The 55,113-nt window shown below is 64.2% G+C and carries 59 protein-coding genes, 1 tRNA gene, 1 pseudogene and 1 riboswitch (1 of these 62 cut by a window edge); of the genes and pseudogenes, 24 read left to right on the forward strand and 37 right to left on the reverse strand.

All coding sequences use genetic code 11. The features are described from left to right. Positions 1-341: 341 nt before the first annotated feature. The 3 genes from M8523_RS06520 to M8523_RS06530 all read right to left on the reverse strand — a co-directional run bounded on the left by M8523_RS06520 (position 342) and on the right by M8523_RS06530 (position 1,348). Entirely contained in the window at positions 342-503 is a 162-nt protein-coding gene (locus M8523_RS06520; RefSeq protein ID WP_282584035.1) for a hypothetical protein, read from the reverse strand. A 168-nt stretch (positions 504-671) separates the two neighbouring features. After that, positions 672-1,094, reverse strand: coding sequence for a type II toxin-antitoxin system VapC family toxin (locus tag M8523_RS06525; RefSeq protein WP_282584212.1), 423 nt, complete (start codon positions 1,092-1,094; stop codon positions 672-674). Continuing rightward, entirely contained in the window at positions 1,091-1,348 is a 258-nt protein-coding gene (locus M8523_RS06530) for a type II toxin-antitoxin system Phd/YefM family antitoxin (protein WP_282584036.1), read from the reverse strand. The genes M8523_RS06525 and M8523_RS06530 overlap by 4 nt, the downstream gene beginning before the upstream one ends. 298 nt (positions 1,349-1,646) lie before the next feature. On the opposite strand from M8523_RS06530, the gene M8523_RS06535 reads away from it, so the two are divergent. Beyond that, positions 1,647-2,201: a DUF4142 domain-containing protein gene (locus M8523_RS06535; protein WP_282584037.1), complete on the forward strand. Its 555-nt coding sequence runs from the start codon at positions 1,647-1,649 to the stop codon at positions 2,199-2,201. A 48-nt stretch (positions 2,202-2,249) separates the two neighbouring features. Here the strand turns inward: M8523_RS06535 and M8523_RS06540 are convergent, their stop codons facing one another. Further along, complete coding sequence (locus M8523_RS06540; RefSeq protein WP_345894227.1) at positions 2,250-2,927, reverse strand: nucleotidyltransferase family protein; 678 nt, start codon at positions 2,925-2,927, stop codon at positions 2,250-2,252. Positions 2,928-3,389: 462 nt separating this feature from the next. Next, positions 3,390-4,136: an SDR family oxidoreductase gene (locus tag M8523_RS06545; RefSeq protein WP_282584039.1), complete on the reverse strand. Its 747-nt coding sequence runs from the start codon at positions 4,134-4,136 to the stop codon at positions 3,390-3,392. A 150-nt stretch (positions 4,137-4,286) separates the two neighbouring features. Between M8523_RS06545 and M8523_RS06550 the strand changes: the two genes are divergently transcribed. Together M8523_RS06550 and M8523_RS06555 are read left to right on the forward strand one after the other, a co-directional pair. Beyond that, a complete protein-coding gene (locus M8523_RS06550) occupies positions 4,287-4,610 on the forward strand; it encodes an ArsR/SmtB family transcription factor (protein WP_282584040.1) in 324 nt (107 codons plus the stop codon). Further along, a complete protein-coding gene (locus tag M8523_RS06555; protein WP_282584041.1) occupies positions 4,603-5,052 on the forward strand; it encodes an SRPBCC family protein in 450 nt (149 codons plus the stop codon). The genes M8523_RS06550 and M8523_RS06555 overlap by 8 nt, the downstream gene beginning before the upstream one ends. A gap of 18 nt (positions 5,053-5,070) precedes the next feature. Here the strand turns inward: M8523_RS06555 and M8523_RS06560 are convergent, their stop codons facing one another. The 5 genes from M8523_RS06560 to M8523_RS06580 form a co-directional block, all read right to left on the reverse strand. Next, entirely contained in the window at positions 5,071-6,699 is a 1,629-nt protein-coding gene (locus tag M8523_RS06560) for an alpha-D-glucose phosphate-specific phosphoglucomutase (RefSeq protein WP_282584042.1), read from the reverse strand. Positions 6,700-6,726: 27 nt separating this feature from the next. After that, positions 6,727-8,175: a glycogen synthase GlgA gene (gene glgA, locus M8523_RS06565; RefSeq protein ID WP_282584043.1), complete on the reverse strand. Its 1,449-nt coding sequence runs from the start codon at positions 8,173-8,175 to the stop codon at positions 6,727-6,729. A gap of 7 nt (positions 8,176-8,182) precedes the next feature. Beyond that, positions 8,183-9,451: a glucose-1-phosphate adenylyltransferase gene (glgC, locus tag M8523_RS06570; RefSeq protein ID WP_282584044.1), complete on the reverse strand. Its 1,269-nt coding sequence runs from the start codon at positions 9,449-9,451 to the stop codon at positions 8,183-8,185. 68 nt (positions 9,452-9,519) lie between these two features. Next, a complete protein-coding gene (gene glgB / locus M8523_RS06575) occupies positions 9,520-11,718 on the reverse strand; it encodes a 1,4-alpha-glucan branching protein GlgB (protein ID WP_282584045.1) in 2,199 nt (732 codons plus the stop codon). 25 nt (positions 11,719-11,743) lie between these two features. Beyond that, the gene (locus M8523_RS06580; RefSeq protein WP_282584046.1) at positions 11,744-14,239 is read right to left on the reverse strand and encodes a glycogen/starch/alpha-glucan phosphorylase; all 2,496 of its coding nucleotides are present in this window, start codon (positions 14,237-14,239) and stop codon (positions 11,744-11,746) included. 224 nt (positions 14,240-14,463) lie between these two features. Between M8523_RS06580 and M8523_RS06585 the strand changes: the two genes are divergently transcribed. Continuing rightward, the gene (locus M8523_RS06585; protein ID WP_282584047.1) at positions 14,464-15,531 is read left to right on the forward strand and encodes a patatin-like phospholipase family protein; all 1,068 of its coding nucleotides are present in this window, start codon (positions 14,464-14,466) and stop codon (positions 15,529-15,531) included. Here the strand turns inward: M8523_RS06585 and M8523_RS06590 are convergent. The 5 genes from M8523_RS06590 to nth form a co-directional block, all read right to left on the reverse strand. Next, positions 15,471-16,346 carry an SDR family oxidoreductase gene (locus M8523_RS06590; protein ID WP_282584048.1) on the reverse strand — a complete coding sequence of 292 codons (876 nt, stop codon included), beginning with the start codon at positions 16,344-16,346 and terminating at the stop codon, positions 15,471-15,473. The two genes, M8523_RS06585 and M8523_RS06590, sit on opposite strands and share 61 nt — an antisense overlap. After that, positions 16,343-17,440: a tRNA epoxyqueuosine(34) reductase QueG gene (queG, locus tag M8523_RS06595; protein ID WP_282584049.1), complete on the reverse strand. Its 1,098-nt coding sequence runs from the start codon at positions 17,438-17,440 to the stop codon at positions 16,343-16,345. Before queG ends, M8523_RS06590 begins: the two co-directional genes overlap by 4 nt. Before the next feature lie 8 nt (positions 17,441-17,448). Beyond that, a complete protein-coding gene (locus M8523_RS06600; RefSeq protein ID WP_282584050.1) occupies positions 17,449-18,141 on the reverse strand; it encodes a glutathione S-transferase family protein in 693 nt (230 codons plus the stop codon). 251 nt (positions 18,142-18,392) lie between these two features. After that, a complete protein-coding gene (locus tag M8523_RS06605; protein ID WP_282584051.1) occupies positions 18,393-18,872 on the reverse strand; it encodes a YaiI/YqxD family protein in 480 nt (159 codons plus the stop codon). After that, positions 18,869-19,588, reverse strand: a complete 720-nt coding sequence (gene nth, locus M8523_RS06610) for an endonuclease III (RefSeq protein WP_282584052.1) — start codon at positions 19,586-19,588, stop codon at positions 18,869-18,871. The genes M8523_RS06605 and nth overlap by 4 nt, the downstream gene beginning before the upstream one ends. Positions 19,589-19,632: 44 nt before the next feature. Here nth and M8523_RS06615 point away from each other — a divergent pair, with 44 nt between their 5' ends. From M8523_RS06615 to M8523_RS06630, 4 genes are all read left to right on the forward strand, one after another. Then, complete coding sequence (locus M8523_RS06615) at positions 19,633-20,130, forward strand: DUF2244 domain-containing protein (protein ID WP_282584053.1); 498 nt, start codon at positions 19,633-19,635, stop codon at positions 20,128-20,130. A gap of 108 nt (positions 20,131-20,238) precedes the next feature. Next, on the forward strand, positions 20,239-20,991 hold the full coding sequence (locus tag M8523_RS06620) for a GyrI-like domain-containing protein (RefSeq protein WP_282584054.1): 753 nt from the start codon (positions 20,239-20,241) through the stop codon (positions 20,989-20,991). A gap of 54 nt (positions 20,992-21,045) precedes the next feature. Further along, entirely contained in the window at positions 21,046-21,450 is a 405-nt protein-coding gene (locus tag M8523_RS06625) for a porin (protein WP_282584055.1), read from the forward strand. Positions 21,451-21,524: 74 nt separating this feature from the next. Further along, positions 21,525-22,013, forward strand: coding sequence for a CAP domain-containing protein (locus tag M8523_RS06630; RefSeq protein WP_282584056.1), 489 nt, complete (start codon positions 21,525-21,527; stop codon positions 22,011-22,013). Positions 22,014-22,043: 30 nt separating this feature from the next. Here the strand turns inward: M8523_RS06630 and M8523_RS06635 are convergent, their stop codons facing one another. From M8523_RS06635 to ureC, 11 genes and pseudogenes are all read right to left on the reverse strand, one after another. Further along, a complete protein-coding gene (locus tag M8523_RS06635) occupies positions 22,044-22,661 on the reverse strand; it encodes a thiamine phosphate synthase (RefSeq protein WP_282584057.1) in 618 nt (205 codons plus the stop codon). Then, positions 22,658-23,428: a thiazole synthase gene (locus tag M8523_RS06640; RefSeq protein WP_282584058.1), complete on the reverse strand. Its 771-nt coding sequence runs from the start codon at positions 23,426-23,428 to the stop codon at positions 22,658-22,660. The genes M8523_RS06635 and M8523_RS06640 overlap by 4 nt, the downstream gene beginning before the upstream one ends. Position 23,429: 1 nt before the next feature. Beyond that, positions 23,430-23,627 carry a sulfur carrier protein ThiS gene (gene thiS, locus M8523_RS06645; RefSeq protein WP_282584059.1) on the reverse strand — a complete coding sequence of 66 codons (198 nt, stop codon included), beginning with the start codon at positions 23,625-23,627 and terminating at the stop codon, positions 23,430-23,432. Beyond that, a complete protein-coding gene (gene thiO, locus M8523_RS06650) occupies positions 23,624-24,595 on the reverse strand; it encodes a glycine oxidase ThiO (RefSeq protein ID WP_282584060.1) in 972 nt (323 codons plus the stop codon). Before thiO ends, thiS begins: the two co-directional genes overlap by 4 nt. Before the next feature lie 32 nt (positions 24,596-24,627). Further along, positions 24,628-24,756: riboswitch (TPP riboswitch) on the reverse strand. A gap of 27 nt (positions 24,757-24,783) precedes the next feature. Continuing rightward, positions 24,784-25,262: pseudogene (locus M8523_RS36695) on the reverse strand (GNAT family N-acetyltransferase). A gap of 104 nt (positions 25,263-25,366) precedes the next feature. Then, a complete protein-coding gene (gene ureG, locus M8523_RS06660; protein WP_282584062.1) occupies positions 25,367-25,996 on the reverse strand; it encodes an urease accessory protein UreG in 630 nt (209 codons plus the stop codon). Then, positions 25,993-26,673, reverse strand: a complete 681-nt coding sequence (locus tag M8523_RS06665; RefSeq protein WP_282584063.1) for an urease accessory protein UreF — start codon at positions 26,671-26,673, stop codon at positions 25,993-25,995. Before M8523_RS06665 ends, ureG begins: the two co-directional genes overlap by 4 nt. Beyond that, the gene (locus M8523_RS06670) at positions 26,673-27,203 is read right to left on the reverse strand and encodes an urease accessory protein UreE (protein ID WP_282584064.1); all 531 of its coding nucleotides are present in this window, start codon (positions 27,201-27,203) and stop codon (positions 26,673-26,675) included. The genes M8523_RS06665 and M8523_RS06670 overlap by 1 nt, the downstream gene beginning before the upstream one ends. Positions 27,204-27,245: 42 nt before the next feature. After that, positions 27,246-27,533 (reverse strand): putative quinol monooxygenase, encoded by a 288-nt coding sequence (locus tag M8523_RS06675; protein WP_282584065.1) that lies wholly within the window; start codon positions 27,531-27,533, stop codon positions 27,246-27,248. A gap of 161 nt (positions 27,534-27,694) precedes the next feature. Then, positions 27,695-28,000 (reverse strand): metal-sensing transcriptional repressor, encoded by a 306-nt coding sequence (locus tag M8523_RS06680; RefSeq protein WP_282584066.1) that lies wholly within the window; start codon positions 27,998-28,000, stop codon positions 27,695-27,697. Between the two features lie 212 nt (positions 28,001-28,212). Then, the gene (ureC, locus tag M8523_RS06685; RefSeq protein WP_282584067.1) at positions 28,213-29,958 is read right to left on the reverse strand and encodes an urease subunit alpha; all 1,746 of its coding nucleotides are present in this window, start codon (positions 29,956-29,958) and stop codon (positions 28,213-28,215) included. Positions 29,959-30,349: 391 nt separating this feature from the next. Between ureC and rph the strand changes: the two genes are divergently transcribed. Then, positions 30,350-31,069, forward strand: coding sequence for a ribonuclease PH (gene rph / locus M8523_RS06690; RefSeq protein WP_282584068.1), 720 nt, complete (start codon positions 30,350-30,352; stop codon positions 31,067-31,069). A gap of 26 nt (positions 31,070-31,095) precedes the next feature. On the opposite strand, the gene M8523_RS06695 is transcribed toward rph, so the two are convergent. Continuing rightward, a complete protein-coding gene (locus M8523_RS06695) occupies positions 31,096-32,895 on the reverse strand; it encodes a cation:proton antiporter domain-containing protein (RefSeq protein WP_282584069.1) in 1,800 nt (599 codons plus the stop codon). Positions 32,896-32,973: 78 nt separating this feature from the next. Next, entirely contained in the window at positions 32,974-33,849 is an 876-nt protein-coding gene (locus M8523_RS06700) for a uracil-DNA glycosylase (protein ID WP_282584070.1), read from the reverse strand. A 90-nt stretch (positions 33,850-33,939) separates the two neighbouring features. Between M8523_RS06700 and M8523_RS06705 the strand changes: the two genes are divergently transcribed. From M8523_RS06705 to M8523_RS06740, 8 genes are all read left to right on the forward strand, one after another. Beyond that, positions 33,940-35,634: an electron transfer flavoprotein-ubiquinone oxidoreductase gene (locus tag M8523_RS06705; RefSeq protein ID WP_282584071.1), complete on the forward strand. Its 1,695-nt coding sequence runs from the start codon at positions 33,940-33,942 to the stop codon at positions 35,632-35,634. A gap of 519 nt (positions 35,635-36,153) precedes the next feature. After that, positions 36,154-36,966, forward strand: a complete 813-nt coding sequence (rfbF, locus tag M8523_RS06710; protein WP_282584072.1) for a glucose-1-phosphate cytidylyltransferase — start codon at positions 36,154-36,156, stop codon at positions 36,964-36,966. Positions 36,967-36,976: 10 nt separating this feature from the next. Continuing rightward, positions 36,977-38,059, forward strand: a complete 1,083-nt coding sequence (locus tag M8523_RS06715) for an NAD-dependent epimerase/dehydratase family protein (protein WP_282584073.1) — start codon at positions 36,977-36,979, stop codon at positions 38,057-38,059. Between the two features lie 4 nt (positions 38,060-38,063). Continuing rightward, complete coding sequence (locus tag M8523_RS06720) at positions 38,064-39,407, forward strand: UDP-glucose dehydrogenase family protein (RefSeq protein ID WP_282584074.1); 1,344 nt, start codon at positions 38,064-38,066, stop codon at positions 39,405-39,407. Then, positions 39,407-39,958, forward strand: a complete 552-nt coding sequence (gene rfbC / locus M8523_RS06725; RefSeq protein WP_282584075.1) for a dTDP-4-dehydrorhamnose 3,5-epimerase — start codon at positions 39,407-39,409, stop codon at positions 39,956-39,958. Before M8523_RS06720 ends, rfbC begins: the two co-directional genes overlap by 1 nt. Positions 39,959-39,962: 4 nt before the next feature. Continuing rightward, complete coding sequence (locus M8523_RS06730) at positions 39,963-40,895, forward strand: NAD-dependent epimerase/dehydratase family protein (protein WP_282584076.1); 933 nt, start codon at positions 39,963-39,965, stop codon at positions 40,893-40,895. 92 nt (positions 40,896-40,987) lie between these two features. Next, a complete protein-coding gene (locus M8523_RS06735; protein WP_282584077.1) occupies positions 40,988-42,019 on the forward strand; it encodes a glycosyltransferase family protein in 1,032 nt (343 codons plus the stop codon). A 616-nt stretch (positions 42,020-42,635) separates the two neighbouring features. Beyond that, positions 42,636-43,172, forward strand: coding sequence for a hypothetical protein (locus M8523_RS06740; RefSeq protein ID WP_282584078.1), 537 nt, complete (start codon positions 42,636-42,638; stop codon positions 43,170-43,172). A gap of 287 nt (positions 43,173-43,459) precedes the next feature. Here the strand turns inward: M8523_RS06740 and M8523_RS06745 are convergent, their stop codons facing one another. After that, a complete protein-coding gene (locus tag M8523_RS06745) occupies positions 43,460-43,921 on the reverse strand; it encodes a DUF1236 domain-containing protein (RefSeq protein ID WP_282584079.1) in 462 nt (153 codons plus the stop codon). 188 nt (positions 43,922-44,109) lie between these two features. Between M8523_RS06745 and M8523_RS06750 the strand changes: the two genes are divergently transcribed. Both M8523_RS06750 and M8523_RS06755 read left to right on the forward strand, forming a co-directional pair. After that, entirely contained in the window at positions 44,110-44,997 is an 888-nt protein-coding gene (locus tag M8523_RS06750; RefSeq protein WP_282584080.1) for a LysR family transcriptional regulator, read from the forward strand. A 177-nt stretch (positions 44,998-45,174) separates the two neighbouring features. Then, on the forward strand, positions 45,175-46,194 hold the full coding sequence (locus M8523_RS06755) for a YeiH family protein (RefSeq protein ID WP_282584213.1): 1,020 nt from the start codon (positions 45,175-45,177) through the stop codon (positions 46,192-46,194). Positions 46,195-46,233: 39 nt separating this feature from the next. Here M8523_RS06755 and M8523_RS06760 read toward each other — a convergent pair whose 3' ends face one another. The 5 genes from M8523_RS06760 to M8523_RS06780 all read right to left on the reverse strand — a co-directional run bounded on the left by M8523_RS06760 (position 46,234) and on the right by M8523_RS06780 (position 49,339). Beyond that, positions 46,234-46,827 carry a hypothetical protein gene (locus tag M8523_RS06760; protein WP_282584081.1) on the reverse strand — a complete coding sequence of 198 codons (594 nt, stop codon included), beginning with the start codon at positions 46,825-46,827 and terminating at the stop codon, positions 46,234-46,236. After that, entirely contained in the window at positions 46,817-47,104 is a 288-nt protein-coding gene (gene minE / locus M8523_RS06765; protein ID WP_282584082.1) for a cell division topological specificity factor MinE, read from the reverse strand. The genes M8523_RS06760 and minE overlap by 11 nt, the downstream gene beginning before the upstream one ends. Continuing rightward, positions 47,101-47,916 carry a septum site-determining protein MinD gene (minD, locus tag M8523_RS06770; RefSeq protein WP_282584083.1) on the reverse strand — a complete coding sequence of 272 codons (816 nt, stop codon included), beginning with the start codon at positions 47,914-47,916 and terminating at the stop codon, positions 47,101-47,103. The genes minE and minD overlap by 4 nt, the downstream gene beginning before the upstream one ends. Before the next feature lie 29 nt (positions 47,917-47,945). Further along, on the reverse strand, positions 47,946-48,662 hold the full coding sequence (minC, locus tag M8523_RS06775; protein WP_345894228.1) for a septum site-determining protein MinC: 717 nt from the start codon (positions 48,660-48,662) through the stop codon (positions 47,946-47,948). A gap of 107 nt (positions 48,663-48,769) precedes the next feature. Beyond that, a complete protein-coding gene (locus M8523_RS06780) occupies positions 48,770-49,339 on the reverse strand; it encodes a helix-turn-helix domain-containing protein (RefSeq protein WP_282584084.1) in 570 nt (189 codons plus the stop codon). A gap of 123 nt (positions 49,340-49,462) precedes the next feature. On the opposite strand from M8523_RS06780, the gene M8523_RS06785 reads away from it, so the two are divergent. The 5 genes from M8523_RS06785 (at position 49,463) to M8523_RS06805 (ending at position 51,509) form a co-directional block, all read left to right on the forward strand. Further along, positions 49,463-49,678 carry a GcrA family cell cycle regulator gene (locus tag M8523_RS06785; RefSeq protein WP_282584085.1) on the forward strand — a complete coding sequence of 72 codons (216 nt, stop codon included), beginning with the start codon at positions 49,463-49,465 and terminating at the stop codon, positions 49,676-49,678. Continuing rightward, positions 49,675-50,088, forward strand: coding sequence for a VRR-NUC domain-containing protein (locus M8523_RS06790; protein WP_282584086.1), 414 nt, complete (start codon positions 49,675-49,677; stop codon positions 50,086-50,088). Before M8523_RS06785 ends, M8523_RS06790 begins: the two co-directional genes overlap by 4 nt. A gap of 27 nt (positions 50,089-50,115) precedes the next feature. Continuing rightward, positions 50,116-50,745: a hypothetical protein gene (locus tag M8523_RS06795; protein ID WP_282584087.1), complete on the forward strand. Its 630-nt coding sequence runs from the start codon at positions 50,116-50,118 to the stop codon at positions 50,743-50,745. A gap of 59 nt (positions 50,746-50,804) precedes the next feature. Then, positions 50,805-50,889, forward strand: a tRNA-Leu gene (locus M8523_RS06800). 242 nt (positions 50,890-51,131) lie between these two features. After that, positions 51,132-51,509 carry a hypothetical protein gene (locus M8523_RS06805; protein WP_282584088.1) on the forward strand — a complete coding sequence of 126 codons (378 nt, stop codon included), beginning with the start codon at positions 51,132-51,134 and terminating at the stop codon, positions 51,507-51,509. A gap of 252 nt (positions 51,510-51,761) precedes the next feature. On the opposite strand, the gene fghA is transcribed toward M8523_RS06805, so the two are convergent. The 3 genes from fghA to M8523_RS06820 all read right to left on the reverse strand — a co-directional run. Next, positions 51,762-52,604, reverse strand: a complete 843-nt coding sequence (gene fghA, locus M8523_RS06810; protein WP_282584089.1) for an S-formylglutathione hydrolase — start codon at positions 52,602-52,604, stop codon at positions 51,762-51,764. Positions 52,605-52,619: 15 nt separating this feature from the next. Beyond that, entirely contained in the window at positions 52,620-53,732 is a 1,113-nt protein-coding gene (locus M8523_RS06815) for an S-(hydroxymethyl)glutathione dehydrogenase/class III alcohol dehydrogenase (RefSeq protein WP_282584090.1), read from the reverse strand. Between the two features lie 81 nt (positions 53,733-53,813). Beyond that, positions 53,814-55,113: the 3' portion of an FAD-dependent oxidoreductase gene (locus M8523_RS06820; RefSeq protein WP_282584091.1), read on the reverse strand. 62 nt of this gene lie beyond the right edge of the window; 1,300 of the gene's 1,362 nt are visible here — the last part of the coding sequence; its start codon lies off the right edge, out of view; the stop codon is at positions 53,814-53,816.

The raw sequence follows: 55,113 nt of genomic DNA on the forward strand, positions 1-55,113 counted from the left end.
ACTACAAAGAAGTTTCTGATGCTTTTGCAAAGGCACGTTTGCCTGTGCCGCAGAAAGCTGTCGATAGGAGCTTGCAGTAAGCCTCGGCTTGTTCAAAATGTTACTCCCCTATCGCTACCAGAATTGCACAAATAATGCCGCCGTGAAGCTTCCTCACCTACGAATCTATTTCAAAGCTGCAATAAAGGTGATGTATTTAGCGCTTCGGCTCGCAGACCGAGAAGGCCGCGCTCGAAGAACAGCTCGACATGCTCGGCGCCGAGGCCACCTCGCGATCCGGTCCGAAACCCCTCTACCCCACCGACGACCTCGACCAGACCATCGCGGTCTGGACAGTGCTGTCAAACGCGACCACCCCGCTCAAGGCCGCCGCCATCGCATCCGGCTTCAGGCAAGGCCGTCGCACTGGCCCCAAAGTCGCCGCCGTGCTCGCCGCCCTCACCCGCATCGGCCGCATTACGACCGCGGACGGCAATACATTCGGGCTGAAGCAGGCGCGGCATGAGACGGCGTCGATCCGCTCAGGCGGCGTCGCGGCGAGGTCCGGCGAGATGCGCAATGACATGGACATGCGCGGGCCGATGATCCCGGCTGTAAAAGCGCAGGGTCATGCTGCCGATCGCCTAAAGCTTGCCCATCGTTGCGGCCCCGACTTCGGGGCGCGAACAATCTCACACGACCCAAGGGTCCACCACCCGCACCCCGCTCCCCAGGAAATCACCCCCGTTCCGCGTCACCACCGTAAGCCCATGCACGAGCGCCGTCGCGGCGATCAGCGTATCGCGCTCGGCGCGCGGGTCGGGGATGTGGAGTTGGGCACAGCGGCGGGCGACGGCGGTGTCGATCGGGAGGATCCGGTCGGCGAAGGCAGGGAGAACCGCGCTTTCTAACCACCGGCGCAACACGGCGCCTTGGGCGGCATCGCGCCGCTCGATCCCGAGCACGCCTTGCTCCAGTTCGAGGATGGTGATGACGGACAGGAACAGCATCGCGGGCGCCATGCCCTTCGCCCAGGCGACGACATGGCGATCCGCCCGCCCGCTTTTGGCCTTGCGCAATTCGGAGACGACGTTGGTGTCGAGCAGAAACATCAGCCGAGTTCGACCGGGCGCGAGACCGGGCCCTGCAGACGCGGCGGCGCGAAGTCGATCTCTCCTGCATCGGGCATCGCGAGCAGATCGACGATGCTGGCCTGGGCGTGGGCCAGCTTCTCGTAATCCGCCATCGTCATCAGGACGTGCGACGCGCGGCCACGATCCGTGATGAAGACGGGACCGGCCTCAGCAGCCTTCTTGGCGCGACCGGTATCCTGGTTGAACTCACGACTGGTAAGTTGGGTGACGGGCATCAGATCGCACCTCATTGTATGTAGAAATGTTTCTACAATTGAGTCGTTTTCCTGGCAAGGTGGCAGCCACGTCGAGCTCCATATCCAGCCCAAAGAATTAGAGGTGGCACTGAATACCCGGCGTCTTCACCCCGACACCCGCTGCCGCTTTGTGGCCCCGGAGCGGCAGGCCCGAGGCGGCTTTGCAACCCGAGTGAGGTCGTTTCCGGGCGACGGCGCCGGACAGGAACCCATCAGCTCGGCAGAGGGTTGGGCGGGCAGAGGCGACCGACTGGTCGCTCCAACCCATGAGGATCGTATGACCTTCAAAACCCTCGCCGCTGCCGCCGTCCTTGTCTCCGCCGCAAGCGGCGCCGCTCTCGCCGCGCCGAGCGTGGCCCAGGATGCGCCCCTGATGGCGCAGCCCTCCTCGCCGCTCGTCCAGGCCTTCGCGCAGGACGCCGGCACCAGTAATCAGTTCGAGATGACGGAAGCCCAGATGGCGCTCGACAAGAGCAGCGACCCGGCCGTGCGCCGCTTCGCGCAGCAGATGCTGCAGGATCATTACAAGGCCGAGCAGAGCCTCGAACAGGCTGCCGCCCCCTCCGGTGTCGTCACCCACTTCATGTTCGACGCCACGACGCAGGCCAAGCTGGATCAGATGAACGGCCTATCGGGCCCCGCCTTCGATCAGGCCTATTGGGCCGACCAGCAGAACGCCCATGCGCAGGCCGTCGCGGCGCTCGGGACCTACATGACCTCCGGTTCCGATCCCGCGCTCCGCGCCTGGGCCCGCAACACCCTTCCGGTGGTGATGGAACATCAACGCATGTTGGCCGCAATGACGGGAACGTCGCCGTTGGCGATGCAGTAAGTGCAGTAAGCGAAGCACTGGTAGAGCCGTGACCTGCTGGCCCCGGCTCTACCAATCCGGCGTGCGTTCTTCCTCGCCAGATCCAATTCCGCGCGGGGCGGGACCCAATTCCGCCGCGCGAGCGCGCAGCGCCTTCGGCAATGCCCCAAGCGCGGGGTCGTCGAAGCGGAGATGCGGCAAACGTGTGGCGACGAGTTCAGCCACAACCCGCGCCTGGGCGAAATCGCGACGGCGTTTCAAGGGATCTCGATCGGAGCGGTCGGCGAGCCAGGCCTTGTGAAGCGCGAAGGCGCGCGGGTCCGGCGTCACAAGGCGGAGCGGATAGCCACGGGCATCGATGACGATCGTTTCGATCTTGGGGCTGTTGACCAGCCAAGCGGGCCCCTGGATCTCGACCGCCACAAGATCATCGGGCGCTGTGCCGATCCGGCTTCGGGGTGCTTGCGCCATGCGGTCGGGCGGCAGGGGTTGGATGAGGTCGACCATGAAACCATCGCGGTTCACCGCCCGGAAACTCCCGGCGCCTGTGGTGACGAACGAGTGGTCGACGTGCCGGAGCAAGCCCGCGAGGCCTACAGTAGCCACATCGGACCCGAGCAGTTTCAGCCGCGCGCGTGCGTCATACAGAAGATCGACGTCGCCGGTCGCAAGATGACCACTGGAAATCTGGACAGCAGCCATTCGCTCATAGGCGTAAAGCTCATGCGTGCCGACCACGTCGACCACGCTGCCAAGAAGATGAGCGCGCGCCAGCGTTCGTAAGATCCGCGCCGCAAGTGTGGGGATCCGGCCGATCTGCAGGGCGCGATTGAAGGCGCCATCTCGTCGAGACGTCCCGCCAAGCCAGAGGCTCGGTCCTTCAGGCGCGCACGCCCCTCATGAAAGCTCGTATGACTGCGTTCGCTCTCGGGTGTCCGCGGCCCGAGCGCCTTCCACGTCGCCCCCTGCTTTCGGTAGAGGTAGTCACGTCCACCGACGCGCTTCCACGACATGGCACCGGCGTAACGGCGGTCAAGTTCGGTTTGCACCGCCTCATAGGCTGCGAAAACTTGCTCAGCATCCACGGTCTGCCGGGCCTGCTCGCCCCTTAACTCACCGTACTCGACCACATTATCCCTCTGCGGCGCCCCTCATAGCAAAGAAGGGATAATAGCCGAAAAGCGGGCATCCGTCATTTCGGTTTCGCGGTCACCGATATTCCGCCGTCTGCCAGGCAAGGTGCTGGCCGCCGTCGAGCGCAAGCGTCTGCCCGGTCAGGCTCGGGGTTGTGGCGCAATAGAGGACAGCCTCGGCTACCTCGTCGGGCGTGCCGCCTGTCCTAAGCGGCAGATCGGCGGTGCGGCGGGTGTAGTCGGCCGCGTCCTGGCCGGCGTTGACGAGCGTCAGCCCGGGCGCGACGGCATTCACCCTTATGGCGGGTGCGAGGGACTGGGCCAGCGTGCGGGTCGCCGTGTGGAGCGCGGCTTTTGACAATGTGTAGGTGAACTGCCGAGGCGTCGGGCGGAGCACACGCTGGTCGAGCAGGTTGACGATGCTGCTGCCGTCCGGGGCCTGGGCCGCGAAGGTCTGAGCCAGGAGGAGCGGCGCCCGCAGATTGACGGCCATGTGCCGGTCGAACCCCGCCACGTTGAAATTCGCCGCGTCGTCGGTCTCGTAGATCGAGGCGTTGTTGACCAGCAGGGTGAAGGGCCGGCCAAGTGCCGCCGCGGCTTCCGTCACCAGCGACCCGTCCTCCAGAGTGGCAAGGTCCCTGGCAACCACGCCGGTCGCGACTCCGTAGGTATCACTGAGACGCATCACGAGTGCCTCGGCCTGCTTGCGTGATCGGTTGCAGTGGATCACGACCGAGAAACCGGCCCGTGCCAGACGCTCCGCGATGGTCGCGCCGAGCCGTGCCGCACCGCCCGTCACCAGAGCAGCCCTCATTTGGGTCATCGTTGTTTTCTTTCCCATCCGACCCCGTTTTTAGCAAACATCCCGAGCTTCGCGCCGAGGATGCGTTGTCGCATCTTCGCAGGCGCTCACGTCTGCGCTCAGCTATCAGGAAGGTGTTGACATGCAACCTTTTGGTTGCATAATAGCCGCATGGATGATGACGCCGTGTTCCGGGCTTTGGCGGATCCGAACCGGCGGGAATTACTCGATCGCCTCCACCACCGGAACGGCCAGACTCTCGCGGCGCTCTGTGCGGGGCTGGCGATGAGCCGACAGGCGGTCACGAAGCATCTCGGTATTCTTGAAGGCGCCCATCTGGTCACGACTCGGCGGGAGGGCCGAGAAAAACTTCATTTTATCAATCCGGTGCCGATCTATGCGATCGCCGACCGCTGGATTGGCAAGTTCGAGCGGTCGCGCCTCGCGGCTCTCGCGGATTTGAAACGAACCTTGGAGGGAGACGAACATGGATAGTGTCCACGAGAGCCGTTTTGTCTACGTCACGTTCATTCGCACGACGCCCGAGAGACTCTGGGCGGCGCTGACGGACCCGGTCTTCATCAAACGCTACTGGTTCGGCATGCATGTGGAGACCGAGTGGACAGCCGGCTCGCCCTGGACGCTGACCTTCGCCGACGGCCGGGTGGCCGATGCCGGCGAGATCGTCGAGGTCGATCCCCCGAGGCGGATCGTCATCCGATGGCGTAACGAATGGAAGCCGGAGATGAAGGCCGAAGGCTACTCCCGCTGCACCATGGATCTGGAAGAGCTGGATGGCGCCGTGAAACTCACCCTCACGCATGGCATCGAACGGGCCGGCTCGACATTCATCGAGGCCGTCTCGGGAGGCTGGCCGAAGATCTTGTCCAACCTCAAGTCCCTGCTTGAGACTGGCGAGGTCGTCCTGAAGCCGTAGCGTTCCTTCGCTGGCTCGTCAGGTGATGACAGAAGGCTCCCTGCGTCCGGTGTAGTGCTCGATCTTGGCGATCGAGCGCGACAGGTCGATCACATCCTTCAGCGCGTCCCCGGTCTCAAGATCCAGGCGGCCCGTCTCGGGCTCGGCCCGCTCGATATAGACGCGCAGGGTCGCGCCCGCCGTGCCGGTGCCGGACAGGCGATACACGATCCGGGCCCCATCGGTGAACAGGATGCGGATGCCCTGGTGGGCCGAGTCCGAGCCATCGACCGGATCGTGATAGGCGAAATCGTCGGCGCTCGCGACGTCAAGCGCGCCGAAACGCTGGCCCTGCATGGTTGGCAACGCATCGCGCAAGGCTTGCACCAGGGCGTTCGCACCCTCGGAGGCGACTTCCTCGTAGTCGTGGCGGGCATAGTAGTTGCGGCCATAGGTCCGCCAGTGATCCTCCATGATGGCCTTCACGCTCTCGCGCCGAACCGCCAGGATATTGAGCCAGAGCAGAACCGCCCAAAGGCCATCCTTTTCGCGCACGTGGTTGGAGCCCGTGCCCGCGCTTTCTTCGCCGCAGATGGTGGCCAGGCCAGCGTCGAGCAGGTTGCCAAAGAACTTCCAGCCGGTCGGCGTCTCGTAGATGCCGATGCCCTTCTTCTTCGCCACCTGGTCGGCCGCCGCGCTTGTCGGCATGGAGCGGGCGATTCCGGCGAGGCCTTTGGCATAGCCAGGGGCCAGATGAGCGTTGGCGGCCAAAGCCGCCAGTGAATCGGACGGCGTCACGAAGATGCCGCGACCAATGATGAGGTTGCGGTCGCCATCGCCGTCCGAAGCCGCGCAGATGTCCGGCGCATGGTCCGACATGGCGAGATCGTAGATCTCTTTGGCGTGGACGAGATTGGGGTCGGGATGGTGACCGCCGAAATCGGGTTTCGGGATGCCGTTGATGACGCTGCCGGGCTTGAAGCCGAGTTCGCCTTCGAGGATCTTCGTCGCATAGGGCCCGGTGACGGCCGACATGGCGTCGAACGTCATGGTGAAGCCACCGGCGACCATGCTTCGGATCGCGCCGAAGTCGAACAATTCGCGCATGAGCGCGAGGTAATCCTCGACGGGATCGATGACTTCGACGCTCATGCCGTCGAGCGTCGTGGCTCCGAGGCAATCGAGATCAATATCGGGCGCGTCGCTGATCTTGTAGGCCGAAATCGCCCTGGTGCGGGCGAAGATCGCGTCCGTGATCTTCTCGGGCGCCGGCCCTCCGTTCGAGGCATTGTACTTGATGCCGAAATCGCCGTCGGGACCGCCCGGATTGTGGCTGGCCGACAGGATGATGCCGCCGAAGGCGCCCCGCTTGCGGATCACATTCGAGGCCGCGGGCGTCGACAGTATGCCCCCCTGCCCCACCAATACCCGTCCGAACCCATTGCCGGCCGCGATCTTCATGGCGACCTGGATCGCCTCGCGATTGTAGAAGCGGCCATCGCCTCCGATCACAAGCGTCTTGCCCTGAAATCCTTCCAGGCTGTCGAAGATCGATTGGACGAAATTCTCGACGTAATTGGCCTGTTGGAAGACCGGCACCTTCTTGCGAAGGCCGGAGGTGCCCGGCTTCTGGTCTTGGAACGGCGTCGTCGCCACGGTCTTGATCATCGTCGTTTCCCCTCGACTGTTTCTGGTTCAGGCGCCAGCCAGATCGCGGTAGAGCCGGGCCAACGTGCGGGCCGGGCGGCGCCAGGAGACGTCGGTCGACATGCCGGCCTTGATCATGCCGACCCAATCGTCCTTGTCGCGAAAGATGTCGGCCGTGCGGCGCAGAGCATATTGCAACCCGTCGAGCGTCACGGGCGCGAACTGGATGCCGGTCGCGGCGCCGCTCGCCAGCGCCATTTCGTTGGCATCGACGATCGTGTCCGCGAGACCACCCACGCGCGCCACCACAGGCACGGCTCCATAGCGCAGCGCGCAGAGCTGGGTGAGGCCGCAGGGCTCGAAGCGCGAGGGCACCAGAAGCGCGTCGCAGCCAGCCTGGATCAAATGCGCAAGCCCTTCGTCGTAGCCGAGCTGCACGCCGATCAGCCCTGGGTGGAACGCCTTGGCGTTGCGGAAGCCGTCCTCGTACCATTTCGAACCCGAGCCCAGCACCGCGAGCTGTCCCCCGAGTTCGATCAAGGTCGGAATGGCCGTGAGCAAAAGGTCGAGGCCCTTCTGGTCGGAAAGGCGGCTGACGACACCGAACAGCAACGCGTCCGGGTCCTGTTTCAGACCCAGTCGAGACTGCAGTGCCAGCTTGTTCTCGGCCCGGGGTGAGATGTCGGAGGCGTCGTAGCGCGCCGGGATGTAGAGATCCTGGGCAGGATTCCAAGCAAGATTGTCGATGCCGTTCCGGATGCCCGACAGGACGTTGTGGCGGGCGCGGAGCAAGCCATCGAAGCCCATGCCGTTCTGAGGGGTCTGGATTTCCGCCGCATAGGTCGGTGAGACCGTGGTGATGCGGTCGGCGAACTTCAGCCCGGCTTTGAGAAACGAGATCGTGTTGAAATATTCGATCCCTTCGACCGTCATGGCTTGGCCGGGCAGTCCCAAGGCTCCAAGAAGCCCCGCCGGGAACTGGCCCGGGAAGGCCATGTTGTGGATGGTGAAGACGCTGCCGGGGCGCGGTGCGTCACCATAATGCAGGTAGGCCAGTGTCAGCCCAGCCTGCCAATCATGGGCATGGACAACCTGCACCGTCACACCCGGCACGAGACCGCGGCCGATCTCCGCCGCGGCCCGGCCGAGGGCCGCGAACCGGAACGCATTGTCGGGCCAGTCGGTGCCGTTCGAAGCGAGATAGGGGTTGCCCTCGCGCGCGAAGAGATGCGGCGCATCGATCGCCAACAGGTCCAAGCCGGCCGCCTGACCGGCAATCAGCCGGGCCTCGCCGCCGAAGAGATTGTCCCACCTATGCAGAGCCTCGACGTGGGGACCGAGAGCCGTCATGACGGCGGGATAGCCGGGCAGGAGCGTGCGCACATGCACCTGCTCGGCCGCGAGGGCGCCCGGCAAGGCACCGGCGACGTCCGCGAGCCCCCCCGTCTTGATCAGCGGATAGACCTCGGACGCGACCGAGAGAACCTGGAGGCTCATGCCAAACTCACAGGTTCAGGGCGTCGATCATATTCTGTGTGACAAGGCAGATCCCCTTGTCGGTGCGCCGGAACCGCTTGGCGTCGAGTTCCGGATCCTGACCGATCACGAGACCCTCGGGGATCTGCACGCCACGGTCGATCACCACATTGCTGAGCTCGGCCGACCGGCCGACGTGCACATAGGGCAGGATCACGGCGTTCTCGACCACGGAGTAGGAATTCACCCGGACACCCGTGAAGAGAAGCGTCGAACGGAGGGATGCCCCCGAAACCACACAGCCGCCCGAAACGAGCGAGGAGACCGCCTGGCCGCGGCGGCCGTCCTTGTCGTGCACGAATTTCGCCGGGGGCGTGATCTCGCTGTTGGTCCAGATCGGCCAATCGCGGTCGTAAAGGTCAAGCTCGGGCACGATCGCAGTCAGGTCGATATTGGCTTCCCAATAGGCATCGACCGTGCCGACATCGCGCCAGTAGGCATTCTGTTCGAAACTCGACCGCACGCAGGAGTCCGAGAAGTGATGGGCGATCGCCTTCCCGTGCTTGACGAGATGCGGAATAATATCCTTGCCGAAATCACGCTGTGAGTGTGGGTCGGCCGCATCTCGGCGCAATTCGTCGAACAAGAGCTTCGTCTCGAAGACGTAGATGCCCATTGAGGCCAAAGCCTTGTCGGGTTTGCCCGGCATCGCGGGCGGATCCTTGGGCTTCTCCAGAAACGACAGAATGCGGTCGTGTTCGTCGATATGCATGACGCCGAAGCCGACCGCGTCCATGCGCGGCACTTCGAGACACCCGACTGTGACGTCGGCCCCCTCGTCGACGTGCTGCTGCAGCATTTTCTCGTAATCCATCTTGTAGATGTGATCACCGGCGAGAATCACCATGTATTTCGGATCGTAGCTCTCGATGATGTCGATGTTCTGAAACACCGCATCCGCGGTACCTAGATACCACATATCCTCGCTGACGCGTTGGCTTGCTGGCAGGATGTCAAAGGACTCGTTTCGCTCGGGCTGGAAGAAGTTCCAGCCGCGCTGCAAATGGCGGATGAGGCTGTGAGCCTTGTATTGCGTGGCCACCGCCATGCGGCGGATGCCGGAGTTCAGCGCATTCGAGAGCGCGAAATCGATGATCCGCGACTTTCCACCGAAATAGACGGCGGGCTTGGCCCGCCGATCCGTCATCTCCATCAGGCGGCTGCCCCGCCCGCCCGCGAGCACGTAGGCCATCGCGCTGCGGCTGATCGGAGCATTGTTGTAGGGCTTGGCGTTCATGCTTGTTTCCTCCGGATCAACGCTGTGACGCTTTGCGAACGCATGCCTCACTGTTGCTTTATTGTGGCTCAGGCACCAACGAATTCAAAGTAGACGCAGGCGAGTGGCGGCAAGAAAACTTCCGCCGAAGCGGGTAGTCCGTGCATCCCGGGCCCATCGGCTTTCACCACGCCGAGGTTGCCGGTGCCGGATCCCGCATAAACCGCCGCATCAGTGTTGAGGATCTCCCGCCACTTGCCAGCCTTCGGAACGCCGAACCGATAGTGGCTTCGCGGTACGGGCGTGAAGTTGCATGCGACAACCACCGGCGGATCGTCAGGTTCCCCAAACCGAGCCCAGACGATCACCGACTGGTCGCGGTCATCCGCCACGATCCAGCGGAAGCCCTCGCCTTCGCAGTCGCGGGCATGCAGCGCCGGGTGCGCGCGATACACGGTGTTGAGATCGCGCACGAGCGCCTGAAGGCCTCTGTGAACGTCATAGTCGAGAAGGTGCCAGTCGAGGCTCTGGTTGAAGTTCCACTCGGCCGTCTGGCCGAATTCGGAACCCATGAAGATGAGCTTCTTGCCGGGGTGCCCCCACATGAAGCCGAAATAGGCGCGGTTGTTGGCAAAACGCTGCCACTCGTCGCCCGGCATCTTGCTGATCAACGCCTTCTTGCCGTGCACCACCTCGTCGTGGCTGATCGGCAGGATGAAATTCTCCGAAAATGCGTAGAGCAACCCGAAGGTCAGCCGGTCATGGTGGAATCGACGGTGGATCGGGTCTTTCTCGATATAGTCGAGGGTGTCGTGCATCCACCCCATGTTCCACTTGAAGCCGAAACCGAGACCACCGGTATAGACGGGCTGCGACACGCCCGGCCAAGCCGTCGATTCCTCGGCGATCGTCATGGCGCCGGGAAAGAGCCCGTAGGCGAGTTCGTTAACCTGCCGCAAAAATGCGATCGCCTCGCGGTTGTCGTTGCCGCCGTCCCAATTGGGAATCCATTCCCCCTCCTTGCGCGAATAATCGAGGTACAGCATGGAGGCGACCGCATCGACGCGTAAGCCGTCGATGTGAAATTTATCGAGCCAGTAGAGCGCATTGGCGGCCATGAAGGCGGCCACCTCACGGCGCGCGAAATCGTAGATCGCCGTGTTCCAGTCGGGATGGAAGCCGCGGCGCGGGTCGGCATATTCGTAGAGTGCGGTGCCGTCGAAGCGAGCGAGGCCGTGCACATCGATCGGGAAGTGGGCCGGGACCCAATCGACGATGATGCCGAGACCGGCCGCATGGGCCTTGTCGACGAAGCGCGCGAAGCCTTCCGGATCGCCGAACCGTCGCGTGGGAGCGAAGAGGCCGATCGGCTGGTACCCCCAGGAGGCATCGAGCGGATGCTCCGAGATCGGCATCAGTTCGAGGTGCGTGAAGCCGAGGTCGACCGCATAGCGGATGAGATCCTCGGCGAAATCGTCGTAGCTCAGGAACGCATTGTCCGGGCCGCGCTTCCAGGAACCGAGATGTACCTCGTAGATCGTCATGGGCTGGCGGCGACGATCGCCCAGGCGCCGCTCCTCCATGAAGGCGGCATCCGTCCAGTTGAAGCTCTCATGCGTGGTCACGACGGAAGCCGTCGAGGGCCGCAACTCGCTGGCGAAGCCGAACGGGTCGGCCTTCAGCGGCAAATGGACCCCGCCGGGGCCGATGATCTCGTATTTGTAGACCGTGCCTTCCCCGATTCCGGGAAGGAAGATCTCCCAGACGCCGCTCTGCACGCGTTTGCGCATGACATGCCGGCGGCCGTCCCATTCATTGAAGTCGCCGACCACCGACACACGGTCCGCATGCGGGGCCCAGAGGGCGAAGTTGGTTCCCTGCGCGCCCTCATGGGTCATCACATGGGCGCCGAGCCGCAGATAGAGCGACCGGTGTGTTCCCTCCAACAGGAGGTAGTCGTCCATATCGCCGAGGATTCCGCTGAACCCGTAGGGGTCCTCGAACTCCCAGGCGCCCCCGGCATTGCGCGCCCGCAGCCGATACGCGAAGCGCCCGGTCTGCCCTTCGACAATCCCTTCGAAAAAGTCGTCCTGGCGGCGGTCGAGCGTCGCCAGAGACTTGCCGGCCGGGTCGACCACTTGGACCGACTCGGCGTGCGGGACAAAAGCCCGGACGACCCAGCCGTCCGGCGTTTCATGCGGCCCGAGGATCCTGAACGGGTCGCCATGACGAGCCGAGAGGACCGCGCCCACATCGCCATCGTGGGCGCGCCAACCTGTGTCCGTCATGTCTTCCTCCCAATTGCCCTTGTTGTTATGTCGTCTGAACGGGCACGTTCCAGATATCGCGTGCATATTCGCGGATCGTGCGGTCGGACGAGAACCATCCGACCCGCGCCGTGTTGAGGATGCTGGAGCGCCACCAAGCCGCTCCGTTCTGCCAATGGGCGTCGACCTGACGCTGGGCTGCGTAATAGGCGTCGAAATCAGCCGTGACCAGGAAGTGGTCGTGGTTCGACAGCATTTCGATGAAACCCCGATATCGGCTCGTGTCATCAGGCGAGAAGACGCCCGATTCGATCGAGGCGAAGACCTCCGACAGTTTGGGCGAGGAGGCGATCACGTCCCGCGCATTGTAGCCGTTACGTCGGCGCGCCTCGACTTCCTCGGCGGTCAGACCGAAGATGAAGATGTTGTCCTCGCCCACGCGCTCGTTGATTTCGACATTGGCGCCGTCGAGCGTTCCGATCGTCAACGCGCCGTTGAGCGCCAGCTTCATGTTGCCGGTGCCCGAAGCTTCCAGGCCGGCCGTGGAGATCTGCTCGGAGAGGTCGGCCGCCGGAATGATCTGTTCGGCCAAGCTCACATTGTAGTTCTGCAGGAAACCGACCTTCAGAATGCCGCGCACGGTCGGATCCGAATTGACCACCCGGGCGATGTCGTTCGCGAGCTTGATGATGAGCTTGGCCGTGTGATAGCTCGCCGCCGCCTTGCCGGCGAAGATTTTTACGCGTGGCGTCCAGTTTCGACCGGGATCGGCCCGGATCGCGTTGTAGAGCGCGACCGTCTCGAGCAGGTTCAGGTGCTGGCGCTTGTATTCGTGGATGCGCTTGATCTGCACGTCGAACAGGGCGTCCGGATCGACAGGGAAGCCGAGCCGGTGTTGGAAGACCTTGGAGAGGGCTTCTTTGTTCTTGCGCCGCACGGCCTTGAGCTTGGCCTGGAACTCAGTGTCGCTCGCAAATTTTTCAAGGCCGAGCAGCTCCTCCGGGTCGTCTAGGACCCTGGGGCCGAGTGTGTCGACCAGCACCTTGGTGAGGCCAGGGTTCGCCTCGTAGAGCCAACGGCGGAAGGTGATGCCGTTCGTCTTGTTGTTGATTTTTTCAGGGAAGATCGCGTGAAGGTCGCGGAACACCGTTTCCTTCATCAGCTCCGAATGGAGCGCCGAGACGCCGTTCACCCTGTGAGCACCCACGAAGGCGAGCGTGCCCATGCGGACGCGCTGGCGCCCCCAGCTTTCCTCGATCAGCGACACGCTGGACAGAAGCGCCGGATCGCTGTTGCCCTTGGCCCGCAGACCGTCGAGATGGACGGCATTGATCAGATAGATGATCTGCATGTGGCGCGGCAGCAACCGCTCCATCAGGTGCACCGGCCAGGTCTCGAGCGCCTCGGGCAGGAGCGTGTGATTGGTGTAGCCGAACGTCGCCTGTGTGATGTCCCACGCCTTGGCCCAGGGAACATCGTGCAGATCGACCAGGATACGCATCAGTTCGACCACGCCAATTGCCGGATGCGTGTCGTTCAACTGGATCGCGGCCTTCTCGGCCAGCATCTCGACGGGGCCGTATTGCTTGATATGGCGGCGCACCAGATCCTGGAGCGACGCCGAGGCGAAGAAGAACTCCTGGCGCAACCGCAGTTCCTGTCCGGCGGGCGTCGCATCGCTCGGATATAGGACTTTGGAGATCGATTCAGCCCGCACGCGGTCGGCCAGCGCACCGACATAGTCGCCGGCATTGAAGGCATCGAGCCGCAACGGATCGACGGCCCGGGCCGCCCAGAGGCGCAATGTGTTCACATGCCTGCAGCGCCAGCCGACGACCGGCGTGTCATAGGCCACCGCCGAGACCCTTTCGGCGGGGTGCCACCGATAGGTGGCCGCGCCATCCGGCCCGTAGGTGATGTCGACAGTTCCGCCAAAGCCGACATCATAGGTAATCTCGGGCCGCTCGAATTCCCAAGGGTTACCATTCGTCAACCAGTTTTCCGGATATTCCTGCTGCCAGCCATCCTTGATGCCCTGCCGGAACAAGCCGTTCTCGTAGCGGATGCCGTAGCCATAAGCCGGCACCGCCAAAGTGGCCATGCTTTCCATGAAGCAGGCAGCGAGACGTCCAAGGCCGCCGTTGCCGAGCGCCGCATCCGGTTCGACCGTCCGCAGTCGATCGAGGTCGACGCCGAGGCTGGCGAGCGCCTGGCGCATCTCCTCGACGATCCCGAGATTGGTCAGGGAGTCGAACAGGAGCCGGCCGATGAGGAACTCGAGCGACATATAATAGACGCGTTTGTTCTGCGTATCGTTCGTATGCCGATAGGATTCCGCCCAACCGTCCACCACACGGTCCCGGACCGCGAGCGCGGTGGCAATGTACCAGTCGCGTTCCTGCGCCGAAGTCGGGTCCTTGGCGACCGCATAGGCCAGCTTCGCCATGACGGCATCTCGCAGGGCCTCGACATTGTGAGCACTCTTTGCAAGCTCAACGGGTTCCGGGATGCGCCCGGTTAACCCCTGCTGTTCCACGTTCATGCTGGTCTCCGTCGTGAGGGCTCGGTCGAGTTGATCCGTTCGGCGTTCGACTCCGATCAGTCGTGATGGGGACGCTACTATGCTTTCGATCACAAATCGTTGCACGCGGAGAACCGGGCCCAAGAAACAAAAGCTCCAGACACAATGTTGCAATGCAGCATTGTGTATTCAAACTCCTGACGTACTACCCAAATCAAGGGGCCTTGGATCGGAGACCTGTTTGCATGACCCGTAAGGTCGACCACAATTCGTCGAGAGAACGAGCGAGTGTCAAGCAGGCCCTAGCCTTGCAACGCGCCGCCGGCTCCCTCTCGGTGCGGACGAACCGCCAGGTGTCACTGGCACTTCAGGGTGGCGGATCGCTCGGCGCCTTTACCTGGGGTGTTCTCGATCGCCTTTTGGAGGCGGACAATGTGTCGTTCGATGCCGTGAGCGGCGCCAGTGCGGGCGCGATCAACGCGGCCGTCATGGCATCGGGTTTCGCGAAAAGCGGCCGAACCGGTGCCCGCGAAGCGCTTGAGCGATTCTGGCGGCGCGCGAGCGGTGCGGCCCTCGCGCCTGCCTTCAGCGACGCGCTGGCGTTTTCGGCACGCGTTCTCTCGCCCTACGAATTCAATCCCTTCGACCTCAATCCGCTCCGCCTGCTGCTGTCTCACGAGGTGGATGTGGATTGTATTCGGAGATCGCCCTTCCGGCTGTTGCTCGGCGCCACGCGTGTCGGCGATGGCAGCCTCCGGCTGTTCCGCGAGAGCGAGATCACGATCGACGTTCTGCTTGCCTCCGCGTGTCTGCCCCTTCTCAACCAGGCCGTAGCCATCGATGGGGCGGATTATTGGGATGGCGGATATGCGGCCAACCCACCACTCTTACCCCTGATCGAGACGTCTTCGACCGATCAGATCCTCGTGGTGCAAATCATTCCCCAAAAGGGTGCCGCACACCCGCGCAGCAAGAAGGATATCGTTCGGCGGCTCGATCACATCGCCTTCGGGGCCTCGCTGACCCATGATCTCGGCACGATCGACATGATCAAGGCCTTGACGCAGAGGGGCGACGCCACGCGAAACAAGATCGCCTCCTGTGAGGTCGCGCGGATCTCGGCCGAAGACGCCTGGCCCGGCCTCGCCGAAGCCGATCCCCTCAATCTCGATTGGGGGTTCCTGTGCGATCTCCGCGACGCCGGGCGGGGCGCGGCCGAGACCTGGCTGACCGCCCCCGCGCCCGAGAAGATCTACGCTCGCCCCTCTCCGGCAGCCCAAAGCGCATCGAGGCCCGCCCGATATGTGGGATAAGCGAGGGTGACGCCAAGGTCCCGTTTGAGTGCGGTATTGGCCACACGGCGATTCGCTGCATAGAAGCTGCGCGCCATCGGTGAGAGGTCAGCGGTGGCGAACGACAGCAGAGGCGGCGGCTGGACGCCCATGAGACCGGCCGCATAGCTGACGACGTCCGTGGCCGGTGCCGGCTCGTCATCGGTGACGTTGATGATCCCGCCCTGCCCGTCGCGATGCAGTGCGGCCGCGACCGCCCGCCCGATATCGGTCACATGGATGCGATTGAACACCTGGCCGGGCTTGTCGATGCGGCGCGCCTCACCGGCCCGCAAGTCGCGTAGCGCATTGCGACCGGGCCCGTAGATGCCGGCGAGTCGCAAGACAAAAACCGTTTTCGCCGCGTGCCGTGCAAGATCGAGCCAGGCGTTTTCCGCGGCGACGCGGGCCTCCTGCCGGGCATTGTCGGGCTGCGTGGCGGCACTCTCGTCGATCCAGGCTCCGCCATGGTCGCCATAAACCCCGATCGTTGAGAGATAGACGATCCTGCGCAATCGGGGTGCCCCCGCGATCACGTCGGTGTAGCGTTGCAACACCGGATCGGAGCCTGGACCCGGCTGCACGCTGACCAGCAGGGCGTCGCTTGCCGCGACCGCTTCCGCAATCCGCGGATCGCTCTCCTCGCCATCGAAACGCAGGATCGACATCTCGCGGTCGCCGCCTAGTGGTTCCCGCCCCGGCGACCGCACGGTTCCGATCACTCGGCTGAAGACCGACCGGTGTTCGCGCACGAAATGCGACGCGCTATAGCCCAGTCCGAAAACGAAAAGGTTCATGCGAACTCCCATTCGGCACGGACGTTGGGATCGGTCTCCATGCGCCGAACCTCAGCGCCGATCCGGCGTGCCTCATCCTGGCCGAGCAATTGACCAAGCGCCCAGACGGCCGCGCCGCGCACTAGGGGCGAGACATGGACCAGCCGGTCGCGCACCGCTGGGACAAGACCGAGGTCGTTTGAATTCCCGACGGCAATCAACACGTTGCGCAGAAAGCGGGCATGGCCGATCCGCTTGATCGGGCCGCCCGCGAACAGGTTGCGAAAGCCCGGCTCATCGAGGCGGACGAGATCGGCCAGCGCAGGCGCCGTAAGATCGTCACGCGCCGCAAGCTTGGCTTCGCGACCCACGGCCGCGAATTTGTTCCAAGGGCAGACCGCGAGGCAATCGTCACAGCCGTAGATGCGGTTGCCCAAGGCTTTTCGAAACGAGGGATCGATCGGTCCGGCATGTTCGATCGTCAGATAGGAGATGCAGCGCCGCGCGTCGAGCCGATAGGGAGCCGGGAAAGCTCCGGTCGGACAGACATCCTGGCAGGCCCGGCACGAGCCGCAACGATCGGGCTCCGGTGCGTCGGGGACCAGGTCGAGGGTCGTGAAGATCGAACCCAGGAACAGCCAGGACCCAAAGTCCCGCGACACGAGATTGGTGTGCTTGCCCTGCCACCCGAGCCCCGCCGCGGCCGCGAGGGGTTTCTCCATCACGGGCGCCGTATCGACGAAGACCTTCACGTCGGGCCGCTCTGGAGCGGCGGCGACAAGCCAGCCCGCCAGGAGCTTCAACTTCCCCTTGATCACATCATGATAGTCGCGATGCCGGGCATAGACCGAGATGGTCGCGTGCGCGGGGCGATCGAGATTGGCGAGCGGATCGGTGTCGGGACCGTAGTTCATGCCAAGCATGACGATGCTGCGGACCTCGGGCCACAGGCTCTTCGGGGCAGCGCGCCGCTCGGCCTTGTCGGCCATCCAGTTCATCGTGCCATGCGCGCCGGCGGCCAACCACGCATCGAGCCGCGCGCGCGCTTCGGGTAGGGCGTCGGGCGACACGATCCGGCAGGCGTCGAAGCCAAGTGCCTGCGCCCGCGCCCGCAATTGTTGTTTCAGAAATCCAGATCCACGTAGGTCGGGCTCGGCGTCATGCCCATCACCCGGTCGGCGAGAAGCGGACGGAACGACGGCCGCGACTTGACCCGCGCGTACCAGCTCTTCGCCGTTTCGTCCTCCGCCCATGGCACGTCGCCCAGAAAATCGACACTCGACAGATGCGCCGCCGCGGCCAGATCCGCATAAGACAAGGTATCGCCAGCGAGCCATCTGCGGCTGCGGATCAGGTAGCCGATATAGCGCAGATGGTAGCGCACATTGGAGCGCGCCACCCGCACGGCATCCATATCGGGCGCCCCCCCGCCCTGGTCCGCGGTCATGAAACGCCGATAGATCTTTTCGCGCACGAGATGGTCGGACACCTCGGCGAAGAATTTGTGGTTGAACCAGCCCATCAGGCGGCGCACCTCCACCCGGGCCACCGGGTGATCGGGCAAAAGACGACGGTCGCCGAGCCCCAGGCCACAGGTCTCATCCAGATATTCGGCGATCGTCCCGGCTCCAGGCACGGGTGGCGCATGATCCTCGACGAGAACCGGCGTCGTGCCAGCCGGATTCATCAGGAGAAACTCTCGCCGGCGTTCGTAGGTCCGTTCCTCGATCAGGTTCGGCTCGATACCGAACTCGCCGAGAACGAGGCGGATGAACCGTGAGTGAGGGCAGAGCGGATGATAATAGAGGTCAGTCATCAGACACAGGCAAGCAGGTTCAGCCCAGCGAGGCTGTGGTCGGCAACCCGATCACGCGGGGTCAGGATTGCAGGTCGCTTTGATAACATAGGGCGATCGCCGGAAGACGAGGCATCAAAAACAGCAAGCCATCGCGGTGCCTGCTATAGGATGGCAGGCCAGCCTGAACAATGTGTTTCCGCGCGCGTCGAACGATCGAGTCGCTGCCAGGCAACGGACGCCCCGTGCTGCGGCCCGATTTGCGGCATCGATCAGCCATAACCGGCGCGCCGTAGCGCCACGACGGCGCGGTCGAGCGCCTGCAGGAACTCCGATCGCTGCTTGCGGTCAAAGGGCTTCGGGCCGCGCGTCGTCTCGCCGGCCGCACGAATGTCGCTCAAGAGATTGCGCATGGCGAGATCGGCGCCGATGGAGGCAGTCGTGAAGCGCCGGCCGGACGAGCCGATCACGGCAGCCCCAACCTTGAGGCAGCGGTCGGCGAGCGGAACGTCGGCGGTGACCACGACGGAACTCGGGCCGGCATGTTCGGCGATCCAATCGTCGGCCACATCGGGACCGGCCGGTACGAGAACGCGCTCGATCAGCGGGTCGCGCGGCACCGCGATCGGCTGATTGGCGACAACGAATGTCTTGACGCTGTAGCGCGCCGCGACCCGGTAGACCTCGTCCTTGACCGGACAGGCATCCGCGTCGACCAAAATCACGATGGCGGGTCGGGTTTCGTCGCTCACGCGGTTTTGTCGGGCCAGCGGCAGAGGTCCGCCACGATGCAGGTCGGGCAGAGCGGTTTGCGGGCCAGGCAGGTGTAGCGCCCATGCAGGATCAGCCAGTGATGAGCGTGGCGCACGAAGCCGGCCGGCACGACCGCGAGCAGGCCGGCCTCAACCGCGTCCGGGGTCACGCCGACCGCGATCGGCATGCGGTTCGAGACGCGGAACACATGGGTGTCGACCGCGATGGTATGGTCGCCGTGCAGGGTATTCACCACGACGGCCGCGGTCTTGCGCCCGACGCCCGGCAGGGTTTCGAGCACCGCCCGGTCCCGCGGAACGGTGCCGTCGAACTCGCGCACCAGACGCTCGCTCAGTGCCATCACGTTGCGGGCCTTGGAATTGTAGAGCCCGATCGTCTTTATAGCGTCCCGCAAGCGATCCTCGCCGAAGTCCAGCATCGCCTGCGGCGTATCGACCATCGCAAAGAGCGGCGCCGTCGCCTTGTTGACGCTGACGTCCGTGGCTTGGGCGGAAAGCGCCACCGCGACGAGCAGCGTATAGGCGTTCCTGTAGTTCAACTCCGTCACCGGCACAGGCTCGCGGGCTTCGAAGCGGCGGAAAATCTCGGCGATCCGGGGTGCGTCGGCCGGGTCGGGGGGCATGGCGGGCAGGCGCCGCGACACCGCAGGGCTCTTGCCGGCCGCAGCGGAGCGCTTCATGTTGGGAGCGGGCATGCGCGTCTTATAGCCCGGTCCATTGTGAGAACAAGCGGGGCTTTATGTTGCCTCCCGATCCCGCCGACGTGCCGCTGTTCCGCCGTCGGATCCAGCCGCATCGGTCGTTGACCAAGCCCCAGGCGCGTGTGCTCCTTGGGATCGTGGCGCTCGGTGGCGTCGTGACCAGCCTGCCTTTCGTGTTTATCGGCGCCTGGCCGGTCGCCGGCTTCTTCGGCCTCGACGTCTTGCTGGTGTCGGTCGCGTTTCGCGCCAGCTTTCGGGCCGCGCGGGCCTATGAGGATATCACTGTCACGCCGCTCGAACTCCTGCTTCGAAAGGTCAACCCCAAGGGTCTTGAACGCGAGTGGCGCTTTAATCCTGTCTGGGTCCGGCTCGACCGGCAGGAGCACGAGGAGTTCGGCACGCAGCGCCTCGACCTTATCTCGCGTGGCAGCCGGGTGGAGGTCGCAGCCTTTCTCGGGCCGGACGCGAAAGCGCAATTGGCCGACGGCCTCAGCTCGGCGCTGAGCGAAGCGCGACGCGGCGTGCGGTATTCCTGAACGAGAAGAGGGCGAGGGCTGCGCCCGCCCTATCGTCGCCATTGAAACCGGGCAGGTCCCTTCATAGAGTGCCGCCCGGCACCGAAGGCCGTGCCTGGGATAGACACAATGTTCGGACTACCTCGCACTCAGGCCTCGCGGCCCCTGGCGCTTCGATTCGGCCTGGTTTTGATGGCCGGTCTCCTGCACGGCCCTGCGGCCTGGGCACAGACGACCACTCCGCAATCGCCAGCCGCCGCGGCCCCGCCTGCCGCCAGCACCCCGGCGGCGCCGGCCCCGCCGGCCGTCACCTCGCCCAGCCCCTCGGGCACGCCGACGACGCCGGCGCCTGCTGCCCCGGCCGAGGCCGCCAAACCGCCGGCACCCGATTCCACAGGCGCCTCGGTGGGTGACGCCTCGATCAGTCAGGCGCTCGATGTCCAGCCGCGTCCGGCTGTCGTGATCAACGGGAGCGCAACCTGGGACGACGGCTTCAAAACCCTGACGGATGCCTTCGCCAAGCTGAACGACGCGCTCGCCAAGAACAACATGACCTCCGCGGGCCGGCCTCTCGCGGTGTTCACGGCGACCGACGACGCCGGTTTCAAATATTCAGCGATGGTGCCGATCGCCAAGGCACCCGAAGGCAAGACCGAGTTGACGCCGGATATCAAGATCAGCGAAACCCCGTCCGGTAAGGCCATCCGGTTCCAGCACCGCGCCGCCTATGACGACATCGATTCCACCTACGAAGCCATCACGGCCTATCTCGACGAGAAGGGGTTGGAAGCCCGCAACCTCTTCGCCGAGGAATATCTCAACATGACAAAGACCCCCGACGATCCGGCGCTGGAAGTCGACATCTATGTCTTCTTGAAATAGCCGGACCGAAGCGACGTGCCATCTGTACGACATCGATCTTGGATGTGGGGATCAATGCCCCTGGGCGGCGCCGGGTTGGCTCTCGGGCTCTCGCTCGTCCTGGCACGGTCGGCTTCTGCCGCAGACCCGTTCGAGCCGCCGCCAGAACGTCCCGTCATCGGGAGTTGCGGAACGGTGAGCGGCGGCTTCTTGTTGCCCGGAACCGATGCATGTCTGCGCATCAACGGCTTTGTTCGCGGCGACGCGGCCATGCGGGTGGCGGAGCCGACCTTTGCGCTTGGGGCACCCTCGACGGCGGGAACGATCGCAGGGTCCGGTCGGGACCTCCAACGATCATCACTCACCACGGCGGCACGTTTGAGCGCCGATGTTCGTATCCCGACCGCCTATGGCCCCGTGAGACTCTACGTGTCCCTCAAGGGCGCCCGCGGGTCGCACCAACCCGGCCCGGACCGCTGAGTCTCGCCGCCAGGTCCTCTTAACCATCCTGCATCAGACTTGCGCGACAGACCATTGCTCGGGGAACCCTCAACGTGAACATCTTTTCGGCGCTCCGTCTCTCCGGCGCCGTTCTCGGCCTCTCGATCCTCGCCGGATGTTCGGCCCTGCCAATCGCGCCAACCGGATCCGTCGGAGCGGTGGCGCTCGACCGAGGCAGCGCCGAAGCGATGATTTCAGCCTATCGACGCGAACACGGCTTGCCGGCTGTGCAGCTCGACGCCACTCTCACAGCCGTCGCCCAACGGCAGGCCGACGCCATGGCTGGCCGAAACGTCCTGAGTCACGAGGTCGCGGGCTCTCTGCCGGAGCGGCTTGCCGAAGGTGGCGCGGACCGCCGCGCCGCCATCGAAAATGTCTCGGCCGGTTACGCGTCCTTCGCATCCGCCTTGGAGGGTTGGAAGCGCTCGCCCCACCACAACGACAACCTGCTGTTCGCACCGATGCGCCGCATGGGCATCGCAGCCGCGGAAGCTCCAGGCACGCGCTACAAGACGTTCTGGTCTCTGGTCATGACCAACTGATTGGGCGGCTCCTCACGAGCCGCAGGTACCTCAGGCGTCCTTGCGCACTGCTGCCAACCAAGCCTCCGTCTGACGCTCCGGATCGGGATTGGCGACGATATCGCTCACCACCGCAACGCTGTCGGCTCCCGCGTCGAGACACAAAGGCACACGTTCGAGCGTGATGCCGCCGATCGCCACGAGTGGCCGGCTGCCGACGAGGCGCTTCCATTCGCCGAGGCGTTCGAGGCCTTGCGGCGCCCAAGGCATCACCTTCAGCGTGGTCGGATAGACGGGTCCGAGCGCGACGTAATCGGGGTCGGTTGAGAGTGCACGCTCGAGCTCGGCATGGTCATGCGTGCTCACGCCGAGCATGAGGCCGCGCCGCCGCAAAGCATGTAAATCCGCCGTGTCGAGATCGGTCTGCCCGAGGTGCACATAGGTGGCGTCGGCATCGATCGCCTCCCGCCAGTGATCGTTGACAACCAGTTGGGCACCGGCTTCGGCACAGACGACCAGCGCCGCGGCGATCTCGGCCGCCACCGCCTGGGTGTCGGCGCTTTTAAAGCGAAGCTGAATGAAGCGCGCCCCGCATCGGACGAGCCGCGACACCCAGGCGGCATCGGGCACGACGGGGTAGAACGCATCGATGGTCCGGTAGGCCATCATGCCAGAAACGCCTTGCCGAGCACCGGCGTCGAGGGGGCCGCCATATCACGCATCTCCATCGGATCGGCCTCGTAGGCGGCACGCCCCGCCTCGATGGCCTTGGCGAAGGCCTGGGCCATCCGCACCGGATCGCCGGCCTTGGCGACCGCAGTGTTGAGCAGCACGGCGTCGTAGCCGAGCTCCATGGCCGCCGCGGCATGGGACGGAAGGCCGATGCCGGCATCGACGATCAGCGGCACGTCGGGGAAATGCGCCCGCATGGTGCGCAGAGCATAGGGGTTGTTCAGCCCACGGCCGCTCCCGATGGGGGCGCCCCAGGGCATCAGCACGCGGCAGCCGGCCTCGACCAGCCGCTCGGCCACCACAAGGTCGTCGGTCGTGTAGGGGAAGACCGCGAACCCGTCCTCGCTCAGGATGCGGGCCGCCTCGACCAATCCGAACACATCCGGCTGCAGCGTGTCGGCCTCGCCGATGACTTCGAGCTTGATCCAGGAGGTGTTGAAGACCTCCCTGGCCATCTGGGCCGTCGTGACGGCTTCCTTGACCGAGTGACAGCCGGCCGTGTTGGGCAGCACGGTGGCACCCGTCTCGCGGATCAGAGCCCAGAAATCCTGCCCGGTGCGCTGGGCCGCGCTCTCGCGGCGGAGCGACACGGTGAGGATTTCGGCGCGCGAGGCACGCGCCGCCTCCGCCATGATGGCCGGAGAGGGATAGAGTGCCGTGCCGAGCAAGAGGCGGGATTCGAAGGTTTTGTCGTAAAGCTGCACATCAGCCTCCCTGCATCGGGGCCAGAATTTCGACGCGGTCACCCTCGGTCAGGGCCGTGCGGCGACGGGCAGCGGCCGGCACGAAGGCGCCATTCAAAGCGGTTGCGACCATCGCGTCGGCGAGTCCGAGCGTCTCCACGAGGTCGAACAGGGTTTCGGCAGCCTGATCCTCGGGCTGGCCGTTGATGATGAGGGTCATGCGGTCACCTCGACGGGCAAGAGGATGTCAGCGGCCTGCTGCGCCAACGAGGGCGACAGCAGGAAGCCATGGCGGTAGAGGCCGTTCAGGCGCAGGATGTCGCCGTCTCGCGTGACGCGAGGCAGATTGTCCGGAAAGGCGGGACGCACGTTCGCGCCGAATTCGACGATCTCGGCCTCCGCGAAAGCCGGATGCACTGCATAGGCGGCATTGAGCAGTTCCAGAGCCGAGCGCACCGTCATCGGGCCCCGGTGATCGCTCTCGATCATCGTGGCGCCGATCATGAATCGTCCCTCGGATCGCGGCACGATGTAGAGGGGGATGCGGGGGTGCAGGAACCGCACCGGGCGCGTGAGGTGGATCTCTGTGGAGCGTACGATCACCATCTCGCCGCGCACGCCGCGCAGGTCCTTCAGCTGCTCGCGCGCCGCGAAGCCGCGCGAATCGACGATCGCGTCGGCGGCAACCTCCGTGGTGTCCGCATCGACCCCCAAACGCAGATCGACCCCGCGCGCCGCAAGTCCCGCGGCCAGCGCCGCGAGAGCGGCCCGCGGGTCGAGGTGCGCCTCCTCGGCAAAGAACAGGCCGCTGCGGAAGCGTCCCGCGAGATCAGGCTCGAGGGCCGCGACGCCATCCTGATCAAGCGAAGTGAAATGCGCGGTGCGGCGGGCAAAGCGATGCAATTCGGCCGCGTCACGCGCCGGCGCCACGACCAGCGTCCCGGCCCGGACAGTGCCGGCGAAATGCCGCGGCCACCAATCGAGCGCGAGGCGTCCCCGCACGACCACAGCTTCCTCGGCACTTTCCCGTTCGCACCAGGGCGCCAGCATACCCCCGGCGAACCACGAACAGGCCTCGGCGCCGACGCTCGCGCCGCGTTCGAGCACCGTAACGGTCGCGCCGCGCTCGGCGAGTTCGGTCGCGGCCACAAGTCCGGCGACCCCGGCTCCAATCACGCTGACGCGCATGACCGGCTCCAAACATCTACTGCGAATCGATCTCGTACCACGAACCCCGTCCCTCCGCCGGTATGAACCGGATCAGGTGCTTAGGGTATCCCGCGCCACGACGTCATCGACGCCGGCCATCGGTCTCTCAGCCCCTTGCCGGGACTCCCCTCGGATAGCCGGTGTCTTCGACGAGATGCGCCGGCTCGTCAAGACGTGGGGTGCGGGGGAGTGGAATGAAAGGCCCTTGGCCGCTGGAAGACAATCAAGGTCTTGCCTTTGTATTCCGCCACGCCGCTCTGCACATAACCGGCCTGCCGCGCGAGGCGGATCGATCGTTCATGCTCGGGCACGATGATACAGGTCGTGGCAGGTGCATCGAGATGCGCGTCGCTCCAGTCTAGTGATGCGGCGACCGCCTCGCCCGCAAACCCCTGGCCCTGTGCCCAACGGCGAGAACCCATCCAATCTCCGGCACCTCCCCCAGCGGTGGAACCATGTCGCGCTTCAGTTGCATGAAGCCCACGTCGCCGACGTATCGGCCAGAGACTTTCTCGGTGACGCACCACATCCCGTAGCCCGCGAATGGCCAGTGGCCGGCCGCACGCAGGAGACGGGACCACACCGTCTCGCGGCTCTCGGGTCGGCCATCGCCGATGAACCGCATCACGGCGGCGTCGGCGCGCATGGCCTCGCAAGCCGCCAGGTCATCGGGGCGATGTGCGCGCAGGATCAGGCGCGCGGTCTCCAGCGTCGGGGCCGAGGACCAAGGCTGCAACGCGGGCTCCGTCGTCACGCCACGGCGCGGGACGGCAAGCCCCCTTTGGTTTCGATGAAATCGACGATCCGGTCGAGTCCGTCGCCCGCTTTCATGTTGGTGAACACGAAGGGCTTGCCGCGCCGCATCGCAATCGTGTCCCGCTCCATCACGGCGAGCGAGGCGCCGACATAGGGTGCGAGATCGACCTTGTTGATCACGAGCAAGTCCGAGCGGGTGATGCCGGGGCCGCCTTTGCGGGGAATCTTCTCGCCGCCCGAGACGTCGATGACATAGATCGTCAGATCGGCCAGTTCGGGCGAGAAGGTGGCGGCCAGATTGTCGCCGCCCGATTCGATGAGGATGAGATCGAGCTTCGGGAAGCGGCGGTTCATCTCGTCGATGGCCGCAAGGTTGATGGAGGCGTCCTCGCGGATCGCCGTATGCGGACAGCCTCCGGTCTCGACGCCCATGATCCGGTCGAGCGGTAGCGCATCGGCACGGGCCAGGATCTCGGCATCCTCTCGGGTGTAGATGTCGTTGGTGATGGCTGCGATCTCGTGCGTGTCGCGCAGTCGCTTGCACAAGAGTTCCATGAGGGCCGTCTTGCCGGAGCCGACAGGGCCGCCGATGCCAACCCGCAGAGGGCCGTTGGGTGATGTCATGATCGGAACAACCTCGAATAGAGCGTCTCGTGACGGAGCGCCATAATGTCGGAACGCTGAGCACATCCGCCGAGATCGTCAAGCGCGGAGCCCGCCGACATCGCGGCCAAGCGATGAACCTGGGGAACGAGACCGGCCGTCACCCGCTGCCCGTCCGTCTGGCCCACGACACCCAGTCGGATGGCGGCCGAAACCAGATTTTGGATGAAAGCAAGGCCGAAGGCTTCAAGGGAGGACTGCAGGTCAATTTCGGCCACCGCACAAGCGCTGCCGAAGGCAGCCGGATAGGCCAGGTCGCCTTCCGGCCACGCGAAGGCGGCATCGGGCCATGCCGCCCGGATGGCGGTCGCGAAGGCATTGCCCTGCCCAACCGCTTCCAGCCGGCGCTCGCGCGAGGGGCACAGGGCGAGAGCCAGGTCGTTGGCCTCGGTGAAGGCCGCGACATCCTTGTCCCGGCCCGCGCGCCAGGTTGCGGCAACCAGGATCGCGTCATTACGGATCGCACCGTGGTCGATGAGATCGGTCAGCCAAGCCTGAAGACCGACCAACCCTTCGACAAGGCCTTCATCGACCGCGGTTTCCAGCCCGTGCGAATACGTGTAGGCGCCGACCGGGAATGCGGGCGAGACCCAGGCAAAAAGCGCCAGTGTCGACCAACCCGCCTTGGATCCCGGCATCAATGGTCGTGCTTGTGCGAATGGCCGTGATGATGGTCATGGTGATGATGGTCGTGATGCGCGTGGCTGTCGTGATTCGGGCTCGCGGTCTCGGCCGTGGCGCTTGCATAGGCGCCCCCCTCCGGATCGAAGGGAGCCTCGATCGGCACCAGCTTGGCTCCAAGGCCGCGCAGCATGTCCTCGATGACGTGATCTCGTCGGATCCGCAGGGCCTTCGGCAGGATCTGCGTCGGCAGATGCCGGTTGCCGAGATGCCAGGCCAGCCGCGCAAAAGCGTCCGGCGCTCCGGATTTCACTTCGACCAGAGCCTCGGGGGCCGCCACGACCTCGACCCGCCGTCCATCCTCCAGTTCCAGTGCGTCACCGCCCCGCAACATGAGAGCCTCCGGCAGATCCAGCAGGAACTCGAGACCCCGCACACTCGTCATCACCATGCGGCGCCGATGACGCTCGTCGAATTCGAGCACCACGGTCTCGTCAGCGGTCCCGCTCCAGGCCCCGCCGGCGACGACTTTCGTGGCGCGGATCATGGAACGGACTTCGAAGCGGACAGGCACAAAGCGGGTGCGGAATCACGACGCATCGACATGCTCCGGCCGAATGATTTCGAGCGCCCGGCCTGTCAGATACTTCTCGCATAGCGTGCGCCAGTGCTGAAGATGCTTTGTCTGGAAATGGGCATCGAGCGCTTCGCGGCTGTCCCAGCGTTCGACGAACACGAAAGTCAAAGGATCGGTGATGCTGCCCGAAAGATCATAATGTTGGCAGCCCGCCTCTTGTCGCGTCGCTGCGATCACTTCGCGCGCGCCGGCCATAAAAGCTTCGCGGTGATCCGCGTTCACGGTCAGGGTCGCAATCACATAGATCAAAACTCATTCTCCATGATCTGATGCCGCCACGTCCGTGACCACGAATCGCCCGAAACTCAAGACGAGGAGGACCGAACCATAGTTCAAACCTGCACGACGCGGCCAGCCGACGACGCCCTCCATGGCTGTCGTTCCTGACTTTGTCGCTTAGGTCAAACGAGGCGGAAGGTCGAGCGGAGAAGTTCGACGAGGTTTTGGACGTCCCCACCACTCTCGGCTGGAGACGCCGCCATGCCGGCAAGTTGCGCTTTGACTTCCTGGGAGATCGACAAAAGCGCCACTTCCCGAAGCGCTGCCACGACAGCGTTGACCTGCTGGATCTGATCGAGTGTGCGCCTTTCCCCTTCGGCCATCTGCTTCAGCCCGCGAACTTGTCCCTCGATGCGCGCGAGCCGCTGAATGATCGCCACCTTCTCGGCCGCTTCACGTTTGTTATTGGTCCCAGCCCCGATGTCCATCCGAATTCCACACCCTAAGAGACTGCCGCCGCTCGGCTCTGCAACAAAACGAGACCCCCATCCCGGCTTTGCCGCAGCATTAATTATTGTGTCTGGACTATGTTCATCAGAGGTTACCAACAACCACTGACAAACACATTTCTGCACTATTCGTGCCAGAAAAGACTGGAGAAATGGTCATTCCCTAAGGGGCATGGGTCCCGCAAATCCGCCTAAAACAGGAAGAAGCGTTGCGCCATTGGGAGCGAGCGGGCGGGTTCACACACGAGCGGAACGCCGTCGGCTTGTACCAGATAGGTCTCGGGATCGACCTTGATGGTCGGCAGAGCCCCATTGTGGATCATGCTGGTCTTGCGCAAACCGCCCCGCGTGTTCTCGACGGCAACGAGCGGCTTCGAAAGCCGTAGAGCCTGCCCGAGCCCGCGGGCGAGAGACGTTTGCGAGACGAATGTCACGCTCGTGGCCGCCACGGCTCCGCCATAGGCGCCAAACATCGGCCGATAATGGGTCGGCTGAGGCGTGGGAATCGAGGCGTTCGGGTCGCCCATCGGGGCCGCGGCGATCATGCCGCCCTTGATGATGAGGTCCGGTTTTACGCCGAAGAAAGCCGGCGTCCAAAGGACGAGGTCGGCCAGTTTCCCCGCCTCGATCGATCCGATGTGCCGGGAGACACCATGCGCGATGGCAGGGTTGATCGTGTATTTGGCGATGTAGCGCTTGACGCGCACATTATCGCTGTCGCCCTGTTCCTCGGGCAGAGCGCCACGTTGCCGCTTCATCTTATCGGCCGTCTGCCAGGTGCGGATGATCACCTCGCCGACCCGGCCCATGGCCTGGCTGTCGGAGGACATCATCGACAGCGCACCCATGTCGTGCAGGATATCCTCCGCCGCGATGGTCTCCTTGCGGATGCGGCTTTCCGCGAAGGCCAGATCCTCGGGAATCGACGAGTCGAGGTGATGGCACACCATCAGCATGTCGAGATGCTCGTCGAGCGTGTTGACCGTGAAGGGCCGCGTCGGATTGGTCGATGACGGAAGGACGTTCTCCAGCCCCGCCACCGAGATGATGTCGGGGGCGTGGCCGCCACCCGCACCTTCCGTGTGGAACGCATGGATCGTGCGCCCCTTGAAGGCCTTGATCGTGTCCTCGACGAAGCCCGACTCGTTCAGCGTGTCGGTGTGGATCATGACCTGAATGTCGTGGTCGTCGGCGACCGACAGGCAATTGTCGATGGCGGCTGGAGTCGTGCCCCAGTCTTCGTGGAGCTTCAAGGCGCAGGCGCCCGCCTCCACTTGCTCGACGAGGCCGTCCGGCGTCGAGGCATTGCCCTTGCCGGCGAATCCGAGGTTCATTGGAAAGGCGTCGGCGGCCTCGATCATGCGAGCAATGTGCCAAGGTCCGGGCGTGCAGGTGGTTGCGAAGGTGCCGGTCGCCGGACCCGTGCCGCCCCCCAGCATCGAGGTGACGCCGGACATCAGCGCTTCCTCGATCTGCTGCGGGCAGATGAAATGGATATGCGTGTCGAAGCCGCCTGCCGTGAGGATCTTGCCTTCGCCGGCGATCACCTCGGTGCCTGGACCGATGATGATATCGACTCCCGTCTGAATCTCCGGGTTGCCGGCTTTGCCGATGGCTGCGATCCGGCCGTCCTTCAGGCCCACGTCGGCTTTCACGATTCCCCAGTGATCTAGCACCACCGCATTGGTGATGACGGTGTCGACCGCGCCTCCGGCGCGCGTGATCTGCGACTGCCCCATGCCGTCGCGGATAACCTTGCCGCCACCGAACTTCACCTCGCTGCCATAGAGCGCGGCATTGCCGCCACCGAACCCGAAAGCCGTCGTGAAATCCTTCTCGATCGTTATGAAAAGCTCCGTATCGGCGAGCCGAACCCGGTCACCGACAGTCGGTCCGAACATATCAGCATAAGCGGCGCGTGAGATTGTGGTGGCCATCGAAAACCTCGTGATACGCGAGTGTAAGCCGCGCACCGTGACGAGATGAAGCCCATTTCTTCCGCATCACCCATAAAGGGGAGGCCGGACGCCGCAACCAGCAGCGCTGGCAGACAAAAACCCCCGTCGATATAATCGACGGGGGCGCCGGTTCGGGTCTTTCAGGTGCCTTAACACCACAGAAAAGGTTTTTGTTCCGTAACGGACGCGATGTCGTGCCTGTGCCAATCTGGATGACGGCATGCGTGTTGGCTGCACAATTGCGATCGCCGGGCATCCGGCCTAATCAGAGCCGTGCCTGGGCCATCGCTCCCGTCCCCAGCCGGATCGCGCCCGCGTCGCTTGAAGGCTGGAAGAGACATGAACGTGAAGTCCTACAGGGGGAGGAACCATGCGACCGTCAAAGCGTGCAGCCGATGAAATGAGACCCGTGACAATGGAGCGCGCCGTGGCCCGCTACGCCGAAGGGTCATGCCTCATAAAATTCGGCGACACGCATGTGCTCTGCACCGCCTCCCTTGAAGACAAGCCGCCGCCATGGCTGCGCGGCCAGGGACGTGGCTGGATCACGGCCGAATACGCCATGCTGCCCCGCGCCACCTTGACCCGGACACGTCGCGAATCGACGTCCGGGAAGCCCTCGGGCCGGACGCAGGAGATCCAGCGCCTGATCGGCCGCAGCCTTCGAGCCGTCGTCGATCTACCAGCCCTGGGCGAGCGGCAGATCACCGTCGATTGCGATGTGCTGCAGGCCGACGGTGGGACCAGGACGGCTTCGATCACGGGCGCCTGGGTGGCGCTTCATGATTGTCTGGCGTGGATGCGTCAGCGCTCGATCCTCAAGGACGTGCCGCTGAAGGATCAGGTCGCGGCGGTATCGTGCGGCATCATCAAGGGCGAGGCGGTGCTCGACCTCGACTATGTCGAGGATTCATCGGCCGAAACCGACGCCAATTTCGTGATCACAGGCGCGGGTGGCCTGGTCGAAGTGCAGGCCACGGCCGAAGGCGCGCCTTTCACGTCGGGTCAATTGACGACGATGCTCGGGCTTGCGGGGAGCGGGGTGGAGCGGCTGGTGGCACTGCAGAAGCAGATCGTGCAGGCACGGTAGCGATATGGGATCGGAATCGGTCTCGCTCAGGGGCGGGATTGCTGCGGGCGGCGAATGGCCCGGCGCTCGCGGCGCGGGGTCGTGGGTTGACCCGATGGCGCATTGAGCAGCGCCCGGTATTCGTCACGTTTCTCGTGGATCGAGGCAATCACGAGCCCCATGGGAATTCCCATGTCGACCAGCGCGGCCTCGCTCAGTTGCAGGCTTGCCTCGATGGTCTCGGGCACCGCATCGGTGACGCCGGCTTCATAGAGCTTGCTGGCATGGACCGCGTCGCGGGCGCGGGCCACGATCGTCAGGTCGGCGCGCTCGGCACGGGCCGTGGTCACCACCTGTTCCACGACGCGGGTCGTACTGATCGTGACGATCAGGGCCCGCGCCTCGGCAATTCCGCACAGGCGCATGAATTCCGGCCGCGTCGCATCCCCGAAGGTGACGGGCAAGCCCGCGTCGCGCGCCCGCGCCACGGTCGCGGCGTCGTCATCGATCGCAAGATAGGGCAATTGATGCATGGTCACCATGTCGGCCACAAGGCGGCCGACACGGCCATAGCCGACGATCAGCACTCGGGCCTGCCCGTCATCAGGCGGCGGCGGCAGGGGCACGGCATTGCGCGCGACCGGCAGGCGGCGGGCCAGCCGTTGGGCCACGCGGGCGATGAAGGGCGTCGCGATCATCGTGAGCGTGACAGCCACGAGCAGGCTGGCACTCAGCGGCTCCGGCAGAAGCGCGCCCGCGGTTGCCTGATTGATCAGCACGAACGCGAACTCGCCTCCCGGTGCGAGCAGAAGCGAGACTTCGGCCGAGGTGCGGCGGGGCATCTTCAGCAGGCGCGCGCTGAAATACAGCACCAGCGTCTTGATCGCGACGAGGCCGAAAGCCAGGCCGAGCACGAGGATCGGATTGTTGAAGAGCTGCGAGAGGTCGAGTTCGGTTCCGACCGACACGAAAAACAGGCCGAGTAAAAGCCCTTTGAACGGATCGATCGTCACTTCGATCTCGCGACGGAATTCAGTTTCGGCCAGCAAAAGGCCGGCGATGAAGGCGCCGATCGCCATCGACAATCCGCTCGCCGCCGTAATGGCCCCTGTGCCGATGATCACCAGCAGCGACGCGGCCGTGAACAATTCCGTCGACCGCGCCACGGCCACGAGCTGAAACAGCGGCCGCAGGATCAGGCGCCCGCCGACCACCAGCGCCGCCACCGCGATCGCGGCCGGCGCGAGGGTCAGCACGAGTTTCAGGCCGAGATTGCCACTGCTGTGATCCGCCAGAACCGACACGGCGAAGAGAAGCGGCGCGACGGCGAGATCCTGGAACAGCAGCAAGGCAAAGGCCATGCGGCCCGTGGCGGAATTCAACCGTTTGCGCTCGGCCAGGACCGGAACCACGATGGCGGTCGACGACAGGGCCAAGGCGCCGCCCAGCACCAGGGCGACGCCTGGTGGCACGCCGAAGCCCATCGCGGCAACGCCAAGGACCGCCGCCGAGGCACCGACCTGCAGCGGACCGAGACCGAAGATGAGGCGCCGCAGCGTATTCAGGCGGGCGAACGACAGTTCCAGCCCCAGCATGAACAGCAGGAACACGACGCCGAACTCGGCGATCGCCGCGATATTGGCGTCGTGCCCGATCGTGAATGTGGCGAGCATTGGCACCTTGCCGGCCAACGCCCCGATGCCGAAAGGTCCGAGCGCGATGCCGGCGAACAGGAAGCCCAATACGGGGCTCACGCGGATCTTATGGAAGAGCGGAACGACGAGGCCCGCGGTCGTGAGGAACAGCAGGGTCTCGCGGATTCCGGCTGGAAAACTGGTCTCCGTCATGCCGGGCGCTGCCTCGCAGACGCCCAGATGTCTGCTTGCAGCGCCGCTTCGCGGGTGAAGATCGATAGCGTCATCGGCTCAACCGTTCCCCATCGCGGCGTCGCGCACCAGCTTCAAAGCCAGGAGGTCGCGCCACGCCAGCTTTTTGTGCGCCGGCTGGCGCAGCAGATAGGCGGGATGCAGCATCGGCATGGCGCGCGCGGTATGGCTCGGCAGCGCGTAATCCGACCACCGGCCCCGCGCCCGCAGGATTCCGTCCTTCGTGCCGAGCAGCGTCTGGGCGGCGGAACCGCCGAGGCAGAGCAGATAGCGCGGCCCCACCAGTTCGATCTGACGCGCGATGAAGGGCAGGCAGATGGCGATTTCCTGCGGGGTCGGGGTCCGGTTGCCGGGTGGCCGCCAGGGGATCACATTGGCGATATAGACCTGCGTCCGGTCGAGGCCGATCGCTTTCAGCATCCGGTCGAACAACTGGCCGCTGCGTCCGACGAATGGCACGCCTGAACGATCCTCGTCGGCTCCCGGCGCTTCCCCGACCGCCATGATGTCGGCGGCGGGATTTCCGTCGGCAAAGACAAGCCGGGTGGCGGTCGCCCGCAGAGCGCAGGAGTCGAAGCTTTCGAGAGCAGCTCGCAGTTCATCGAGCGTCCGGGCACTCGCGGCCGCTTCGCGGGCCGATTGCGCAGCCTCGGTCGTCGATCCTGCCGCGGCGTCAGGGAACAGGCTCGGTGCCCCCGAAACGGGTGCGACCGCAGGGCGGGCCGCTGTCAAAGCCGGCCGCGCCGGCGCTTGCGGGTTCGACGCGGACCCGGCCTCACGCAGGCTCAATGCGGCGCGATGTTCGGCGAAGCGGTCATGCGGTGTCGCATCGACGACAGCGTCGATGCCCATCTCGGCATACCAGCGCAGGATCTCGATCGCGTCGCCGCGGGTGGGACCGTCGTGGTCTGTCATCCCCTCTAAGTACCATCGAGTCCTTGTTTATGCGACACGCCTTTCCGACTATCAGCGTCGATTGCGCGTCAAAGAACGGAGAATGGGCGGATGGCCCCGATGAACGAGGCGGCGACTGGCGAGGCGCTGCCGGAACGCGAGGCGATGGATTTCGACGTCGTGGTGGTGGGCGCAGGCCCGGCCGGGCTCGCGGCGGCGATCCGACTGAAGCAGATCAACCCCGACCTCGCCATCGTGGTGGTGGAAAAAGGATCGGAGGTCGGCGCACATATCCTGTCTGGCGCCGTCATCGACCCGAAGGGCCTCGACAGCCTCCTGCCCGAATGGCGGCAGGAGGCCGACCGCCCGCTCGTGACCCCCGTCACGGATGACCGCTTCTATCTGCTGGGTCCCGCGGGCGGCATGCGCCTGCCCAATCTTCTGATGCCGAAGCTGATGAGCAACCACGGCAATTTCGTGGGGTCGCTCGGCAATGTGGCGCGCTACCTCGGCCGCAAGGCCGAGGCCCTTGGCATCGACATCTATCCCGGATTCGCGGCGGCGGAGGTTCTCTACGGCGACGCGGGCGAGGTGGTCGGCGTCGCGACGGGCGACATGGGCGTCGCCAAGGACGGCACGATCACGGACAACTTCACCCGCGGCATGGAGCTTCGGGCCAAATATACGTTGTTCGCCGAAGGCGCGCGCGGCTCTCTCTCGAAGGGGCTGATCGCCCGTTTCAAGTTGCACGCGAACGGCGAGCCGCAGAAATACGGCATCGGGCTCAAGGAATTGTGGCGTGTCGATCCCGCCAAACACCAGCCAGGGCTGGTGCAGCATTCGTTCGGCTGGCCGCTCGACAATGCGACGGGCGGCGGTTCTTTCCTGTACCACCTCGAAGACAACCAGGTGGTGGTCGGCTTCGTGGTGCACCTCAATTATACGAATCCGACTTTGTCGCCCTTCGACGAGTTCCAGCGGTTCAAGACGCATCCCATGATCGCCGACCTCTTCGCGGGAGGCACGCGCCTGTCCTATGGCGCGCGCGCCATCACCGAAGGCGGATGGCAGTCCGTGCCGCGCCTCACTTTTCCGGGCGGCGCGCTGGTCGGCTGCGCGGCGGGCTTCGTCAATGTCCCGCGCATCAAGGGGTCGCACAATGCGATCCTCAGCGGCATGCTGGCGGCCGAACATGTGGCACAGGCCCTGTTGGAAGGGCGCGCCAACGACGAGATCGCCGCCTACGAGCAAGCCTGGCGAGGTTCCGAGATCGGCGCCGATCTGAAGCGGGTCCGTAACGTGAAGCCGCTCTGGTCGAAGTTCGGCACATGGCTCGGCGTGCCGCTCGGCGGCCTCGACATGTGGATGAATCAGATCTTCGGCGGGTCGCCTTTCGGCACGATGAAACACGGCAAGCCGGACCATGCGAGCCTGAAGCCTCTCGCGGAGGTCAAGCCGATCGTCTATCCGAAACCGGACGGCGTGCTGACATTCGACAAACTGTCGTCGGTGTTCCTGTCCGGCACCAATCACGAGGAGAACCAGCCCGCTCACCTTGTGCTCACCGACCCGACGATCCCGATTCGCGAGAATCTGCCCAAATACGGCGAACCGGCGCGGCTCTATTGCCCGGCCGGCGTCTACGAAGTGGTCTATGCGGATGCCGCCCGAGGGACCGAGCCGCGCTTCGTGATCAATGCGCAGAACTGCGTCCACTGCAAAACCTGCGACATCAAGGACCCCAGCCAGAACATCACCTGGGTGCCGCCCGAGGGCGGCGGCGGACCGACCTATCCGAACATGTAGAGCGCCTGCCCACCGGGCCCGCGGGAACCGCCCCGTGCTGGCGCAGGCCGAGGTACCTCGGCCCGTTCAGGATCGCTGATATCACGAATCTGCCTGGCCGCTGCAGCCGCGTCTGTCGTTTGCCACGGACGGTTGTCACCGGCGCATTCTCAATGCCGCACCGCAGCATTATTGGCCTCTTGCATTAACCCGAACGCCGCGTCTTGTCTTGACATCCCCTTGCGTTGCACGCTCTTTAAGAAGAATGGCGTGACGCTTTTGGAAACGTTAGGGGATGTGAGTGGTCGTTTCGATCTCGATCTCGGGTTTCCTTAGGGAATCTCGCGGACGTTACTGCAGTGTGTCGCCAAGTAGACACTGTGGTTATTCTACGATCGTTCTTCGGGCATCTTCTTCCAGCGCGGCCAAGCTCGCAGCCGGCTCGAGGCTCAACATGAGATTGCGCGAGATGGGCCGCCTGCCTGCTCTCCAGACTGGCCTGACCGCACGATGCGCACCACAGCTCAAGGGATCTCTCCAATGGATCTAAAAACCGTCCCCGTCTTCATTCTCGCTGGCGGTCTCGGAACACGCCTGAAGGAGCAAACAGAATTTCGCCCGAAGCCGATGGTCGAGGTCGGCAATAAGCCGATCCTTTGGCATATCATGCGCTCCTACAGCGCCCACGGCTTTCGTCGATTTATCATCTGCACGGGGTTCAAGTCCGAGGTCGTCAAAAGCTACTTCCTGAACTATGACGCGATGAACTCGGACTTTACGGTCGATCTCGCGAGCCGCCAATTGACCTACAATGGGGCGCATCACCAGGAAGACTGGGAAGTCACCGTCGCCTATACGGGCGAGCTCACCATGACCGGAGGCCGCATCGGTCGCGCCGTGTCGCGCTATCTCGGCGATGCGGAACATTTCGCGGTCACGTATGGCGATGGGCTCACCAACGCCAATCTCGCGGAGGAGTTCGCCTTCCATCGGGAACACGGCAAGATCGGCACGGTCCTGGCCATCAATCCGCCCTCGCGCTTCGGTGAACTTGGGACGGAGGGCGACACGATCACGCATTTCGCGGAAAAGCCCGAACTCACGAGTTCATGGATCAACGGCGGCTACTTCTTCTTCAAGCGGGACTTCGCCCATTACGTGAATGACTCGTCCAGCTTGGTTCTTGAAAAGGAACCGCTGATGAAGCTCGCGGCCGATGGCCAGTTGGCGATCTACCGGCACCCCGATTTCTGGTTCTGCATGGACACCCAACGCGACCACGACGAGCTGGAGCAGATCTGGAAGTCCGGCAAGGCCCCATGGACTCCCGAAAACCGCAAAACCAGCAATTGAGCCCGCCTCGATGACAAATCCGATCCTGGTCGAAGACCTCAGCCGTATACATGCCGCCATCGGCCAACGTGACCGGTTCGACGGCAGCACGGTCGTTATGACGGGATGCGCCGGCTTCCTCGGCTTCTATTTCATGAATTATCTGGTCCGCTATGCGGACGAACTCGGCATCAAGAAGGTCATCGGCCTCGACACCTTCCTGCTCGATAAACCCGCGTGGCTGACCGAACTAGCGGAGCGCTACCCGGCTAAGCTCGACCTTCGCCACTTCAACATCGCGACCGACGATCTCACGACCCTCGATGGCGCGGTCGACGCCCGTTACGTCATCCACGGCGCCTCGATCGCCTCGCCGACTTTCTATCGGCAATATCCGGTGGAAACGATCGACGCGAACATCTGGGGTCTCCGGCGCATCCTCGATGTGTATCGCGGCCGCGACACTTTGAAAGGGCTTCTGTTTTTCTCGTCGAGCGAGATCTACGGCGACCCGAGCCCGGATGCCATTCCGACCGACGAGGAATATCGCGGCAACGTGTCATGCCATGGTCCTCGCGCCTGCTACGATGAAAGCAAGCGCTTCGGCGAAACCATGGCCTGGGTCTATTCGCGGCAGTTCGGCATGCCGATCACGGTCGCCCGGCCCTTCAACAATTACGGCCCCGGCATGCGGCTGGGCGACAAGCGCCTGCCGGCCGATTTCGCCAAATGCGTGCTGGAGAACCGGGACATCGTGATCCTGTCGAACGGCGCCCCCACGCGCACCTTCTGCTACGTCTCGGACGCCATCACGGGCTATCTCCTGTGCCTACTCTACGGGAAATACGACTACTTCAACATCGGCATAGAGAAGCCGGAAACGAGCGTGCGGGATCTGGCGACCTTCTATCAGTCCTCGGGCAAGCCGCTTTTCGGCTATTCGGGCAAAGTCATTTTCGAGACAAGCGACGACCCCGAATACATGACCGATAATCCCAACCGCCGCTGCCCCGTCATCACCAAGGCGCGCACGGTCCTGGGCTACGACCCCACCATCCTGGTGGAGGAGGGTGTCGGCCGTTATCTGCGCTTCCTCCAGCACGAAAAGGCCTGAGCCCATGCGTCTCGCCGTTGTCGGCACCGGTTACGTTGGCCTAGTTTCGGGCGTGTGCCTCGCGGCCCGCGACCATGATGTGACCTGCGTGGACATCAACCCGAGCATTGTGTCGCGCCTCAACGCCGGCGAGCCGACCATCTACGAGAAGGGTCTTCCCGAGCTTCTGGAGCGTGTCATTCAAGCCGGCCGGTTCCGCGCCACGACCAAGCTGCACGAGGCGCTGGACACGACGGACCTCGTGCTGATTTCGGTCGGCACACCGTCGGAAAATGGCGTCATCGATCTGCGCTACGTTCTCGGCATCGCACGCGAGATCGGCGAATATATTCGCGACCACGATCGCCACATCTCGGTGGTGGTCAAATCGACCGTCGTGCCCGGGACGACCGACACCGCCGTCCGCAAGGCGATTGAAGAGGCCTCAGGCAAAGGACCGGAGTCTTTCGGTCTCGGCATGAATCCGGAATTCCTGCGCGAAGGCGAAGCGATCGAGGATTTCGCCTACCCGGATCGCATCGTACTAGGTCACGAGGACCCCCAGACCCTCGCGCGGTTGGAGGAACTCTACGCGCCCTGGGCCGTCGACAAGGTCCGGGTCAACACCCGTACGGCCGAGTTGATCAAATACGCCAATAACGCGCTGCTCGCGACGCAGATCTCGGCCATCAATGAGATCGCCAATCTGGCGGCTGCGCTCGGCGGCATCGACGTGATGGATGTCGTCAAGGGCGTGCATCTCGATAAGCGCTGGAATCCGATTACGGAAAACGGCCGCGCGGCGCCCGCAATCCTGGCCTATCTCGTGCCGGGCTGTGGTTTCGGCGGCAGTTGCTTCCCCAAGGACGTGCAGGCCCTGCGCAGCCAGGGCGTGCAGCAAGGCTTGCCGATGCGCATGATGAATGCGGTGCTTGATGTCAACGATCTCCAGCCCGCGCAGGTGACCGACATCGTCGCGCGGGAGATCGGCGACCTGCGGGGTAAGCGGGTCGTGGTGCTCGGTCTCGCCTTCAAGCCGAACACCGACGATGTGCGGGAAAGCGCTTCCCTGAAGATCGTGCGCGCCCTCCTCGATCAGGGCGCAGACGTGTCGGCCCATGATCCGATCGCCGTCGACCACTTCCGCCGCGCCTTCGGGGACGACGCCGCGAAGGTCAAATTCGTCGAGGATTGGCAGGCGGCGGCGCGCGCGGCCGAAGTCGTTATCGTGGCGACCTCCTGGGCGGACTACAAGCCGCTTGCCGAACTGGGGCTGGCCGATACGGTCCTGTTCGACGCACGACGGATGTTCCGGCCGGCGCAATTCGAGAGCAGCCGCTATCTGACCATCGGCCGGCGGGTCGCCTGATGCAATATCGTCCGACAGCCGTCGATGGGGCCTTTGTGGTGTCGCTGGAACCGCGAGGGGACGAACGCGGTTTCTTCGCCCGCGTCTTCTGCGCCGAGGAATTCGGCCGGCATGGGTTGGAAGCTTCGATCAGCCAGATCAACACCTCCGCGAGCGCCAAGGCCGGCACCCTTCGCGGCCTGCATTATCAGATCGCCCCGCACGGGGAGGTGAAGCTCGTAAAATGCATTCGCGGCGCGGCCTTCGACGTGGTGGTCGACTTGCGCGAGGGTTCGCCGACCTTCGGGCAATGGGCGGGCGAGACCCTCAGCGCCGACAATCGCTTGATGATGTATGTGCCGAAGGGATGCGCGCACGGCTTTCTGACGCTCGAAGATGATACGGAGATGCTGTACCCCGCAACAGCGCCCTATCACGGGCCGTCCGAACGCATTCTGCGCTGGAACGATCCACGCTTTGCTGTCGAATGGCCGCGTCAGCCCTCCGTACTGTCCGACAAGGACGCGGGGGCGGTCGATTACGACCCCGCTCGGCACAGGCCCGGATACTGAACCGATGCGCATTCTCCTCACGGGCGCGAGTTCATTCACCGGCGCATGGTTCGCGACAGCTCTCGTACAAGCGGGCCATACGGTCACGGCCCCGTTCCGTGGGACCAGTGGCTCTTACGAGGGAGCGCGCGGCCAGCGGGTCAAGTCACTCGGCGGGCTCGTCGAACCGATCTGGGGCCTGTCGTTCGGGGACGAGCGATTTCAGGACCTCGTTGCCTCGCAAAGCTTCGATCTGTTCTGCCATCACGCGGCCGAGATGACGGACTACCGGAGCTGGTCGTTCGATTCCCTCGCGGCGACAGCCGCCAACACGCGAAATGCGCGGCCGGTTCTCGAACGCCTGGTCGAAAAAGGCTGCGCAGCACTAATCGTCACCGGCAGCGTCTTCGAGCCCTTTGAAGGCTTGGGCGACCCACAGCATCGATCCTTCAACCCCTATGGACTCTCGAAACACCTTTCCTTCGAGGTTCTCCGTCTGGAGGCCGAACGGCTGAAGCTCGCCATTGGCAAGTTCGTGATCCCGAACCCGTTCGGACCCCGCGAGGAATTTCGTTTCACCTCATTCCTGGCTCGCGAATGGATTGCGGGGCGCGTACCCAAAGTCGCGACCCCCGCCTATGTGCGCGACAATATCCCTGTCTCGCTGTTGACGCGCAGTTATGTCGACTTCGTCACGCGCAAGCTTGCGGAAAACGCTTCTCTTCGGGGGACGCCAAGCGGTTACATCGAGGACCAGGGTGCTTTCGCGCATCGTGTCGCACGAGAGCTCGCGCCGCGCCTCGGCTGCCCGTGTCCGGTCGAACTCGCGGTGCAGACCGACTTCCTGGAACCCCTCGTCCGCGTCAACGACCAACGGGCACCGCAGCTCTTTCCGGATTGGTCGGAAAGCGGTGCCTGGGATGACCTTGCCGCCTACTACAAAACCGTCTTCTCGTAGTTTGTGGACGGGTAAAGACAGTCGCCACGATTTGCTCTTCATGGCCCGACCGGCCGAGCCGGCGTGGCTCCATCGCGACGGTACAGGCAGGCATGCGCACGCTCATCATCCTGGTGAATCGCAATAACAAGAAGGACACGATCGAGTGTCTCGAAAGCCTCCGACGCTGTGAGGGCGCCTTCGACGTATTCGTCAGCGATAACGCCTCGACGGACGGCTCACTCGACGCGATGCAGGCCTGGGCCGAAGGCAAAGTCGCGGTCGACACTGCGAGCAAAGCCTGGGATAGCATCCGCCATCACCCTATCGAGGTAGCGGACGTCACCTGGGGCCGTTATGCGTCCGAAGACGATGCGAAAGCCGATCCACGCGAGCGATGGGTGACATTCGCCTCGACCGGCGGGTCGCGCGGCTTCCCGGCCGGCAACAATGTCGGCCTTCGTTACGGGCTCACCCGCGCTTACGACTATTTCTGGGTCCTCAACAACGATACCGTCGTTGAACCGACAGCGCTCGTGCGGCTCGTGGCGAAGATGCAGAGCGACCCGACGATCGGCATCTGCGGATCGTCGCTCCTGTTCTACGCGCGTCCCGACATCGTCCAGGCACTGGGCGGTTGCGGCTACAACCCGCGTACCGCCGCCTCGCAAGCCGTTGGCGCTGGACAGCGGTTTCCCCTGCCCGCCACCGCGCTACCGGCGGAACAATCGATCGACCATATCCTCGGCGCGGCGATGTTCGTGTCCCGTGCCGTTCTCGAAGACGTGGGCCTCATGAACGAGGAACTTTACCTCTACTTTGAAGAGATAGATTGGACGATGCGGTTGCGGCCGAAATACAGGAGCGGTTATGAACCGGCCAGTATCGTCTACCATAAGCATGGTGGCACGATGGGCGGGGGCACGAAGAAACCATCCCGTCACCGCATCTATTATATGACGGTGAACCGGATCCTCTTCACCCGAAAGCACTTCCCGGCCGCGCTTCCCTTCGTCGTCCTCGCGATTCTGGCGCAAGCGCTTAAGAATGCGATCCGAGGCCGATGGCAAATCAGTTCCTGGGTCTTACGCGACCTTGCCTATGGTCTGACGCGGGCTCGTTATCCCCTGCGCGAGATCGCCTGACCGCCTGACGGTCGACGCAGCTTCAATCTCCGAAATCGATCTCGGGAGCGATGTCGATGAGATGAAGCAGGAACGCCAGGGGCAACAACCATAGATCGACGAGGATGAGCATTGTTCGGCTCCCCAGGCTTAAACCATAAGTCCTAAACCAGAATGGTTAACAAATCCTCACGCCTCGCTTCGCTCGTCGCTCGTCATAGCCCCCGCTCAAGCGCCGATCGAGCCCAGGAGCTTGTCGCCGTCACGATAGGTTCACAGATCAACAAAGGTCCAGGTGACGCTTTCGTCACAGTACAAAGAATTTTGCGGCCCACACGTAGCCAGGCCCCAGCAACATCATCGTAGATTTTCGAAGCAAGTTCCGTTCGCTGCAGCCCGCATTCGCGGCGGGCAACCGCGAGCCGCGGGTTTCTACTGTGAGCACCAGAAGGAATTTGAATCAGCCGCAAATGTCGGCTGGACGGCGCGTGTTTGAACAGGCCGGCTTGCTTGACAAAAACGCGTGACTGCTATTTGGATACAATCGTTGCAACTTAGGAGTGTATCTTATAAAGACGCACACTGTGCGCTTAACTCTGCAGGCGCTCTGCGGTAGCGCGTAGGTTTGGAGGTGTCCATGGTGAAATTTCTATCGGCCGTCGGAGCAACCGCGTTTGTGGTCTCAGCATCGGTCCTCCCTGCGAACGCATTTATGGTCGATGGTGCTGTGACTCCCATCAATCATTATTTCAGTTCATCATATGTATTTGGCGACTTTTCCAACGCCTACACATTTACTCTCACCAAAAAAAGCGACGTCAATGCATCTTTCAGCGGCAATCCAGGTGCATTGCTGAGCCTGAGCGATTTTGGCATATTTACGGGTCCCCCGGCGACGGGGTACACGGAAAAAACCTCGTATCTAACAGAAAACGTTTTCGGCAATCTGACAGCCGGCACGAGTTCTACAACGCTCGATCCAGGGACTTACTTCATCGGAGTGACAGGAAACTCTGGATCGTCGACGGGTACTTACGATGGAACTCTGTCGATCAGCGCAGTTCCCCTTCCCTCGACGGTCGGGCTGTTCGGAGTAGGTGTGCTGAGCCTCGGCGTCGTGGGTGCGCTACGCGGGCGCTCTCGCGAAAAAACATCTGCCCTGCCCACGATTTGAGGTCAGATTTCCGAAAGTTACTACAAGGCTAATTTAGCAAAGCTCGGGCGAGACGCCCTTCGAGCTTTCCGGCCGAGGTTCGCACTCCTTGATCACGAGAGCGGATTTCATCATTCGCTCGCTTCGATCCGATACCAGAAGCTCGCACAAGCGGCTCTATCAATGAGGTTACGCTCGCTTTTGCCTTCTGAAGTTATCGCGAGCGGTATCCCGCTCCAGGCGGTGTACCAACAAAGATCGCCCGGCCTTGAGGCCGGGCGATGCAGTATCCAACGAGGAAGCCTGGATCAGTCGATGATATCGACGACGCGCCGCGTGCGCGGATCGACCAGCACGGTCCTGTCGTTCACCCGAGCGTACCGGTAGCGCTGCGCGCTCGGGTAATCCGGGGGAACTTCACGGTAGGTGACGCCCGACCGCGGCAGGATCGCGCCCACGCGCAATGGCCGGCTGTAGTGGTAAGATGGGTAGTTCTCGCCGGCCACATAATCGTGGAAGCGCGGACGCTCGTCAGCTCCCAGAATACCGCCAACGATCCCTGTTGCCGTTCCGACAGCACCAGTTGCTGCACCGACACCCGCGCCGATCGCGCCGCCGACAATTCCACCGATCGGACCGCCAACCGCGTTCCCCTGAGCGGCCCCGCTGGCCGCACCATCCTGGGTTCCTTGAACGATTTGAGCGCTCGCGGCGAGCGGCATAAACGCCAGCGCAGCCACGATGGATCCGGTGATAAGATATGTACGCATTGGTAACCCCCTTGTGTCCGCGTTCAACGCGCTTCGCTGGCAGGGGTTCCCGATCCGATCTTCGAAAGAGAAGCCCGTAGCGCATCGAGAGAAGGGAATGTCTTCCAAGAGAGTATTGTGTGGCGTCGGCGCCTTTGCGGATAGAACGTTACGGCTCAACGACTGTCGCTCATCCCCGTGCAGCTCATATGACCCTGGAACAACTCCGTGTTTTCGTGGCCGTCGCCGAGCGCCAGCATATCACGCGCGCCGCCGAAGCCCTTCACATGGCGCAATCCGCGGTCAGCGCGGCTGTGGCCGCCCTCGAAGCGCGGCACGGCGCGACATTATTTCACCGGGTTGGTCGTGGCATCGCACTCACGGACGCGGGAAGGTTGTTCCTGATCGAAGCGCGCGCCGTTCTGGCGCGCGCGGCGGGCGCCGAACTGGTCCTGGCGGAATTGGCGGGGCTCAAACGCGGAAGCTTGAGCGTGCGGGCCAGTCAAACGATCGCGAGCTATTGGTTGCCGCGCCACCTCGTTGCGTTCCGACGCGCCTATCCGGGCATCGACGTTCGGCTCACGATTGGCAATACCACTGAGGTGGCACGCGCCATCCGCGATGGCGCCGCCGACCTCGGCTTCGTCGAGGCAGAGGTTGAGGACCCCTTGCTGAGATCGCGCACCGTGGCGCGCGACCAGCTTGTCATCGTGGTCGCACCGGATCACCGATGGGCCACGGGCTCCTCAATCCCGGCGTTGGAGTGGCCGGACAGCGATTGGGTGCTGCGGGAACAGGGCTCCGGCACGCGCTCGATCTTCGAGGTCGCGGCCCGGGAGGCTGGCGTATTGGAGCGTCTCAACGTCGCCTTCGAGCTCCCGTCCAATGAGGCCGTGCGGGGTGCGGTAGAGGCCGGCATGGGAGCCACGGCTCTCTCCGCCTCCGTCGTCGCCTCCTCGATCGAGGCAGGCTTGCTGGTGGCCATCCCGTCCGTGCTCCCGGATCGCGCCTTCACGCTGTTGCAGCACATCGAGCGCTCCCCCAGTCGTGCCACGGCGGCGCTCCTCGACATCATCGAATCCACCCCTCGCAGCTGAGCATTGATCGCCATTGCCGATCGTTTCATGCGCTAACCTGCGTTGGATCGAGATCGAGGAAGCACGGATCATCCCCTCACAACGAGGAATGACCGCATGCTCCCGCTTCGAACCTCCCGCCTCCCAGCACTAGCTCTCGGAGATATTCCCTTCGGATCGCGGGCTGTCGACAGGGGCATGGTGCTTGGGCCCGGTCTCCTGCTCTCCGCTCTGGTCACAGTGGGCGCCTTCGGGATCGAGGACATCGAGTGCCGGATGTTCGGACGGCCCTGGCTGGAAGCCCTGGTGCTGGCGATCCTGCTCGGCACTGTCGTGCGTTCTGTGTGGACCCCGGGCGCATGTTTTCAGGCCGGCATCGACTTTTCCGCGAAGATCCTGCTCGAAATCGCCGTGATGCTGCTCGGTGCCGCGGTTTCGTTCCGCGCCCTCGCCGGTATCGGGCCTGGTCTGCTGTTCGGAATTGCCGGCACGGTCATTCTCGCGATCACCGCGAGCTTCGGCCTGTGCCGGATCCTGGGCCTGCCCCATCGCCTCGCACTTCTCGTCGCCTGCGGCAACGCCATTTGCGGCAATTCCGCCATTGCGGCGGTCGCCCCGGTCATCGGGGCCGACAGCGACGATGTCGCGTCCTCGATCGCCTTTACGGCCGTGCTTGGTGTGCTGGTCGTGCTCAGCCTGCCGCTGCTGCTACCCGTTCTTGGTTTCTCGGTGACACAATTCGGCGTCTTCGCCGGGCTGACCGTCTACGCGGTGCCGCAGGTCCTCGCCGCGACCACGCCGGTCGGAGCGATGGCGGTGCAGATCGGCACGCTCGTCAAGCTGGTCCGCGTGCTGATGCTGGGCCCGGTGGTGCTGGCGCTCTCGATCGCGGCGCGCGCCGTTCACACCGACGCTGAGCCGCCTGGATCCATCGCGCGGAAATCCATCCCGATATACGCGATCGTTCCCTGGTTCATCGTCGCCTTTCTCGGCTTGGCCGCCCTGCATACACTCGGCCTCATGCCTGCTGTCGCACTGGCGCCCGCCGCCGGCGCCGCGCGCCTTTTGACCGTCGTCTCCATGGCCGCACTCGGTCTCGGGGTCGACATCCGGGTGGTGGCGCGTGCCGGGGGGCGGGTCACAGGTGCCGTTGTGACTTCGCTCCTGCTCCTCGGTTTCATCAGCCTGGGACTGATCAGGATGCTTGGCCTGGCTTGATTGCCGTCGGATCGAGGGCGACGGGTCGGCTTGCGCCCCTCAATCGCACTTCTGCCGATGCATCTTGACGATCAGGGATTGCGGTGCCCTGGCGTAATCGAGCGTGACACCGGCGGATGTTTCGGCCCAAGGGCCGTTGGCGGAATGGGCAAGAAGTTCATCGAGCAAGCGCGCGCGCAGCTTCGTCTCGTCCTCGCCCGAAAACCGGCTCGCCAGACGGGCCGAGAGCGCGTTGAATTTCGCGATCTCCAGCGGCTCGGCCGGCAGGGGCAGCTCGACCCCGATCTCGATCACAAGGTCGTCCTGCTCTCGCAGCACGAGCCCGACATCCGAGCCGATGAAGATCGAGACCGTGCTGTCCCGATAGGGCTGCGTGCGGCCGAAGCCGGTGATGCCGATGTCGCGGATCTGGGTCTGCAGGCTGCGTCGAAGGTCGATCCCCGTCGTCGGAAACATGACGCTGTGACAATCGGCGCGTGCCGGAGCGCCCCAGGCCAGCGCGCCGAACACGCCAGCGGCAAAGCTCGCGCGCCATGCCTGGGCGTCGTGGCGCCTGCTCTGCCTCCGCATCGCCTCCCGGGTCCTGAAGGTCCCGGAAAGCACGTTGGGGAGCGAGATGGGCTTACGACGCAAGGGCCGTCACGTTTGACGACGGCGCACGGATTTCGAGGTCGACTTCGAGGGTCGACAACCGGTCGGTCTTGCCCATCTTGACCCGCACCTTGTCGGGATCAACCGCGACGTGTTTGGCGATCACCTTGAGGATTTCCTCGCGCAGGATCGCCACGAGATCCGAGCGGCCGACGAGCGCCCGTTCGTGGGCTAGCAGGATCTGAAGCCGTTCACGGGCCTGCGGCGCCGACGAGTTTCTGCTCGTGAAACTGTTGGTGAAAAGACGGAATGGATTCACGCGGCCCTCCGACCGAACAGCATGCCGAGGAGGTTCCTCTTCTCGCGCGGGATGGTGATATCGAGTGCTTCGCCGCGCAGGCGACGCGCGGCCTCGGCATAGGCCTTGGCCGGAAGACTGTTGGGATTGTTGATGGTGACGGGGGAGCCCACGTTCGAGGCCCGCAGAACGTCCTGGCTCTCGGGGATGATCCCGAGCAGCGGAATCGACAGAATTTCGAGCACGTCCTCGGTCTTCAGCATGTCGCCACGCTGGGCGCGGGCATGGTCGTAGCGGGTGATCAGCAGGTATTTGTCCATCCACTGGCCACGCTCGGCCTTCTCGGTCTTGGAATCGAGCATGCCGATGATGCGATCGGAATCGCGTACCGACGAAACCTCCGGATTCGTCACGATCACCGCGAGATCCGCATGGCGCATGGCGAGAAAAGCACCGCGTTCGATCCCGGCCGGGCTGTCGCAGATCACCCAGTCGAATCGCTCGCGAAGCTCGGCGATGACGCGGGCGACGCCCTCGTCGGTCAATGCGTCCTTGTCGCGCGTCTGCGAGGCCGGAAGGAGATAGAGGGTCTCGACGCGCTTGTCGCGGATGAGGGCCTGGTTGAGGTTGGCCTGGCCCTGAATGACGTTGATGAGATCATAGACCACCCGGCGCTCGGCGCCGAGGACGAGGTCGAGGTTACGCAGACCGACGTCGAAATCGACCACCGCGACGCTCTGCCCTTCCTGCGCCAAAGCGGCGCCGAGGGCGGCCGTCGAGGTCGTCTTTCCGACGCCCCCCTTGCCTGACGTAACCACCAGAACCTGCGACATACTCGTTCTCCCGTTCCCCGTTTGCGCCATCACGCCAAAGCTTCGACCATGAGCGTATCGCCACTCGTCCAGGCCTGGATCGGCCGGCCCCGAAGGCCGACGTCGATTTCATCGGCCGTCTTGTACAATCCGTCGACCGCCAGGAGCTCCGCGTCGAGGCTCTGGCAGAAGATGCGGCCGCTGCGGTTGCCCCAGCCGGCCAGCGCCCTGCCCCGCAGCGCCCCATAAACGTGGATGGAACCGCCCGCCACGATCTCGGCTCCCGAGGCGACAGAGCCCAGCACCGTGACGTCGCCGTCCGGACAATAAATCGACTGGCCGGAGCGGACCGGCCGCTCGATCACCATCGAGGTCGCCGGTCGCGGCACGGGCTGGCTCGGCGGCGGCGTGTCCTCGTTCTTGCCCGGAGGCTCGATCGGCATCGAGGGGCGGCCATCGGCGATGATCGGCGGCAGGCCACGGGCATCCGCGCCTAGAATCGCGGTTTCGGTGCCTTCGAGCGCCATCACGCGAATCTTGCGCGCCTGGAGTTCGTTGACAATGCCCATCAGGTCCGGCCGCTTCTGCGGCAGCGCCGAGACGTCGACCACGACGGGACGGTTCACGAAATAGGCGGGCGAGCGAGCCAGCAGCCGGTCGAGTTCTTCGAGCCACTGGTCCGTGGGCGGCTCGGGCGTCAGCACGAGGGCCATCAGCGAACGACCGCGGAACCGGACGGATGTTGGGGATGCGAGGGAATCAGTCACGGGCTTAACGATCCTTTAATGGCGCGATTTGGCGCCTGTATCGTTAAAGAACCCTTAATGAGAACGGGTCGCGCCAGGGGCGCAGGCACGAAAACCTTAACGGCAGGTCAGCGCGGCACGAAGCTCTTGACGGGCGCGGCCCAGGCAATTCCGACATCGAGAATCGGGTCGCCGAACTGCCCGTGCAGGTCGAAGCGTTCACGCCCCGACCGGCTCCGCGTCACCATTTTCACCAGCACCCGCTCGTCATCGAGCCCGACGACGCAGAGGCGTCCGACGAGATCGTCGGTGATGGGTGAGCGTACGTCGTCGTAGAACACGAGCCAGCGGTCGAAGAACGACCCGAGGCTATCCCCACGGACCTCCACCGCGACGGTCCGGGGCGTCGAGCCGTCGGGCGCCGCCGCCTCGCCGAGCGGGCCCTGCGCGTCGCCGAAATGCGCCTCAGACCCTGCCCCCACATAGCCCACCACCGGCACCGTACCTCGGCGGTCCGTCACGACATCGCCCGCGTCGATCCCGAAGGCTGCTGCGGCGCGCGCGATCCACACATCCGACAAGCGCCGCGAACCGCCTTCCAGCTTCGCATATTGATTGCGCGTGGTGCCGAGGGCTTCGGCCGCCTGCTCCTGCGACCATGCCCGACCTTCGCGAAGCGATCTCAAATTATTCGCCATCGGCGCACTCAAAATATGTGCCCATATTGGGCACAAACCGTTTGACTTTCGTGCCCATATTGGGCACATTGGTTTACATCGCTGCACCACGCGATGGCAACCCCCCTCTCGCCGAGACGGCCCATGTTCCACCCGCTTGTCTGGGCGTGCGATCGCACGCCCCCGTCCCGTGCCTATGTTCCTCCAGGGGCCGCGGCCCTGCTGCAACTGGCCCCCCGCTGCTGTCACTGGCCTATCGGCGATGTCGACCGCGAAGACTTCCGGTTCTGCCTCGCGCCGTCCGGACAATGGACTTACTGCCCGCAGCACCGGGCTTTGGCGCTACGGGGGCGTCGGTGATCTCGGTCATTCTCAGGGTTCCGGGGGCCGCGGACCCGCCGGCCGGCCGCAGCCGGCGCAAGTTCGGGCTCGATGCGCCCCTGCCGGCGGACCGCCGCATCATCGAGCGCGCGCTGCTGCGCCATCTCGCCGAATGCCGACCCGAAGTGGTCGTGCTGGCGCTCCGCCAGGATACGAGCCGTCCCGACACCGCCGCGAACGCCCCCATTCCCGTCTCGGCCGGTGTCCCCGACCTGCTGCTTCTGGCCCCGAAAGGCCGGTCGCTCTTCGTGAAGATCAAGACGCAGGCCGAGGATCTGTCACGGGCCGACCGGGCTTTCGCGGATCTCTGCCAGCAACGCGGCATCCCGCTCGTCGTGGTGCGCTGCCTGCCGGAAGCGCGGCGCGCCTTCGACCTGTTGTCCCTCTGACCCTCTGACCCCCATCGGGAGACCTTCATGCGCGGCAAGAAACCGATCTCGCTCGGCGGCCAAAAGATCGATCAGGTCAGGCGCGGCCACGAGGATGCGACGATCGAGCGCCTCGGGCATGCCCTTCGCACCGGGAGCGCGCGGGTCGATGGCCAGGGCGTGCGGCGGCTCGGCGACCCGTTCGATCTGCTGCATGCCCGAAACCTGCTCGACCGCGACGATCCCGCCGCCAATGCGCTCCTGTGGCAGGCCGGCGACCGGCTGCGCGGGCATTGGCATCTCGGTCGCCTCGATCCTCTCACGGCCTTCGACTTCCGACGCGAAATGGTCGATGGCGGGCCCGCGGCCGGGTCGACGGGTCCGACCGAATCGGCTCTGCGCCACCGCGAGGCCTTCCGGCAGGCGCAGGGCGCCGTGGGTGCACGGCTCCTCCCCTACCTGACCGGACTGGTGATCGACGGCCGTACCGTCGCCGACCTGCGCCCCCTCGTCACCGACACGGGGCACGCCCGCACGGCCGATGCGCTGGTGCTTGAGCGGCTGCGCGAGGGCCTGCACCGCCTTTGCGAGTTCTGGGGCCTGCGGGCAACCGGCCGCCGCCGTCCGATCACCGCATGGCAGGCCTCCCCGTGCGACGAAAGCGATCCCGCTTCTTGACCCGTGCGCCGCCCCGACTATAGTGCGCTCCGCATCGCCTCCGTGACTGGAGCGCGAAGGCCCCTGTGGCGGAATTGGTAGACGCGCTCGACTCAAAATCGAGTTCCGCAAGGAATGCTGGTTCGATTCCGGCCAGGGGCACCAAAATCATGCCAGAACCTCGTGCACTGTTGATTGATCAGCAGGATGGCATGGGACGAGAACGACGGCTTCTTCGACTTACTTGCCTGTGACGTGGCTCACGTACGTTCGTGCGTCCGTCGCGTACGGTACGCTCATTGCCCATCCTACATTGCCAATTCAGGAGGGCCCAAAAAGCTCAGAACTTTGGAAATACTGGGGGATTTACCGCGACCTTCGACCATGTTGCGGGTTCGGCTCCACAAATGAACTTCGATCCAAACCTCGCTTGGAACAATGATGCGATGGCGACGGTGGTGCATGAATCAACGCACGCTGTCGTGGACGCCGTTCGTATAGGCAGGCCGATCAGTTACGGCGACAACGAGGTCGCGGCCTATGTCGCGGAGACATTATTCAAGATCAACAAGGGAATACAGTTCAACAAGACTGGCCCTGTTGCCTCGCCACTCTTTGCCCTCACTTCGTCGGTGGTAGGAAGCGGCACCAATAATCCTCCCTTCAACATCGATCAAAAGAAGGGCTTTTCTCTCCGGGTCGCTATCCTTGCCGTCTATAAGCAGATGGCGGCATCGCAAGGGAAATCCGTGCCCGCGACGGTCATGCCGCTTGGCATCCCGTAGAGACCGAAGACCACGTTGCAGTCGGCACTTTCCCGGTAGAGTCGGTCGCACGATTTGGCAGAATGGCGGTTGAGCGTTGCCTCAGGCCACGCGCACCTTTGCCGACTCTTCCCATCTGGCACGGTATGCCGATCAGACTGAGTCCGCGCCATTGTAGGTGAGCATCACGCGGAGCTCTCAGACGCGGTCGTCGGCTCGGGTAGCAGAGTGGGGTCCCTATGCGTGCTTCCCAACTCCGCCACGCAACGCGGCCTACCCGCCATTCAGCCGCTCGGCATGCCAACGCAGATGGCTTTCCATGAAGCTCGCGATGAAGAAGTAGGAGTGGTCGTAGCCGGGCCTCCGGTTGAGCGTCAGCGCGATCCCGGTCGTGCGGCAGGCTTCCTCCAGGAGATGCGGCTTCAGTTCCCGCTCGAGGAACGGATCGGCGGTGCCCTGGTCGACCAGGATCTCAGGGACACGTGCCCCATCGGCGATCAACGCGCAGGCGTCGTAAGGGCGCCAGGCGACACGGTCGGGCCCGAGATAGCCGGAGAGCGCCTTCTCGCCCCAGGGACAGTTCAAGGGCGAGACGATCGGCGCGAAGGCCGACACCGCCTTGTAGCGGCTCGGGTTGCGCAGCGCGATCGTCAAGGCCCCGTGGCCGCCCATGGAATGGCCGCAAAGGCTCTGCCGCGTCGGATCGATCGGCAATTCGGCACCAAGGAGGCGTGGCAGCTCATCCTCGATGTAGCGGCGCATCTGAAAGTGCTGCGACCAGGGCGACACGGTCGCGTCGAGATAGAAGCCTGCCCCCTGACCGAAATCATAGGCCGGGTCATCTGGCACGCCTTCGCCACGCGGCGACGTGTCGGGCGCGATCAGCGCCAGGCCGAGCTCGGCCGCGACCCGCTGCGCACCGGCTTTCTGCGTGAAATTGTCCTCGGTGCAGGTGAGGCCGGCCAGGAACCACACGACCGGCACAGGGCCGTGCTCCGCCTGGGGCGGCAGATAAACCGCGACGCGCATCGGCGTGCCGGTGGCGGCCGATGGGTGCCTGTAGGTCCGCTGCAGGCCGTCGAAGCATCGCGCCTCGGAAACGAGTTCAAGCGTCATGCAACCTCCACGGCCTCAGTAGATCACCACGCTCCGGATCGACTTGCCCTCGTGCATGAGGTCGAAGCCTTGGTTGATGTCCTCGAGCGGCATCGTGTGGGTGATCAGGTCGTCGATGTTGATCTTGCCCTCCATGTACCAGTCGACGATCTTGGGCACGTCGGTGCGGCCGCGCGCGCCGCCGAAGGCCGAGCCCCGCCAGTTGCGCCCGGTGACAAGCTGGAACGGCCGTGTCGCGATCTCGGTGCCCGACGGCGCCACGCCGATGATGATCGAAGTACCCCAGCCGCGATGACAGCATTCGAGCGCCTGGCGCATCGTGTGCACGTTGCCGATACATTCGAAGGAGAAATCGGCGCCCCCGCCCGTCAGATCGACGATCGCCTGCACGACCTTGTCGCGCCCGACCGCGTCCGGGTTGACGAAATCCGTCATGCCGAACTTCTTCGCCATTTCCGCCTTGGCCGGGTTGAGGTCGACCCCGATGATCTTGTCGGCCCCGACCATGCGGGCGCCCTGGATGACGTTGAGCCCGATGCCGCCGAGGCCGAACACCACCACATTGGCGCCCGGCCACACCTTGGCCGTATAGACGACGGCGCCGATGCCGGTCGTCACCCCGCAGCCGATGTAGCAGATCTTGTCGAAGGGCGCGTCCTCGCGCACCTTCGCGACCGCGATCTCGGGCAGCACCGTGAAGTTCGAGAAGGTCGAGCAGCCCATGTAGTGAAAGATCTCGCCGCCATCGCACGAGAAGCGGCTGGTGCCGTCCGGCATCAGGCCCTGGCCTTGCGTGGCGCGGATCGCGGTGCAGAGGTTCGTGCGCTGCGAGAGGCAGCTTTTGCATTGCCGGCATTCCGGCGTGTAGAGCGGGATGACGTGGTCGCCGACCTTCACGGACGTGACGCCCGGCCCGACCTCGCGCACGATGCCGGCGCCCTCGTGGCCCAGGACCGCCGGGAACTTGCCTTCCGAATCGAGCCCAGACAGCGTGTAGGCATCCGTGTGGCAGATGCCCGTCGCCTTGTTCTCGACCAGCACCTCCCCGGCCTTCGGGCCGCCGATCTCGATCGTCTCGATCGTCAGAGGCTTGTTGGCCTCCCAGGCAACCGCAGCACGGGTCTTCATGTCTTTGCCTCACCGACAGTTCTCATGAGGCTTATCCCACGGGAGGCGTGCGAACAAAAGCTGCAAGGCGCCCGCGACCCGCTACCGAAAGCGAACCTCTTGCCGCGAGAGCTCATTCTGCACATCCGAAATGGCGACGTGCGGCAAGGCGATGTCGTGCTTGATCGACAGCGCGGCCGCGATGCCTCCGCCCTGGCCCGCGACGGCGCAGCAGGCCATGTTGCGCGTCGCGGCGTGAGCGATGCGGTCGCCGCCGATGGCACGTCCAACGACCAGCAGGTTGTCCACCCCCCGGGGCAGCAGCGCCCGGTAGGGAATCTGCATGTAGCGGCCCGTCGTCGGCAGAACCAGAACCCCGTAGCCATCAATGAATTCGGGGTAGATGCCGATCGAATCGTCGAAGCGGCCTTCGTGCCGGACATCCACCTCCGTGAGATTATAGACCGCGTCGATCTTCCTTGTGTCACGGATGCCGATCGTCATGCCGAAGTTGCGCAGGCGCGCTCCCGCGCAGCCCGGCGTGTAACGGCGCAGCGCCGCGATGGCGAGCATCACCTGCCTGCGTCCCTCGATCTCGCCGTGGGTCATGCTGTCGGGGTCGGTGCCATCGCAGCCCGCGAGATGCACCAAGTTCATGTAGGTGAGCTCGCCTGTGTCGTGCATCGCGCCCCAGGTCCCGCCAATGGTGTTCAGGGTGGGCGGGATCATGCCGTCGCGAATGGCCTGCTTGAACGGCTTGGCCAGGAACGGCGAGAACATGCTGTCCTCCTTGCCGGAGGTCTCGATGGCCCATTCCCCCGTCGACCAATTGGCGTAAGTCTGCGGATCGGCACGGACCCCCTCCAGGAAGGCGCGCTTGTCGACGCCCGCGAGATGGAACATGACCGAGGCGGCCTGCATGTGTTCCACGGGCGTCTTCTCCGTGGGCGCGCCGGCGCGATGCGCCACATCGGCATCGCCGGTCGCATCGATCACCCGCTTCGCCAGAATGGCTTCGCGGCCGGCTTTCGACTCGGTGATGATGCCCACCACCGATCCACCCTCCATGACGGGCGCCACGAACTGGCGGTGCAGCATGGGATGGATACCGGCTTCTTCGACAAGCCGGTCGGCCACAAGCTTGAAACCCTCGGAATCGAGTTCGTAGCTGAGCGACTGACTTTCCGGCGTGGCGGCGCCCATCGCTTTGGCGCGGTCTTCGAATTCGCGGCCGATGCCGCCGGCCTCGATCGTCGCCGCATGCCTGTACCAGGCGAATCCCTCGACGCCGACCGCCGTGATATTCCCACCAAAACAACCGAAACGTTCCACAAGCGTGACTTTCACGCCCGTCCGCGCGGCCGCGAGGGCTGCGGCGAGGCCGCCCGGCCCGGAGCCCACG

The organism is Lichenifustis flavocetrariae (assembly GCF_026130545.1).
Lineage (GTDB): Bacteria > Pseudomonadota > Alphaproteobacteria > Rhizobiales > Beijerinckiaceae > Lichenihabitans > Lichenihabitans flavocetrariae.

Coding starts and splice junctions, on each gene's coding strand:
- M8523_RS06520 (WP_282584035.1), bottom strand. CDS start 503: ATGCCGCGCCTGCTTCAGCCCGAATGTATTGCCGTCCGCGGTCGTAAT.
- M8523_RS06530 (WP_282584036.1), bottom strand. CDS start 1,348: ATGCCCGTCACCCAACTTACCAGTCGTGAGTTCAACCAGGATACCGGT.
- M8523_RS06535 (WP_282584037.1), top strand. CDS start 1,647: ATGACCTTCAAAACCCTCGCCGCTGCCGCCGTCCTTGTCTCCGCCGCA.
- M8523_RS06545 (WP_282584039.1), bottom strand. CDS start 4,136: ATGACCCAAATGAGGGCTGCTCTGGTGACGGGCGGTGCGGCACGGCTC.
- M8523_RS06550 (WP_282584040.1), top strand. CDS start 4,287: ATGGATGATGACGCCGTGTTCCGGGCTTTGGCGGATCCGAACCGGCGG.
- M8523_RS06555 (WP_282584041.1), top strand. CDS start 4,603: ATGGATAGTGTCCACGAGAGCCGTTTTGTCTACGTCACGTTCATTCGC.
- M8523_RS06560 (WP_282584042.1), bottom strand. CDS start 6,699: ATGATCAAGACCGTGGCGACGACGCCGTTCCAAGACCAGAAGCCGGGC.
- glgA (WP_282584043.1), bottom strand. CDS start 8,175: ATGAGCCTCCAGGTTCTCTCGGTCGCGTCCGAGGTCTATCCGCTGATC.
- glgC (WP_282584044.1), bottom strand. CDS start 9,451: ATGAACGCCAAGCCCTACAACAATGCTCCGATCAGCCGCAGCGCGATG.
- glgB (WP_282584045.1), bottom strand. CDS start 11,718: ATGACGGACACAGGTTGGCGCGCCCACGATGGCGATGTGGGCGCGGTC.
- M8523_RS06580 (WP_282584046.1), bottom strand. CDS start 14,239: ATGAACGTGGAACAGCAGGGGTTAACCGGGCGCATCCCGGAACCCGTT.
- M8523_RS06585 (WP_282584047.1), top strand. CDS start 14,464: ATGACCCGTAAGGTCGACCACAATTCGTCGAGAGAACGAGCGAGTGTC.
- M8523_RS06590 (WP_282584048.1), bottom strand. CDS start 16,346: ATGAACCTTTTCGTTTTCGGACTGGGCTATAGCGCGTCGCATTTCGTG.
- M8523_RS06600 (WP_282584050.1), bottom strand. CDS start 18,141: ATGACTGACCTCTATTATCATCCGCTCTGCCCTCACTCACGGTTCATC.
- nth (WP_282584052.1), bottom strand. CDS start 19,588: ATGCCCGCTCCCAACATGAAGCGCTCCGCTGCGGCCGGCAAGAGCCCT.
- M8523_RS06615 (WP_282584053.1), top strand. CDS start 19,633: ATGTTGCCTCCCGATCCCGCCGACGTGCCGCTGTTCCGCCGTCGGATC.
- M8523_RS06620 (WP_282584054.1), top strand. CDS start 20,239: ATGTTCGGACTACCTCGCACTCAGGCCTCGCGGCCCCTGGCGCTTCGA.
- M8523_RS06625 (WP_282584055.1), top strand. CDS start 21,046: ATGCCCCTGGGCGGCGCCGGGTTGGCTCTCGGGCTCTCGCTCGTCCTG.
- M8523_RS06635 (WP_282584057.1), bottom strand. CDS start 22,661: ATGATGGCCTACCGGACCATCGATGCGTTCTACCCCGTCGTGCCCGAT.
- thiS (WP_282584059.1), bottom strand. CDS start 23,627: ATGACCCTCATCATCAACGGCCAGCCCGAGGATCAGGCTGCCGAAACC.
- thiO (WP_282584060.1), bottom strand. CDS start 24,595: ATGCGCGTCAGCGTGATTGGAGCCGGGGTCGCCGGACTTGTGGCCGCG.
- ureG (WP_282584062.1), bottom strand. CDS start 25,996: ATGACATCACCCAACGGCCCTCTGCGGGTTGGCATCGGCGGCCCTGTC.
- M8523_RS06665 (WP_282584063.1), bottom strand. CDS start 26,673: ATGCCGGGATCCAAGGCGGGTTGGTCGACACTGGCGCTTTTTGCCTGG.
- M8523_RS06670 (WP_282584064.1), bottom strand. CDS start 27,203: ATGATCCGCGCCACGAAAGTCGTCGCCGGCGGGGCCTGGAGCGGGACC.
- M8523_RS06680 (WP_282584066.1), bottom strand. CDS start 28,000: ATGGACATCGGGGCTGGGACCAATAACAAACGTGAAGCGGCCGAGAAG.
- ureC (WP_282584067.1), bottom strand. CDS start 29,958: ATGGCCACCACAATCTCACGCGCCGCTTATGCTGATATGTTCGGACCG.
- rph (WP_282584068.1), top strand. CDS start 30,350: ATGCGACCGTCAAAGCGTGCAGCCGATGAAATGAGACCCGTGACAATG.
- M8523_RS06695 (WP_282584069.1), bottom strand. CDS start 32,895: ATGACGGAGACCAGTTTTCCAGCCGGAATCCGCGAGACCCTGCTGTTC.
- M8523_RS06700 (WP_282584070.1), bottom strand. CDS start 33,849: ATGACAGACCACGACGGTCCCACCCGCGGCGACGCGATCGAGATCCTG.
- M8523_RS06705 (WP_282584071.1), top strand. CDS start 33,940: ATGGCCCCGATGAACGAGGCGGCGACTGGCGAGGCGCTGCCGGAACGC.
- rfbF (WP_282584072.1), top strand. CDS start 36,154: ATGGATCTAAAAACCGTCCCCGTCTTCATTCTCGCTGGCGGTCTCGGA.
- M8523_RS06715 (WP_282584073.1), top strand. CDS start 36,977: ATGACAAATCCGATCCTGGTCGAAGACCTCAGCCGTATACATGCCGCC.
- M8523_RS06720 (WP_282584074.1), top strand. CDS start 38,064: ATGCGTCTCGCCGTTGTCGGCACCGGTTACGTTGGCCTAGTTTCGGGC.
- rfbC (WP_282584075.1), top strand. CDS start 39,407: ATGCAATATCGTCCGACAGCCGTCGATGGGGCCTTTGTGGTGTCGCTG.
- M8523_RS06730 (WP_282584076.1), top strand. CDS start 39,963: ATGCGCATTCTCCTCACGGGCGCGAGTTCATTCACCGGCGCATGGTTC.
- M8523_RS06735 (WP_282584077.1), top strand. CDS start 40,988: ATGCGCACGCTCATCATCCTGGTGAATCGCAATAACAAGAAGGACACG.
- M8523_RS06740 (WP_282584078.1), top strand. CDS start 42,636: ATGGTGAAATTTCTATCGGCCGTCGGAGCAACCGCGTTTGTGGTCTCA.
- M8523_RS06745 (WP_282584079.1), bottom strand. CDS start 43,921: ATGCGTACATATCTTATCACCGGATCCATCGTGGCTGCGCTGGCGTTT.
- M8523_RS06750 (WP_282584080.1), top strand. CDS start 44,110: ATGACCCTGGAACAACTCCGTGTTTTCGTGGCCGTCGCCGAGCGCCAG.
- M8523_RS06755 (WP_282584213.1), top strand. CDS start 45,175: ATGGTGCTTGGGCCCGGTCTCCTGCTCTCCGCTCTGGTCACAGTGGGC.
- minD (WP_282584083.1), bottom strand. CDS start 47,916: ATGTCGCAGGTTCTGGTGGTTACGTCAGGCAAGGGGGGCGTCGGAAAG.
- M8523_RS06780 (WP_282584084.1), bottom strand. CDS start 49,339: ATGGCGAATAATTTGAGATCGCTTCGCGAAGGTCGGGCATGGTCGCAG.
- M8523_RS06785 (WP_282584085.1), top strand. CDS start 49,463: ATGTTCCACCCGCTTGTCTGGGCGTGCGATCGCACGCCCCCGTCCCGT.
- M8523_RS06795 (WP_282584087.1), top strand. CDS start 50,116: ATGCGCGGCAAGAAACCGATCTCGCTCGGCGGCCAAAAGATCGATCAG.
- M8523_RS06805 (WP_282584088.1), top strand. CDS start 51,132: ATGAACTTCGATCCAAACCTCGCTTGGAACAATGATGCGATGGCGACG.
- fghA (WP_282584089.1), bottom strand. CDS start 52,604: ATGACGCTTGAACTCGTTTCCGAGGCGCGATGCTTCGACGGCCTGCAG.
- M8523_RS06815 (WP_282584090.1), bottom strand. CDS start 53,732: ATGAAGACCCGTGCTGCGGTTGCCTGGGAGGCCAACAAGCCTCTGACG.